The organism is Brasilonema sennae CENA114 (assembly GCF_006968745.1).
GTDB lineage: Bacteria > Cyanobacteriota > Cyanobacteriia > Cyanobacteriales > Nostocaceae > Brasilonema > Brasilonema sennae.
The window spans coordinates 6,273,626-6,331,296 of record NZ_CP030118.1 but is presented as its reverse complement, the minus strand read 5'-3'; the positions used below and the strand labels follow the sequence as shown (position 1 = coordinate 6,331,296).

General features: G+C 43.4%; 39 protein-coding genes and 2 pseudogenes (1 of these 41 cut by a window edge). 29 read left to right on the top strand and 12 right to left on the bottom strand.

From position 1 onward, the window contains the following. Positions 1-8 precede the first annotated feature (8 nt). The 6 genes from DP114_RS26335 to DP114_RS35855 all read left to right on the top strand — a co-directional run bounded on the left by DP114_RS26335 (position 9) and on the right by DP114_RS35855 (position 4,590). A complete protein-coding gene (locus tag DP114_RS26335; protein ID WP_246163415.1) occupies positions 9-128 on the top strand; it encodes a CPBP family intramembrane glutamic endopeptidase in 120 nt (39 codons plus the stop codon). Position 129: 1 nt separating this feature from the next. Continuing rightward, positions 130-948, top strand: coding sequence for a CPBP family intramembrane glutamic endopeptidase (locus tag DP114_RS26330; protein WP_246162793.1), 819 nt, complete (start codon positions 130-132; stop codon positions 946-948). A gap of 143 nt (positions 949-1,091) precedes the next feature. Then, on the top strand, positions 1,092-1,379 hold the full coding sequence (locus tag DP114_RS26325; protein WP_169267019.1) for a hypothetical protein: 288 nt from the start codon (positions 1,092-1,094) through the stop codon (positions 1,377-1,379). A gap of 22 nt (positions 1,380-1,401) precedes the next feature. Next, positions 1,402-1,779: a hypothetical protein gene (locus DP114_RS26320; RefSeq protein WP_048871163.1), complete on the top strand. Its 378-nt coding sequence runs from the start codon at positions 1,402-1,404 to the stop codon at positions 1,777-1,779. Between the two features lie 92 nt (positions 1,780-1,871). Then, on the top strand, positions 1,872-4,097 hold the full coding sequence (locus DP114_RS26315) for a prolyl oligopeptidase family serine peptidase (protein WP_216669941.1): 2,226 nt from the start codon (positions 1,872-1,874) through the stop codon (positions 4,095-4,097). A 367-nt stretch (positions 4,098-4,464) separates the two neighbouring features. Beyond that, a complete protein-coding gene (locus tag DP114_RS35855; RefSeq protein WP_256379285.1) occupies positions 4,465-4,590 on the top strand; it encodes a hypothetical protein in 126 nt (41 codons plus the stop codon). 245 nt (positions 4,591-4,835) lie between these two features. On the opposite strand, the gene upp is transcribed toward DP114_RS35855, so the two are convergent. The 3 genes from upp to DP114_RS26300 form a co-directional block, all read right to left on the bottom strand. Further along, on the bottom strand, positions 4,836-5,471 hold the full coding sequence (gene upp / locus DP114_RS26310) for a uracil phosphoribosyltransferase (protein ID WP_169267018.1): 636 nt from the start codon (positions 5,469-5,471) through the stop codon (positions 4,836-4,838). Between the two features lie 385 nt (positions 5,472-5,856). Next, positions 5,857-7,161, bottom strand: coding sequence for a URC4/urg3 family protein (locus DP114_RS26305; RefSeq protein ID WP_171977519.1), 1,305 nt, complete (start codon positions 7,159-7,161; stop codon positions 5,857-5,859). 94 nt (positions 7,162-7,255) lie between these two features. Then, the gene (locus DP114_RS26300) at positions 7,256-8,515 is read right to left on the bottom strand and encodes a GTP cyclohydrolase II (RefSeq protein ID WP_169267016.1); all 1,260 of its coding nucleotides are present in this window, start codon (positions 8,513-8,515) and stop codon (positions 7,256-7,258) included. 336 nt (positions 8,516-8,851) lie between these two features. On the opposite strand from DP114_RS26300, the gene DP114_RS26295 reads away from it, so the two are divergent. Together DP114_RS26295 and DP114_RS35385 are read left to right on the top strand one after the other, a co-directional pair. Beyond that, positions 8,852-9,322, top strand: a complete 471-nt coding sequence (locus tag DP114_RS26295) for a tetratricopeptide repeat protein (RefSeq protein ID WP_169267015.1) — start codon at positions 8,852-8,854, stop codon at positions 9,320-9,322. 251 nt (positions 9,323-9,573) lie between these two features. After that, positions 9,574-9,774: pseudogene (locus DP114_RS35385) on the top strand (hypothetical protein); the annotation flags it as partial. On the opposite strand, the gene DP114_RS26285 reads toward DP114_RS35385, so the two are convergent. Both DP114_RS26285 and DP114_RS26280 read right to left on the bottom strand, forming a co-directional pair. After that, positions 9,755-11,209 carry an ATP-binding protein gene (locus tag DP114_RS26285; protein ID WP_171977518.1) on the bottom strand — a complete coding sequence of 485 codons (1,455 nt, stop codon included), beginning with the start codon at positions 11,207-11,209 and terminating at the stop codon, positions 9,755-9,757. The pseudogene DP114_RS35385 and the gene DP114_RS26285 sit on opposite strands and share 20 nt — an antisense overlap. Continuing rightward, a complete protein-coding gene (locus tag DP114_RS26280; RefSeq protein ID WP_171977517.1) occupies positions 11,206-11,886 on the bottom strand; it encodes a response regulator transcription factor in 681 nt (226 codons plus the stop codon). Before DP114_RS26280 ends, DP114_RS26285 begins: the two co-directional genes overlap by 4 nt. Before the next feature lie 199 nt (positions 11,887-12,085). Here DP114_RS26280 and DP114_RS26275 point away from each other — a divergent pair, with 199 nt between their 5' ends. The 6 genes and pseudogenes from DP114_RS26275 (at position 12,086) to DP114_RS26250 (ending at position 17,668) form a co-directional block, all read left to right on the top strand. Then, on the top strand, positions 12,086-12,586 hold the full coding sequence (locus tag DP114_RS26275) for a hypothetical protein (protein ID WP_169267012.1): 501 nt from the start codon (positions 12,086-12,088) through the stop codon (positions 12,584-12,586). 180 nt (positions 12,587-12,766) lie between these two features. Further along, positions 12,767-13,324 carry a cytochrome b gene (locus tag DP114_RS26270; protein WP_169267011.1) on the top strand — a complete coding sequence of 186 codons (558 nt, stop codon included), beginning with the start codon at positions 12,767-12,769 and terminating at the stop codon, positions 13,322-13,324. Positions 13,325-13,564: 240 nt separating this feature from the next. Continuing rightward, entirely contained in the window at positions 13,565-15,106 is a 1,542-nt protein-coding gene (locus DP114_RS26265) for an efflux RND transporter periplasmic adaptor subunit (protein WP_171977516.1), read from the top strand. Between the two features lie 117 nt (positions 15,107-15,223). Then, positions 15,224-16,438, top strand: a complete 1,215-nt coding sequence (locus DP114_RS26260) for an ABC transporter permease (protein WP_171978305.1) — start codon at positions 15,224-15,226, stop codon at positions 16,436-16,438. Positions 16,439-16,622: 184 nt separating this feature from the next. Further along, on the top strand, positions 16,623-16,718 hold the full coding sequence (locus DP114_RS36425; RefSeq protein WP_370460816.1) for a type II toxin-antitoxin system VapC family toxin: 96 nt from the start codon (positions 16,623-16,625) through the stop codon (positions 16,716-16,718). A gap of 95 nt (positions 16,719-16,813) precedes the next feature. Next, a pseudogene (locus DP114_RS26250) lies at positions 16,814-17,668 on the top strand (Rpn family recombination-promoting nuclease/putative transposase). Between the two features lie 577 nt (positions 17,669-18,245). On the opposite strand, the gene DP114_RS26245 reads toward DP114_RS26250, so the two are convergent. Together DP114_RS26245 and DP114_RS26240 are read right to left on the bottom strand one after the other, a co-directional pair. After that, on the bottom strand, positions 18,246-21,014 hold the full coding sequence (locus DP114_RS26245; RefSeq protein ID WP_246162791.1) for a TonB-dependent siderophore receptor: 2,769 nt from the start codon (positions 21,012-21,014) through the stop codon (positions 18,246-18,248). A gap of 406 nt (positions 21,015-21,420) precedes the next feature. After that, positions 21,421-22,434 carry a helix-turn-helix transcriptional regulator gene (locus DP114_RS26240; RefSeq protein WP_171977515.1) on the bottom strand — a complete coding sequence of 338 codons (1,014 nt, stop codon included), beginning with the start codon at positions 22,432-22,434 and terminating at the stop codon, positions 21,421-21,423. 227 nt (positions 22,435-22,661) lie between these two features. Here DP114_RS26240 and DP114_RS26235 point away from each other — a divergent pair, with 227 nt between their 5' ends. The 3 genes from DP114_RS26235 to DP114_RS26225 all read left to right on the top strand — a co-directional run bounded on the left by DP114_RS26235 (position 22,662) and on the right by DP114_RS26225 (position 34,383). Then, complete coding sequence (locus tag DP114_RS26235) at positions 22,662-23,618, top strand: LysR family transcriptional regulator (RefSeq protein WP_169267183.1); 957 nt, start codon at positions 22,662-22,664, stop codon at positions 23,616-23,618. A gap of 67 nt (positions 23,619-23,685) precedes the next feature. Beyond that, on the top strand, positions 23,686-24,750 hold the full coding sequence (locus tag DP114_RS26230; RefSeq protein ID WP_171977514.1) for an anthranilate phosphoribosyltransferase family protein: 1,065 nt from the start codon (positions 23,686-23,688) through the stop codon (positions 24,748-24,750). Between the two features lie 1,395 nt (positions 24,751-26,145). Beyond that, positions 26,146-34,383, top strand: coding sequence for a non-ribosomal peptide synthetase (locus DP114_RS26225; RefSeq protein ID WP_171977513.1), 8,238 nt, complete (start codon positions 26,146-26,148; stop codon positions 34,381-34,383). A gap of 93 nt (positions 34,384-34,476) precedes the next feature. Here the strand turns inward: DP114_RS26225 and DP114_RS26220 are convergent, their stop codons facing one another. Continuing rightward, the gene (locus DP114_RS26220) at positions 34,477-36,084 is read right to left on the bottom strand and encodes an NAD(P)H-hydrate dehydratase (protein ID WP_171977512.1); all 1,608 of its coding nucleotides are present in this window, start codon (positions 36,082-36,084) and stop codon (positions 34,477-34,479) included. Between the two features lie 279 nt (positions 36,085-36,363). Between DP114_RS26220 and DP114_RS26215 the strand changes: the two genes are divergently transcribed. From DP114_RS26215 to DP114_RS35370, 7 genes are all read left to right on the top strand, one after another. Further along, on the top strand, positions 36,364-37,404 hold the full coding sequence (locus tag DP114_RS26215; protein ID WP_171977511.1) for an effector-associated domain EAD1-containing protein: 1,041 nt from the start codon (positions 36,364-36,366) through the stop codon (positions 37,402-37,404). A gap of 16 nt (positions 37,405-37,420) precedes the next feature. After that, positions 37,421-37,840, top strand: a complete 420-nt coding sequence (locus tag DP114_RS26210; RefSeq protein ID WP_171977510.1) for a hypothetical protein — start codon at positions 37,421-37,423, stop codon at positions 37,838-37,840. A 1-nt stretch (position 37,841) separates the two neighbouring features. Beyond that, the gene (locus tag DP114_RS26205) at positions 37,842-39,395 is read left to right on the top strand and encodes a VMAP-C domain-containing protein (protein WP_171977509.1); all 1,554 of its coding nucleotides are present in this window, start codon (positions 37,842-37,844) and stop codon (positions 39,393-39,395) included. Between the two features lie 116 nt (positions 39,396-39,511). Then, positions 39,512-40,591: an AAA family ATPase gene (locus tag DP114_RS26200; RefSeq protein WP_171977508.1), complete on the top strand. Its 1,080-nt coding sequence runs from the start codon at positions 39,512-39,514 to the stop codon at positions 40,589-40,591. Positions 40,592-40,979: 388 nt separating this feature from the next. Next, positions 40,980-41,360: a helix-turn-helix domain-containing protein gene (locus tag DP114_RS35380; RefSeq protein WP_246162596.1), complete on the top strand. Its 381-nt coding sequence runs from the start codon at positions 40,980-40,982 to the stop codon at positions 41,358-41,360. Then, the gene (locus DP114_RS35375) at positions 41,357-41,878 is read left to right on the top strand and encodes an HARBI1 family protein (protein WP_318284525.1); all 522 of its coding nucleotides are present in this window, start codon (positions 41,357-41,359) and stop codon (positions 41,876-41,878) included. The genes DP114_RS35380 and DP114_RS35375 overlap by 4 nt, the downstream gene beginning before the upstream one ends. Positions 41,879-42,048: 170 nt before the next feature. Continuing rightward, positions 42,049-45,129 (top strand): SAV_2336 N-terminal domain-related protein, encoded by a 3,081-nt coding sequence (locus DP114_RS35370; RefSeq protein WP_246162790.1) that lies wholly within the window; start codon positions 42,049-42,051, stop codon positions 45,127-45,129. A 1,099-nt stretch (positions 45,130-46,228) separates the two neighbouring features. On the opposite strand, the gene DP114_RS26185 is transcribed toward DP114_RS35370, so the two are convergent. Continuing rightward, a complete protein-coding gene (locus DP114_RS26185) occupies positions 46,229-47,071 on the bottom strand; it encodes an SPOR domain-containing protein (protein ID WP_171977507.1) in 843 nt (280 codons plus the stop codon). Positions 47,072-47,230: 159 nt separating this feature from the next. Between DP114_RS26185 and mnmA the strand changes: the two genes are divergently transcribed. Next, positions 47,231-48,298, top strand: coding sequence for a tRNA 2-thiouridine(34) synthase MnmA (mnmA, locus tag DP114_RS26180; RefSeq protein WP_171977506.1), 1,068 nt, complete (start codon positions 47,231-47,233; stop codon positions 48,296-48,298). Positions 48,299-48,390: 92 nt separating this feature from the next. Here mnmA and DP114_RS26175 read toward each other — a convergent pair whose 3' ends face one another. Then, on the bottom strand, positions 48,391-49,821 hold the full coding sequence (locus tag DP114_RS26175) for a sensor histidine kinase (RefSeq protein ID WP_171977505.1): 1,431 nt from the start codon (positions 49,819-49,821) through the stop codon (positions 48,391-48,393). Between the two features lie 482 nt (positions 49,822-50,303). On the opposite strand from DP114_RS26175, the gene sat reads away from it, so the two are divergent. Beyond that, entirely contained in the window at positions 50,304-51,491 is a 1,188-nt protein-coding gene (gene sat, locus DP114_RS26170) for a sulfate adenylyltransferase (protein ID WP_171977504.1), read from the top strand. A 109-nt stretch (positions 51,492-51,600) separates the two neighbouring features. Next, complete coding sequence (locus DP114_RS26165) at positions 51,601-53,802, top strand: caspase family protein (protein WP_171977503.1); 2,202 nt, start codon at positions 51,601-51,603, stop codon at positions 53,800-53,802. A 253-nt stretch (positions 53,803-54,055) separates the two neighbouring features. On the opposite strand, the gene DP114_RS26160 is transcribed toward DP114_RS26165, so the two are convergent. Further along, the gene (locus DP114_RS26160) at positions 54,056-54,922 is read right to left on the bottom strand and encodes an alpha/beta fold hydrolase (RefSeq protein WP_171977502.1); all 867 of its coding nucleotides are present in this window, start codon (positions 54,920-54,922) and stop codon (positions 54,056-54,058) included. A 209-nt stretch (positions 54,923-55,131) separates the two neighbouring features. On the opposite strand from DP114_RS26160, the gene DP114_RS26155 reads away from it, so the two are divergent. Further along, positions 55,132-55,947: a DUF1206 domain-containing protein gene (locus tag DP114_RS26155; protein WP_169267929.1), complete on the top strand. Its 816-nt coding sequence runs from the start codon at positions 55,132-55,134 to the stop codon at positions 55,945-55,947. Between the two features lie 7 nt (positions 55,948-55,954). Further along, complete coding sequence (locus DP114_RS26150; RefSeq protein WP_171977501.1) at positions 55,955-57,106, top strand: glycoside hydrolase family 10-like protein; 1,152 nt, start codon at positions 55,955-55,957, stop codon at positions 57,104-57,106. Positions 57,107-57,158: 52 nt separating this feature from the next. On the opposite strand, the gene DP114_RS26145 is transcribed toward DP114_RS26150, so the two are convergent. Next, a protein-coding gene (locus DP114_RS26145; protein ID WP_171977500.1) for an LLM class flavin-dependent oxidoreductase crosses the window boundary here: on the bottom strand, positions 57,159-57,671 show its end. Its footprint extends 699 nt past the window's final position; the window shows 513 of its 1,212 coding nt (coding positions 700-1,212); its start codon lies off the right edge, out of view; it ends in the stop codon at positions 57,159-57,161.

Here is a 57,671-nt window from a genome sequence, read left to right as displayed (position 1 = left end):
CCTTGCTCGTGGGTCTGATCACCGCCGAAATCTACCGCCGCAGCGGCTCGGTCTGGCCCGCTGTCGTCGTCCACATTGTTTACAACCTGCCCCAACTCCCGTTAATGGTAGCTGCTGGCATAGGCTGATATGACGGATCATCTGGAGATTAAACCAATGGCAGTTTTGAAACAATTCGCGATTTTATTTGTATTGGGCAGTGTGGGAATTGTGATGTACACGATCGCGTCTATTCCTTTAGCCGAGCAACAGTTAGCGAAACTGTCTCCAGAAATGCTGGAAAAAGTGCCGCCATTGTGGATTTTAATGCTTCTGCAAGGACTACAGTATTCAGTTCTACTGGCAATCAGCATTCTGCTCGGAATTGGTTGTGCTTATCGTGTTGGCTTAAGATCCCATTTGATCGATCATTGGGTATTTCACACCGCTAAGTCTCTACCTTTTGCCGTTGAGATCAAGTGGAGCCTGGGTGTGGGTGCAGCGGCGGCGATCGTTCTCTTGTTGCTCGATCAGTTGATGCAACCTGTCCTACCTGAAGCGCTACGGGCAGCCAATAATACACAGCCAAGTTGGTTGAATTTGCTCACAGCAATGTTCTATGGCGGCATCACTGAGGAAATTTTGATGCGCTGGGGTTTAATGTCGCTGCTTGTTTGGATCGGATGGAAAGGGCTAAAACAAGGCGTTACGTTGCCAAGTCAAGGAATTTACCAGGGTGCGATCGTTCTAGCCGCGTTGGTATTTGGACTACTACACCTGCCAGCGACTGCCGCGATCGTTCCCCTCACTCCAGCTGTGATTATTCGGGCGTTGTTACTGAATGGAATTGGGGGGATTGCGTTTGGCTGGCTCTTTTGGCAATACTCGCTAGAAGCTGCAATGTTAGCCCACATCAGCGTTCATGCTTTTACCTCTGTTCTTAGCAGTTTACTGGCAAGGTTTGCTTAAGTTTTGAAATAGATCTCGTAGGGCTATCACTGCCCACAAAGCTTTACCGTGAAAGGTTTTACAAAGAAGGGTTTTAAAGATGGTGGGCGATGCCTACTACTTGAATTGATGCTCAACTCTACAGTTTTAAGGTGGTAAATCAAATGATTCAGTACAAAGATTTTGCGCCTCGGATTACTAAACGGGGTCCCTTCGGTGGCCCTTCCGAATATGAATTATTCTCTGAGGTTGTGAGTGAAGTCAATCAGTGGATTGCAAGTACAACGATACAGTTGATCAATGTTGAAACCGTTGTTTTACCAGATAGCTTGAAAAGCACAAGTGATGGTGTCTACGGCGTGACAGTCAGTAATGGGGTCTACCCAGTGATGATCAGCCAGGGCGTTACAGTCAATTGCTTTCAATGTGTACGTGTCTGGTACAGAGAATAAGCTTTATTAGAAAGAGAAAAAAATGAAACGATTTACCTTGTTTACTTTCCTGTATCTAGCGCTGGGAGCTTGCTTGACGGCGATCGCGCTTGGATACCCGAACCTGCCTTCAAGTCTTCAAACCAGCTTGTTCGCCAGTGCAGGAGCGTCCTACTTTGTTTGTTTTCTCAGTACCTTCCCATTTTGGCGCGAGGCGACGCTCGGCTTCTATCGCAGACGGAATTCAGCGGTCATTCTACCCTGGTTGGTAATTGGAGTAAATATTGTGGTGACGATCTGGGAGGCTCAGAGTCAAAACTGGACGATGGAAGCCATTTTAGGAGCGTTTTCGCGGCTATTAGTTGTCTTAATATTTGCGGAAGTCATTGTGATTACATGGCAAGTGAATTCTGAGCATTAATTGTTTGCTACCTGTAAACGTCAATAGCAAACGACTGACAACCTTTTGACCGAGTAGTTACAGTCAAGGATTCTGTTACATAAGTCAATGATATGTTCAAAACTGCAAAATTACGACGAGAAGTACTGGAATTCAACCTCTTTGGATTTCAACTCTTGTTTCAAAAGATACTGATGCGCCGCGTAGCCCTTTTCGCTCTTGCGCTGCTCTTTACCACCCATTTCGCCTCCGCTTGCACGGAGTCTACAGCAATCATGCCTACAATCACTTATCCTGAAACCAAGCGAGTCGATGTCGTCGAGGAACATTTCGGGCAGACGATCGCCGACCCCTATCGCTGGCTAGAAAACGATGTCCGCAACGACAGGTCAGTTGCCGCCTGGGTCGAATCGCAGAACAAAGTCACCCATGCTTATCTCAATACGCTGCCGGGTCGAGACGCTTTTCGGAAAAGCCTAACGTCATTGTTCGACTATGAACGTGTCGGGATACCGCACAAGCATGGCGACCAATATTTTTACACGCGCAAATCCGGTTTAGAAAATCAGCCGCGGCTCTATGTTCGCGAAGGCGTGAACGGCAAGGAGCGTGTTCTGATCGATCCCAATCGCTGGTCGTCCGACGGTGCCGACGCACTGGACGAATGGGATAGCTCGAAGGACGGTTCCCACCTCGCCTATGCGGTGCAGAAAGGCGGCTCGGACTGGCGCACCATTAAGGTGCTCGATGTCGCGACGGGTCAGGATCTTAAGGATGAGGTCAAGTGGGCAAGGTTCACAGGCATCGCATGGCTCAAGGACGGGTCTGGCTTTTTCTACGCCCGCTACCCCGAACCGAAGCAGGGAGAGGAAGCACAGTCGAGCGTGACCAATCATGCCATCTATTTCCACAAGCTCGGCACGCCCCAATCTCAGGATCGGTTGCTCTATGCCACACCAAACCAGCCGAACAGTATAAATTCCCTTAAGCTGACCGACGACGGTCGCTATGCCGTGGTCAGTTCTGCTGAAAATGCGGCAATCCACACTGTGGCGATCGTGGATCTCACGAGCAGCAACTGGCAGTCGCGCAAGCTGATTGAGAATTCCAACAGTACATGGGCAGTTCTGGCAAATGTCGGCACAAAGCTCTTTTTCTTCACCAACAAGGATGCTGAACGCGCCAAGATCGTCACGGTTGACCTTGCCGCTGCTGACCCAGTCTTTACCGATTTCTTGCCCGAACAGGATGCGATTTTGAACGATGGGAAGTTGATTGGCGGGCGACTCTTTCTCTCCTACCTCGTCGATGTCAAGACGGAGGTCAGGCACTACAAGCTCGACGGTACGCCGGACGGCATCATGGAGTTACCTGGTATCGGCACCGTGGGCGAGCTTCGCGGCGATCCGGAGGCTTCTGAGAGCTTCTTTGTCTTCAGTAGCTTTAACACTCCGGGCACCGTCTATCGATACGATGTGGCAACAAGAAAGACAGACATTTGGGTCAAGCCGAAGATTCAAGCTGACCTGGATCGGATCGTCATCGATCAGACCTTCTATAAGTCGAAAGATGGCACGCGCGTTCCGATGTTCGTGATTCGACGAAAGGATGTGACCGAACCTGCTGCTACTATCCTCTTTGGCTATGGCGGCTATAGCTTCAGCATACTCCCCGAATATTCAGCCGCCCTGATGGCATGGGTCGATCAAGGCGGCGTTGTAGCGATCCCTAACATCCGGGGGGGTGGAGAATATGGCGCGGCATGGCACGAAGCGGGGCGGGGCGAGAAGAAGCAGAACGTCTTCGACGACTTTATCGCTGCTGCTGAATATCTCAAGACCAACCGCATCGCACGGGACAACGGCATCGCGGTTTACGGAGACTCGAACGGCGGACTGCTCGTCGGTGCGGTCGTCAATCAGCGACCGGATTTGTTCGCTGCCGCGCTGCCCCAGGTGGGTGTGATGGATATGCTCCGCTTCGACCAGTTCACGGTCGGGAAATTATGGGTAGGCGAATTTGGATCTCCAGCACGGGAAGCGGATTTCCGCAACCTCTTCAACTATTCGCCTTATCACAACATTCAATCTGGCAAGGCATATCCCGCAATCCTCGCCACTACTGGAGACACAGACGATCGCGTGGTTCCAGCACACACTTTCAAATATGTTGCTGCACTTCAGGCGGCGGAGATTGGTGACAAGCCCCATCTTGCCCGCATCGAAACCCGTGCAGGACATGGAGAGGGCAAGCCCACCGACAAGATCATCGCGGAAACGACGGATATGTGGGCTTTTGCGGCTCACTGGACAGGGCTGAACGTCGGGAATGGGAAATGAATCGGAACACGACAACAGAACACCCCAACCAACGGGGATGAAACAACATAGGAGATCCACATGCTGAATGAAAATCGATTTCTTTTAATGTCTTTGGCGATCGCAGGCTTAGCGCTGGGCGGATGTCCAGCGTCGGCTGAGGGCAGCGATCGAGAAGCGCGGGATATCACGGTCACCTGCACGAGCACTGTTGCTTACGACGTAGGTGCCTGTCAGATCCTTGCTAATGCGAGATGCGATGGGGAAAGAGCACAGTTGAGGGGCGTACTGTCCAGCACGTTCCTTCCAGCCAACAAGCTTTACCAGAACACGGCTCGATACAGGTGCCTTGGCGCTTAAGCAGGGCTGTTTCATTCCCTAAAAGACTGTGATTTACAAGCGTATCAGCCAAAAAAATCAAGTGGTGAAAAAATTTGATTTGCTCATGAGTCTGGCGATACTCCTCCGGAGGAGTCGCCCCAAGGGGGCGATCGCACTTAAGTTTACTCGTTAAAGCAGTAATTTTTGATTACCAATTTCCTAAATTTTCTGGCTTATACTCTTGACAAAATCCTTACCTGAGCGAATGAAACAGCCCTGCTTGCGTAAGTCCTGGTTATTTTAGATTGAGGTACGATTTGCAAAGTAAAAATTTTGCCAATCACTGAAGAAGGAAAAGGAAAAAATAATATTTTTCGTTATAAATTTTATTTTTTACCTTCCTTTCCCCAGAAAATTACATAAATTTAATGTACGTTATTATATTGTCCCAAACAACCTATCCCCTGCATCTCCCAATCCTGGAATAATGTAACCATTTTCATCTAAATGGTCATCAATAGCCGTAGTGTAAAGAGGTATATCTGGGTGGACTTCGGTGAAATGCTCAATACCTTCTGGTGCAGCAAGTATGCAAAGAAACTTAATCGACATTGGATTCGTTGATTTAACTCGTTCAACTGCTGCGACAGCTGAGTTACCAGTTGCTAGCATTGGATCAACCACTAGTACATCTCGCTGATCTATATCCTGAGGAACCTTAAAATAATACTCAACGGGAATGAGGGTTTTAGGGTCACGGTACAATCCAATGTGTCCTACTGTTGCTGATGGTATAAGTTCGAGTATTCCATCCAAAATCCCTTGTCCTGCTCGTTGGATGGAAACAATCACCAGTTTTTTATCCAAAGCAATGACTGGGGCATTCATTGGTGCGAGAGGAGTTTTAATCTGTTCATATTTCAGAGGCAAATCTCGTGTTATTTCATACGTCAACAGCAGGCTAATTTCTTTGAGAAGGACTCGAAATGTCGTCGTAGTTGTTTCTGCTTTACGCATCAGTGTGAGTTTGTGTTGAATCAATGGATGCTCGATGACTTTAACTTGACTGTGCATATGTCTTAAATGTTTTATTATCCCAACCAAAAAGAACTTGACAGGCAAAATGTGTGCCTCATAAGAGGCAGAAGATATCACTCACCTCGCAAAATTCAAAATACGCCCTTCGGCATGCACTCACGTTGCAGTTCCTCCACAGGAAGCACAAAAAATGAATTCAGGACTTACCCACGAACAACGTAACAATAGTCCATAGCGATCCAACCGAACGACGCAGCCGTGCGGTTGTAGGGACTGGTACGAATCGCAACCAGATTTTCTAAAGTAACGCGTGGGTAAGTCCTATAATCGTGAACTTGAACAAAGCAAGAGTCACTAGCTTTTTGTCCATGTGCATTGCTTTTTCCAAAGCCAGTGACTGATAACTAGTGACTACTGATAGCTAGAATACTGTACCGTCGCTTTCTATCTGTATGGGGGGTACAGCACCCTTTCTACGTTCAGCTGCAATTTTGCGTCCAGCTGTCCAAGTTCCACCTTGGAGAATTTTTACTAGTGGTAGTTCTTCAGCACTCATGCTCAACTTGTCGCGTACTGTGGCGGCGATGCGATCCAACAGTATCACGGTCAGGGCACGCCATTCAACGATAACCTCTGATGCAACTGAATGAGACTGCAGCAAAATTTCCGGATGTTTAGGGCTAATAAGTCCCAAATCAAGACACAATCCCCCATTACGATATTCTGCTAATCCAGTCAGGACATCCAAACCAGTTATTTCCAAGCCAAGTTCTTGTAGAGGTTCAAGCAGAGAATAAGTTAGCCACTGAGAGAGTTTGTGAAATGGGACTAAGCCATCATCACTAACACGTGGATGAAACCAAGTATCTCCTAAATTTATTCGAGCAACCTCAATTCGTCCAGACCAAATCTCACTTAGCCCTTCTAAAACAGCACCTAACACATTTGCCGCAGCGACTTGCTTGTTATGTGAGTTTTGTATGAAAAAGTTTACCAAATTGCCCGGACGGGGATTTTCTTTACCAAATAGATGAGGTGAAGAAAGTAGGGCTTGACCCAATTTTTGCAGCAATTTTAACCGTCCAGCAATCCCCACCAAGGGATTGTTTGCATTCACACCAAACCCATCTGCCAATTCTTTTTCTGTTAAGGCTTGCAATTTTTGAGCATCAACTTGCAAAGGTGTTGTTTGCCTATCACTAGAAAAAGTTCCGTCACAAAACATATGAAAACTGGCAACAGCCAAACCTTCAGAACGCTTAAAATCTAGCTGAGTCTCCCGCTCATGATAATACCAACTTTCTCCTGCACCAGCATCTAATAAAACACTGATAATCGCCAAATCAAACTTAGCAACAGCTTTCTCTTCAGGCGTGAGTCCCGCCAACTTCTCATCCAACTGAGATAGACGCTGTACACCGGAAGCCTCAAAATGTCGCCAGCGGCTGTGAAAAGGAATTTGCAAATCTGGGTACTGTTCCCGCATCACATCAATAACATACTCCGCCACTTTTGGCAACTGCGTTAAATCGCAATTAAAGTGATGAGACTCACCAATAAGGGCCAACTCAAACAACTGCTCACAACGATCTCGGATAGCACTAGGCGATCGCAAATAACCAACCAACTCCTTCCCCTCTTTCCTCTGCCCTACGCCAGGTTGCACACTCGGGGGAACCCCCGCAACGCACTGGCTACTCTGCGCCTCTGCGGTTTCCATTTCCATTCCGATCCACTCCTAATATTCAGACACGCCATAACAGGAGTGAGAGAAGTTTCCCTCCCTCTCTCCTTCCCCTTGTCTTCTTATCTGCTGAAACTCAATCTGCTAAAGAACGCCCCTTAACATCGCTCAAACTATCGGAGTCTAACACCTCTGCTGTTGTATAATAACCAGCAGCCTTTTTCGCCTCTATCTCCACCCGCGCATCTTCAGGAATCAACTCTTCTGGAATTGGTATTCGTTCCACAATCTCAATTCCTGACTGAACAATGGCGTTGTACTTCATATTACTCATTGATACCATACGGTCAATACGGGTAATGCCCAACCAATGCAACACATCGGGCATCAGTTCTTGGAACCGCATATCTTCCACGCCAGCCACACACTCAGTGCGGGTAAAGTAGGCATCAGCGCGATCGCCTCCTTCTTGACGCTTACGGGCATTGTAAACCAGGAATTTCGTCACTTCTCCCAAAGCACGCCCCTCCTTACGACAGTAAACAATAACACCTACGCCCCCCTGTTGTGCGGTTTGTACGCAAACTTCAATTCCATGTACCAGATAAGGACGACAAGTGCAAATATCTGATCCGAAAACATCAGAACCATTACATTCATCATGTACTCGCAGTGCCAAAGGCTTCTGAGGATCACTAATAGCCGCTACATCCCCAACGATATACACAGTAATGCCTCCGATTGGAGGCAAAAACACCTCTAAATCAGGTCGTGTCACTAATTCTGGGAACATCCCTCCAGTTTGTTCAAATAAAGCGCGGCGTAACTCCCCTTCTGTGATGTTGAATCGTTTGGCAATTCCTGGTAAGTACCATACTGGCTCAATTGCAGCTTTCGTCACTACTAAATCGCCACCAGCTTTCATAATTTTGCCATCAACCTGTAAGCGTCCTGCTGTCACCGCCTCTTGTAATTCCGGTATGTTGATGTGCGCCTTTGTGATAGCGATTGTGGGACGAATGTCATATCCTTGTGTGTAATATGATGCAAATGCCTCACCAACCGTCGCCCCAAACGGATCAAGCGAGACAATTTTCTCTGGATCAGCCCAACTGGGATGTGGTCCAATATATTCTACTGGAGATGTATTAGTAAGGTCTGCCCTGTGATCTGACTGAAGAGCTCCGCTAGCCACCGCTAAGGCACGGTAAATCGCATAACCACCAGAGTGAGTGCCAATTACGTTACGGTGTCCCTGCTTAGTTAGTGTAGCAATGACTGGACCACGTTGCATTGGATCGGCTGCTCCCCATTGAATAGAAATCGGTTTGGGACCAAACCGACTGGGATGCGAAGTGAGAACAATATGCCCGGAAACGCTTTTTTGGTTTGGCATAGTCGTTTCTTTTTCTCTTACTTTTTATAAATTCTTAGTCATTTACCCTTCCTCTACAATTATCACGAGTTATGGCTTGTAAAAGTATGACATACCAATGACTATAAACAATGACTTTAAATATTGAGTTAGATCTTAATCGTATTCTAGACTACAGAAAACAGTAATGAATTTGCTATTTTTTATTCAACAGTCTTAAGTTTTGAACAATGAATGCTGAGTATTCTTTTTTCATTATTCATATTTTACTCAGTACTCAATACTTCTTAGTGACTTCTAAGATGAGAATATGCGAAATTTGATCCAGAACAACTATCAACTAACGATCTTGAATTCATGGATTCTTTACTTATCAATTCCTTACTTAAAGATTTGAAAAATCCGGATGAAACAGTCCGGGAACAAGCAACCAGGAAAATCTGGCGTATTTGGTTTCAGCAAAAGGGAGTTCATGGACTGGAAATTATTGAACGCAGTCAAAGGTTAATAGATTCTGGAAAAATTACGGAAGCTGAAGCTGTGCTGACAGAACTTATTAACAACCAACCAGATTTTGCCGAAGCTTGGAATCGCCGTGCTTTTCTTTACTATAGCAACTGCGAATATCGAAAGTCACTAGCAGATTGTCAAATGGTCGTCAAGCTCAATCCAATACATTTCGGCGCACTTCACGGTATGGGCTTGTGTTATAGCGCAATGGGAGAGTATGTTGAAGCGATCAGGGCATTTCACCGTGCTTTAGAAATTCAACCTTATTCTCAAGTCAATCAAAAATTTATTTTGGAATGTACTCTGCGATTGAACTAGATAACAAATTGGAGAAAGCAAAATTATCATATAAACCACTGGTTGTTGCAATAGCAACCAACCAAAACTCTGGCTTGGATAAAGTCACCTTTGGGATCAACTAGGTAACACAAGTAGAACAAGGGAGACTTTATCGGGCTATTGTAACTGCCATCTACAAAAACTACAGTTTGGATATCAAGAAACACGCTTAACGCTTAACGCTTAATAGGGAAACAGTGTTTTCTTTTGATTTGTGAGGCATCCTCCACGCGCTGCTGCATCGTCGCACACTTTGTTTTTCTAAATCCAAAGAAATGCTGAGGCTCTCAATTAAATTGTTACTGCATTACCGGAAGAATGGGGTTGTACCCATCATCCCGCATTTATGCAACGCCAAAAATTCAATGCAGCAGGATGTACTTCTTCTTCGCCGTAAGATTCTTAATAAAATCACGTCATCGGCAAAGTGAGGCTAAACGCCGTCTGCCCATCCGATGTAGAATCAAGGGTGAGATCGCCACGATGCGCCCGAGCAATTTCACGGGCTAAGCTGAGTCCCAGTCCAATTCCTTCTACCTTGCGGGTTCGAGCTGGATCACCGCGATGGAAGCGATCAAAAATGCGCGAGCGATCGCCCACCGAAATCTCTTTTGAAGCATTGGCGATCGTAATATGGAGAGTTGTTTGAGTTTTCTTTGCATTAATGTGTATCCAACCGTTGGCGAGATTATATTTGATGGCATTGCTGAAGAGGTTTTGCAGAACTTGAATCAGGAGATCGTGATCGCCCTGTACCCTCAACCCATCACTAATATCAGTTTGCACACTCAGATGGGGAGCCAGCAGTTCCAAATCTTCTAACATCTCCATGAGCAACTCAGACATATCCACCTCAACCAGAAACAACTTCATTTGTCCTGCATCTGCCAGAGACAGCAGCAAGAGTTTCCGCGTAATACCACTCAGACGACGCACTTCATCCAACAAATTACTCAAGCGCTGTTGCACTTCACTTCCAGAGTCAACCTGTTGCAGTGTTCGTTCCAGTTCGCCTTGCAGAATTGTCAGTGGGGTTTTCAACTCGTGAGCTGCGTCAGCACTGAAGCGGGAGGCTTGTGTAAAACTGCGTTCCAGGCGTTCCAGCATTTGGTTAAACACCTGAATCAATTCGACAAATTCAACATCCGTTGTCCCAATCGGAATTCGCTGATCTAGCCCTTTCACAGTCACCTGTTGAATGACACCCGTTAATTGCCGGATGGGACGCAAGGCACCACCAGAAACCGCCCATGCCCCAAAAGCAACTAGCAAAAGTGCTCCCGAAATTGAGACAAGGAAGATATTGCGAATGGTACCCATCTCTTGATTGACGGCTTGCAGACTAACGGCGATCGCAACGTGAACATTGGAAAATTTAACTGCCCCAATCCGCCAAGTTCCTGTTGGCGTCGCGAGTGTGACAAATCGAGGTGCGGGTGGGCGAAGAAACGGTGATGCAACGGCGGGATTTGTATTGGAGAGTTTTGGCGGTGGTTCACGCTTAGGAGGCGGTGGCAATGGAGCCAATTGAAGACGCTTAAGCAACAGACGATTCACTTCCTTATCGGTGGGCACTTCGTCGGATTGATAAAGTATGTTGCCGTTTGCATCTCGCACCAGCACAGCGATAGGGATTTTCGTATTTGTTCCGAAGGCATAAGGTAATGAATCTCCGAAGAACTGCAATCGCTCTCGCTGGGCTGAACGAGTTCCCCGCAGTAACTGATTGAACAGTTGTGCATCCAAGCGATTGATTTGAGCATTGTAAATCTGGAACCAGGAGACTGCACCAAACCCTACTAATGCGCTTCCAGCCAAAGCTGCACACGACAAAGCAGTCCGGAGTCGAAACGAACGGAGTCTCATATTAGATTCGGCTTGCAAAATCGGTATCCAACCCCTCGAATGCTTTCAATCCAATTTGCTCGATCAATCGAGTCAATTTTTTTACGAATGCGCTGAATACAAACATCTACGACATTGGTGTTGGCATTAAAGTCGTAACCCCAAACGTGTTCTAGGATTTGGGTACGAGTAAAAACCCGTCCGGGAGAACGCATGAGATACTCCAAAAGATTAAACTCGCGGCTGCTCAATTCTATTGCTTGTTGATTGCAAGTGACTTCTCGCGTGATGCGATCAAGCTTGAGCGAGCCAACCGAAAGGAGATTTTGACGAGTACCCACACTCTGTCGGACAACCGCATGAATTCGAGCCGCTAATTCTTCCACAAAAAACGGTTTAGCAATGTAGTCATCAGCTCCCAAATTCAGTCCTTCCAGGCGATCATCCAATTCATTGCGAGCCGTCAACAAAATCACAGGAACATTTCGACCTGAACGCCGCAGTTGTTTGAGAATCCATAGTCCATCTTTCCCTGGTACCATGATGTCGAGCACAATCACATCATATTCATTGTCTAATGCTCGCAGATAACCTTCATCACCGTTGTCGCAGTAGTCTACGACAAATCCCTGCTCCTTCAGTCCAGCCTGGACAAAGTTAGCAATTTTTGTTTCGTCTTCGACAAACAGAACTTTCACAACTATTCATTACTCGACCTATTGCTCCATTCTAGATTTATTACCGTTTCACTCAAATTACAAAAGTGTAATTCAAATACAAGGTGGGCTGTCATTGTGAGGTGCTGGCTAATCGGCAATCAAGCTATCCGCCCCTGTGTGTTCAACTCGTAAGCGTAGGGGACGCGACTGGGCAGCACGGGCAACAGAGCAACAGGAAATGCATAAAGCAAATTCATTCACCCCTATAAATAATGAAAGAACTCTGTTAGTTAATTCCTTAAAAATGAAAAGAATAATTGCTAGCACTCTAATCATTCTCACTATTGGAAGTACATTCATTTTATATAAAGAAAAAGCCCAAGCCCAAGCTAATTGCTGGACTCCTTCAAAGGACGATGACCCTGCAAATCACTCTGAAGCTTATAGCGACGGTTATCGCCAGGGAGTTGAAAGTGCTCAGAAAAGGGAAAAGTATCGTCCGCGTGTAGTAGGTGGTGAATTTGCTCGTGGGTTTAAAGAGGGTTACGACGATAGCCCTTACAACAATCTGAACTCAACTGTAACTAGGACATTAGATAGTAGATGTTATCAACTTCTAAATAGTTCAGAATCTGAAAGACAAAGAAAATTTGAAAACGGACAAACGGAATTTGAAAAGATGAATGAAAGAATATTTAGAGAGATTAGAGAGAGAGAAAGGGACAGAAGGAAAAAATGAACTCCATCACTCGCCGCACTCAATGATTTCATATGTACCCCTCTCAAACTTATCCATAAACAATCATTTTTGGTGATGCTTTCATAGTTACCTTTTAGATACTTGTATACAATGTTGTTTGTATAGTCCAGGGCTTGGCACTGTCAAGCGTTTTCTATTTCCTACCGAACCAAAATTTTTATGCCAAACACCACAACTCCCTTAAAAGGACGATTAAATGATGCGTTTGGGCGGTTATGGAAGCTGCATTGGGTTATGGCTGCCTGTTTTCTCATCATCTACTTGATTGGTATGGTGATGGCTCGCTTGCCGCGTGAAGTTTTCTTTAGAGGCTCTCTGTACAACGTCCATAAGTCATTTGGTGTATTAGTTCTAGGTTTGCTGCTCTTGAGGATTTTCACGCTGCTGCAAGTTATGGCAAAAAACTATCTCAAGCGCAGTCGTAGGTTCACACCCCAGTGGATAAAAACCTTTTCCCTCCATTTAGTGATTTACCTGCTGATGCTGGTTGTTCCAATCAGCGGCATTTTTTTATCAAACACAGGTGGGCATGAAATTCCGTTCTTTTTTGTGACGTTGCCCAATTGGTTTGAGGAAAATCGTTCTGTTGGTGCGCTCGCCCACAATCTACACTTCTGGCTGTCCTACACCCTCCTAGCACTGGTTGCCCTACACATGATTGAGCAACGTCAGTTTCTCCGTAGAACCTGGAAACAGATTTTCAAGGAAAATACTTGACAAATGTAACGCTATACCCACTAATGTTTAGCAAATAAATTATTTAATTCAGTACAAAACAAATTACAAAATTGTAATTTAGACAAAGGGCAAGCTGTCATGTTGGGCTGCTGTAATTAAAAGTATCAACTCCTTGTAGTTTCAACACAAACCTTGCAAAAGCGATGCTCCCTTTAGGAGCCACACAAACCACGAACGCAATGACTTATTGTTGTTTACACTAAAGGTGCAAAGCAGTCTATGACACTTGATTCTCTCCAACCTACTACATTTAAGCCTTCAGGAAAAGGCTTGATGAACCACAAGCTGACGAAATGGCTGATGGGGTTACTCATTCTCAGTTCACTAACGGGGGGTGGATACCTTGTTTACCGTCAGACGGTGATTTCCTCCGCTCAGGAAGCCAGAAGCAAAATGCAGACAGTTCCAGTCCAGCGAGAAACCTTACCCATCACCATATCAGCCAACGGTATCATTGAAGCCAAACAATCGACCAACGTCAGCCCCAAAAGTTCTGGACGTCTAAAAAGCTTGCTGGTGGATGAAGGTGATTCTGTGAAAGCAGGACAAATCCTCGCATACATGGATGACTCAAACCTGCAAGGGCAACTGATTCAAGCACGAGGATCTCTGGCTGCTGCCCAGGCGAACTTGCAAAAGGCAATAGCAGGGAATCGCCCTCAAGATATTGCTCAAGCACAGGCACAATTAGAAGAAGCCCAAGCGAATCTGCAAAAGGGAATAGTAGGGAATCGCCCTCAAGATATTGCTCAAGCACAGGCACGTTTAAAAAGTGCTCAAGCAACTTTAGCAAAAGCGGAAGATGATTTCCAGCGCAATCAGCAACTATATAATGCTGGTGCGATTTCCCTTCAAACTGTAAACCAAAAACGTGCTGATAGGGACAGCGCCCAAGCTGCGGTGAATGAAGCGCAGCAAGCCCTGGCGTTACAAAAAGCAGGATCACGCACAGAAGATATCGAGCAATTAAAGGCGGTGGTGGAGCAAAGACAGCAAGCTTTAGCACTACTGAAAGCTGGAAATCGCCAAGAAGATATTGACTCTGCACGCGCTCAAGTGGTTCAGCAGCAGGGCAGCCTGAAAACGATTCAAACACAAATCCAAGACATGGTGATTCGTGCCCCATTTAGTGGAATTGTGACTTCCAAGTATTCCGATCCGGGTGATTTCGTGACACCTACAACATCCGGCAGTTCGGTTTCGGGATCAACCTCTTCTTCGATTCTGTCGCTGGCATCAAATTATCAGGTTGTGGCAAATGTTGCCGAAACTGATATTAGTAAAATTAAGGTAGGACAGCCGGTAACAATCACAGCCGATGCGTATCCTGACAAAACCTTTCAGGGGAAAGTTGCCCAGGTTGCAGCTCAGGCAACGGTGACATCCAACGTCACCAGCCTTAAAGTAAGAGTGGATCTTACCGATCCTGAAACTTTACTGCTTCCTAGCATGAATGTCGATGCGAAATTCAATGCAGGGAACTTAAACAATGTGCTTGTTGTGCCAACGGTGGCGATCGCCCGCGAGGAAAATGGCACCGGAGTCCGGGTACTTACTGAAACTGGTCGGACTCGATTTGTGCCAATTCAAACCGGACTTACCGTGGGTAACAAAACCCAAGTGCGTTCTGGCTTGCAAGGAAATGAAAAAGTTTTGGTGAGTGCGCCACGAGGTTTCAACAGGGGTAGTAACAGGGGTGGTCGTTCTGGCGGAATGGGTGGTGGTTATGGCGGTATGGGTGGTCGTCGCGGTGGTTTTTAAACTTGATTTTACAAGCGAGGTTTAGCAATGACAAAATCACGTGAGCGCAAACCGCTAGTTAAACAGGCATCTGCTTTGGTTGGGAGTTCATCGGTGTCCCTACTTGAAATTATGTCGATGGCTCTTGAGGCACTGTGGAGTAATAAACTCCGCACCCTGCTAACCATGTTAGGCGTCATCATTGGCATTACGGCAGTCATTGCGGTTACTGCTATCGGTCAAGGCACCCAAAAGTCAACCGAGCAACAATTACAATCACTGGGAACTGACATTTTGCAAGTACAATCGGGTGCAGCCAGAAGTGGCGGAGTGCGGCAGGGCAGTGGTAGTGCAACAACATTAACTCTAGAAGATGCTCAGGCGATCGCACAAGAGGTTTTAGGTGTTGACCGAGTGTCTGCTTTCCTACAGCAGAATGCCCAAGTCGTTTATGCCGGAAACAACGACTCGATGACCATTATTGGAACTGATATAAATTATCCATATGTGCGAAACACGCATCCTCAAACAGGTAGATTTTTCAGTCAGGAAGAAGTCGATTCAGCGAAAGCTGTGGCGATATTGGGTCCCACCGCACGAGATGAACTGCTGGGAACAGGAAGCAACGCAGAAGGCGCACAAATCCGCATCGCCGGAGAAACCTATGACGTGATTGGCGTTATGGAGACGAAGGGAGCGCAAGGTCCACAAAACCCAGATGAACAAATTTATATCCCGCTTACCAATATGTCTGCCCGGTTAGTGGGAAACAACGCTGTCAAGGGACTTGCCATCAGAGGAATTTATGTCAAAGTCAAAAGCCAGGATCTGCTAGACGCTGCCCAGTATCAAACTACGAATCTCTTACGGGTACGACATGGCATTTTTCCTGAAAAAGGAGAAACGGATGATTTTCGGACTGTGAACTCAGCCGATATCATCGAAACGCTCACCAGTACATCTAAGCTTTTTACCGTGATGATAGTGGCAGTTGCTGGAATTTCTTTAATTGTTGGCGGTATTGGTATTGCCAATATTATGCTTGTGTCAGTGGTCGAACGGACACGGGAAATCGGGATTCGTAAAGCGATTGGAGCGACTGGTACTGCTATTTTGACCCAGTTTTTAGCTGAGGCAGTGGTGATTGCAATCATGGGAGGGGTTGTTGGTATATGTCTTGGAATTGCGATCGCCTTCGCAGCCTCAAACCTGTTCAAATTTCCCTTGGTGATTTCGCCTTGGTCGATTGTATTCGGCTTTGGTTTGACATTTGTGATTGGACTGCTGGCTGGCGTTGTCCCAGCTCGCAATGCTGCTAGACTTGACCCAATCACCGCACTGAGGAGTGATTAGGAGAAGAGTCACTCAGGCGAGCAGTTTTTATAATACACAGATTTCTTCTTCTGTCAATATCTGAAGGACTGAGATTATTTTGAATACCTGTCTAATATTGGGCAAATGCCTCATATCAAATCCGGTAGCATCTGAGTGAGAAAAAACCGCAGAGGCGCAGAGAGCACAGAGAAAGAGAAAGATTGTGATTTCTAATGATGGTATTTTGGTAACGCGCAACCAGAAGGATTTTTCGCGTGTAGCTGGTTTGCGGTTTGAAGATTGGACAGTGGGGGATTAAGGCGATAATCCTTTGGCTAATCGCATGTGCGTATCGCGTTCTGCCTAACACATTATGATATATTCTTAAGAACTAGTAACGGTATAAAAAAACCTGTGGCAAAAGCAGCAGATACAGGTGGTAAGCGACTGATTAGTTTAGCTCCTGATGCATGGGTACAATGGGTGACACAGCGTCCCGAAGTCGTGGCTAAAGAAATTTTGGGTTCTGAATTTCAGTGGATTAGCCGGGAAACAGATGTGTTGGTGAAGGCATACAGTGCTACCCACGGGGATTTTCTCGTACTCAACGAATTGCAGTTGCGTTAGACAGCACATATGCCTCTACGTATGAGAGCCTATGCTGCCCTAGCACAAGAACGCTACCGACTGCCAACTTACCCAGTGCTGATCAATATCTTGCCACCTCCATCCACCTTAACTGTTGTCAGTAGTTACGAGCAAGAATTTCTGGGATTACGTGCTGTTCAAGATTATCGCGTCATTAATTTGTGGGAGGTAGATGCTGAAATTGTGTTTCAGCAACCATTACCTTCGTTATTACCGTTTGTGCCCATATTACGAGGAGGCAGTGAGGCATCAGTTGTACAACGTGCACTACAGGTACTACGAACAGATCCACAGTTGAATCAGTTAGAATCATTGCTGGCATTTTTTGCTAGCTTTGTGTTAGAGACGCCTTTAGTCCAACAAATCATGAGGTGGGATATGGCAGTGTTGCGAGAATCGCCTTGGTATCAGGAAATTTTCACCCAAGGTGAAGAACGTGGACTTCAACAGGGTGTACGACGGCAGTTAATCCGAGTCTTGCAACGACGCTTTGGCGAAATTCCTCAAGAAGTAAAAGCAAGGCTTGAGGGCGAGAGTGTGGAACAATTAGAAAGTTTGATGGATAGTGCGATCGCTGTCAGTTCTTTAGAAGAATTTCTGACAATTTTATATACTTGCTAGCTTTGTGTTAGACACGCCTTTAGTGCAACAAATCATGAGGTGGGATATGGCAGTGTTGCGAGAACGTTCAAATCCTTACACCACGTCGTTGATTTGACCTCACCCCCCTTCGGGTTCACCCTTCGGGTATCTCCTGCGGAGACGCTACGCGAACGCAGTCGCCTACGGAGGGAGACCCTCCTGCAGCGCTGTCTCACCAGTCGCCTACGGAGGGAAACCCTCCTGCAGCGCTGGATTCACCGTAAAGCGTAGCTTTACGTCCCCTCTCCGAACCTGCGGAGAGGGACGGTTTTGGCGCAAGACAAAACCGGGGTGAGGTTATGCGACAATTGTGAGCGAGTAGGATAACCGTAATGTAACGTTAATCATAAGCCCTGCGGGCACGCTGCGCTAACTGAAAAACAAGATCCCCGACAACTTTTACGAAGTCGGGGATCTGTGGCTTTCAATTCTCACAAATCAAATAGGATTGCTATAACAATCAATCTTTAAGATATGAAATTCATATTAAAACGTGAGATTCATAACAAAAATTTTCCATCAAAGTTACCCTTTTGAAGGGGCGCTAGAGAGGAAATTAAAACTCCCACCGAATCGTGCCCTGCACTGTGAATGGCGCACCATAAAAGACACGATCTCGGCTGAAAACACCTTCAAAGTAATCTACGTTGAAGAGGTTTTTGATATTAATCGCAGCACGAAACTGGTTTTGTTTGTAGAAGATAGCTGCATCGGTAGTGAGATAGCCAGGGACTGTGAATGTATTAGCATTATCACCTGCGCGATCGCCTACATAAAACAGTCCTAAACCCAATCCTAAACCTTGCAAATCTCCTTGTTGAAATTCATAGGTTGTCCATAGGCTGGCGTTGTTGGGGCTAGTTCTTTGCACACGGTTCCCAACCAGACTTGGGTTGTTGTCCTTGTTAATGCGTGTGTCACTGTAACCGTAGCTAGCAAAAATATTCCACCCAGGTAAAATTTCTCCAGCCACACTTAGTTCAATCCCTTGACTATTGATCTCACCGGTTTGCACTGAGAAACCCAGATTTGCCGGATCGCTAGTTAAGACATTTGATTGAGTAATGTCATACAAAGCCAGTGTCGTTGAGAGCCGATCATTTATATCTGTTTTCACCCCAATTTCGTACTGAGTACCTCTAGTGGGTTTAAAGACACTACCATCAAAAGCTCGACCAATCGCCGGCTGAAACGATTTAGTGTAGTTTGCATAGAGAGAAACAGGGGGAATCGGCTGATAGACAATGCCTACACGGGGGCTAAAAGCTTCTCCTGATTGACTAGTTTCTGTATTAGTAATGAAATTTCTGTCAGTTTGAGTGAATGTATCAAATCGCCCACCAACAAGCAATTTTAAATTGTCTGCAAATGTAATCTGATCCTGCACTAAAATACCAAGCTCATCTAGAGTACTACTTATATCAGTTCTAGATGTAATTGCACCCAGTGGTAGACCGAAAACTGGATTGAATAAATCAATAGGTGCAGCCGTCCTAGTCGTAGATATAAACGCGCTGTCGTATCTGCCTAAATCAAAGCCGAATAATAACTGATGCTGTATTGAAGCTGTGGAAAATTTACCAACGACATTAGTCAGCATACTGTATTGATCGTAAAGATCGCTGGCATCAGAGTTCTGCCTGCGCTGACTACGACTATCAGGTGTCAGACCTTGAGGAAATGTAATATTGTAGGTGTAATCAACAGAATCGTAGCGAAATGCGTTGCTGACTGACCAATTTTCACTAAATTTATGCTCTAGCTTGTAGCCAATTCTTCCCTGTATAGCATCTAATTTACCTTCATTTGTAATGCGGTCACGGGGTATTTGACCATTGGGATTAGGCAAGATTGTTCCCACTATGGGTAATCCCAGGTTATAGCTATCCTGAGAGAAGTCTTTGTAAGTTCCATCAATGCTCAGGTTAGTGTTTTCCCCCAATGCAAAACTGATAACTGGTGCAATTACTAAGTTTCTGGTTCTACTAAATTCGGTGAAAAAACCTTGATCTCGATAGGATGCGTTCAACCGATAAAGCACTTTCTTGTCATCATCAAGAGGCCCAGAAAAATCCACTTCACCGCGATAAAAATCAAAACTTCCCACAGTTGCTTCAGCAAAGTAGTAAGGATCGCGAAGAGGTTGCTTAGTTACAAAGTTAACTGTTCCACCCGGAGATGATGAACCAAATAGAATAGAGCTTGGACCTAAAAGAACATCAATTCTGTCAATTCCTGTCAGGTCAGGACCTATATTAGCACCTGTACCATTCCCTATTCTAGAAACGATTCCATCCAATGCAGGTGGACTAAAAAATCCCCTCACCTGTATGCGTACTGCGTCGAAGTTAGTGGGAGCGCCATTACGGACACTAGGGGAATTAAGAAGTGCGTCATTCACATCAGCACGCTGGTCGCGCAACACTTGCTGGGGGATGACTTGAATTGATTGGGGAATGTCACGTAACGGGGTATCGGTTCTAGTTCCAGTTGACGAATCTCTGACGCGATACCCATCTTGTTCCCCTGTGACTACCAACTCAATCGGCTCATCACCCTCTGCCGATGGTTTTAGTTGTGTCTGGTTTTCTGGCTGCTGTGCAGGTGGTTGTTGTGTTTGAGGTTGCTGCCCCTGTTGTGCTGATGGTGCAGTACTGGCAACCTCAAAAATTAAACCCTCATTCGGACTGTCATATAACTCAACAGTTGGTACACCCGTTTCACCCGTTACCGTTACTCGAATAGTATTGGCATCAAAGTTTGTTACCGTTATTTGTGTAACACCCGCAATTGGTTTTTGGGAGCCGAATGTGAATGCCTCGCCACTAGGTAAACGCAGTTGAGCATTGGGAATATCAGCGATAAAGCGATTGCCAGTACTGCGATTCACTAGTTGCAACACCTGGCCTTTAGATGTCTGTAAAATCACTTCCACACCTTTTTTGGTGGGATTTGCTTTTACGTCTGTCACTTGCACAACTTCACCCCCCTGTCTCCCCCCTTGGTAAGGGGAGCCAGTGCCTTGCGGGGGTTCCCCCCGTTGTGGCGACTGGCGTGGGACGGAAGGGGGGTTTGGTGGTGTTGGTGACTGTCCCAGTAACATTTGAGCGCTCGTGTAAGGACGCTCTATTTCACTAAGTCGTCGAATCTTTCTCGTTGGCTCAACAGCCTGCGCTTTGGTCATTAAAGGCGCTTGTTGAGTAGGTTTGATGCTATGAGTAGATGCTGCTTGAGTGCTTGACTCTTTCACCTGCGCCCGCACAGGCTCAACCAATAGAACCGAGACAACACCCGCGACGATTGCAAACCATTTCACATTTGACATTTTCCTCCCACCTTCACACCACCAGGCGAAAATCAGTGAACAGTGAACAGTAAACAGTTATCAGGCGTATAGTGGGGGATTTAAACCCGCCAAATTGCGCCTATCACCAATTGGTGGGGGACTTAAACCTTGCAATTTAACTGATAACTGTTAAAAGTTAGTGTCAAAAGATTACTCAATTTGGCAGAGGAAGAAAAGCAAATTGAACGCTAGCGGGAACTTTTTTTGAATGCTACAGGGTGATTTCCCAAAACTATGGGGATATTGCGCGTTAAGCGTAGCTCTGCCGTACGCAATCGCCTCCAGAGTTGCGTAAATCGAACGTCTGCTTGCTGATACTGGGATGACAGAAGATGAGCTTGTGGAGTTATTTGAAAAGTCCCTCTCCCAACTTTGGGAGAGGGATTTAGGGTGAGGGCGATTGGTAAACAGAGCCGTTTTGCTGCTGATAGTCTTTTGGGTTAAGCCCGAACTTCTTTTTGAACGATATAGCAAAGTAGCTGCGGCTGGCAAAGCCTACCGTCTCGGCTACTTCTGCCACCTTCATATCTCCTATTGCCAATAGTTGACGCGCCTGTTCTAAGCGATAGTTATGCAGATAACCAAACACTGTAGTGCCAAAGACTTGACGAAATCCGCGCTTGAGTGTACACTCATTAAGCTTTGCTTGCTGTGCTAAGTTTACCAAAGAAGGCGGATTGTGCAAGTTTTTTTGCAACAGGGTTTGGGCGTAATGAATCCGATCCAGGGTTCCGGGCTTGAGGGGTTGGATGATAGTGGGATCATCGCCTGTGTGAATTTCAATTTCCTGATCCAGCACCAGACTGACCAACTCCAAAGCTTTACTCTCCAGAAATATTCGCTTGGGGATGCCCCGGTAAGGACAGCGTAGGATTTGCCACAGGACAGTTTCCATCGCAGACGTGACTGTTGCCACACGAGTATAACATTCCTGCTCAATCGGTCGGATCAGCTGCTGGAGTCCGGTTGGCAATTGCCCAGTTGGGTTGCTAATAAAGGAACATAGGGTGTCAGGATGAATCAACACCGTCACTTCCAGCGCCCGTTGTTCTGGACCGTCATTCCTTTCTTTGGGAGCAAGACCACTGCCGTAGACTGCGTATTCTTTATTGCCAACATTTGTGTGCTTATCTTCATGCTGCCCAAAGAGGTGAAAGTGGAATTTCAGCCAGTCAAGGCGTTCGGGTAGTTCGAGGATGAGGCGATTGCGCAAACGACAATCAAAAATTTCTACCTCCAACCCTTCACGTAGTTCAATGCACCGAATATATCCGTGTCCAAGCTGTTGAGGATATTTCCAAATTACATCTAACGGGTCAGATGGATCACAGTGCCTGGTCGTTTCCTTGATTTTCTCCCACAGGTCTTTATAAGCTTGATGCGTTATCGTAATCGTCATAGGGATGCCCCAGCAATTGACAGCAGAGCCAAATTAACAGTTCATGACTCTTATTGAAATATTCTTTTATTTTGCTGATGCCAAATAATATGAGGATAAAAACCGTTGAGTAAAAAACTTGTCAAAAAATTCCTCAGCAAAAATCATCGGTAACAACCAGTACTAATTTGCGCCCGAAAGTACGATAACTTAAATATTGCCATAAGTGTACTTCAGGCTACATCAAGATGCGACTAGAGCAGTTGCAAGCCTTTCTGGCGATCGCAGAAACTGGAAGCTTTCAAGGTGCATCACGAAAACGCGGTGTCACCCAATCGACTGTTAGTCGGCAAATTCAGGCACTAGAAGAAGATTTGGGGTTGGAACTCTTCCACAGAACAAGTCAAGCAAAGCTGACACTAGCGGGTGAACGCTTGCTACCTCGTGCTCAAAAAATATGCCAAGAGTGGCAAAGTGCTACACAAGAAATCGCTGATTTATTGGCAGGAAAGCAGCCAGAACTTTGTGTTGCAGCAATTCACTCACTCTGTGCTTATTACCTACCACCAGTTTTGCAAAAATTTTGTCATGATTATCCACAAGTCCAATTGCGGGTGACGTCGCTGGGAAGTGATCGCGCCTTAAAAGTCCTCAAAGATGGACTCGTAGATTTGGCAATCGTCATGAATAATCGCTTCTTATGCACTGGCAAAGAAATGCTAGTAGAAGTGCTGTATGATGAACCAATAGAAGTTTTAGTTGCAAAAAACCATCCGTTAGCAGAATATGAACACATTCCTTGGTTGGAGCTGACTCGTTATCCGCAAGTCGTGTTTAAGGATGGTTATGGGATGCAACGCCTCATACAAGATAGATTTGAACGGTTAGAAGCTAGACTGCATGCGGCTTTAGAAGTCAATACTCTAGATGCTTTTCGAGGAGTCGTGCGCCAAGGGGAACTTGTGGCTATGCTACCACAGTCGGCATTAGTTGAAGCACGTATTGACTCTACCCTTGCAGTTCGTCCCCTAGCCTGCAACAGTAATAGTAATGGTTCTTCATCTGATAGTTCTAGTTTGACTCGGCAGGTTGTTATGGTGACGACTCAAGACCGTCTTCAAATTCCTCCTATCAAGCATTTTTGGCAGTTGGTTAGGGACAATGTACCACCGCAATTGCACTCTTTTACAAAGTCGGCTTGTTAGCCGTTATAAGTCATGAGTCATCTGTCGTTTGTCATTTGACTTTTGACAAACGACAAAGGACAAAAACATGAGCACAGTATTCAGAGATTTACTTAAAAAGATAGCTAGTGGTGAGCATACTGGACATAACTTAACTCGTGCTGAAGCAGCCACCGCAACTAAGATGATGCTGCGCAAAGAAGCGACACCAGCACAAATTGGCGCATTTTTAATTGCTCATCGTATAAAACGTCCTACGCCTGAAGAAATCGCTGGAATGTTAGATGCTTATGATGAACTAGGACCAAAACTGCAACCAATCGCCTGGGAACAACCAGTGATAGTTTTAGGTATACCTTATGATGGCAGAACTCGCACCGCACCTATTAGCCCAGTAACGGCTTTGCTTTTAGCAGCAAGCGGACAACCAGTGATCATGCACGGTGGAGATTGTTTCCCCACAAAGTACGGTGTACCACTGGTAGAGATTTGGCAGCGGTTAGGAGTTGATTGGACTGGACTATCACTAGAGAAAAGCCAGCAAGTGTTTGAGAAAACTGGACTTGGTTTTGTTTATACTCCTAAGCATTTCCCGTTAACCAATAGTATCTGGGAGTACCGTGATCAGCTTGGCAAGCGTCCACCTTTGGCGACAATGGAACTCATTTGGTGTCCTTATGCAGGAAATGCTCATATTATTGCTGGGTTTGTCCATCCTCCCACAGAAAAATTGTTTCAAAACACCCTAGCATTGCGAGGAGTGACTCAATTGACAACAGTAAAAGGGTTGGAGGGAAGCTGTGAGTTACCACGCGATCGCACTGCTATCATTGGCATAACCAGAACTTCAGAACTGGATGAGACAGGCAATATATCAATAGAACGGTTACACCTGTCCCCTCGTGATTACGGCTTTACGACAAAAAATGAACCTCTCGGCACCACTGAAGAATTAATTGCCGATATACAGGGGGTATTGAATGGTAAACCCTCAGATCTCATGCAAACAGCTTTGTGGAATGGAGGATTTTACCTTTGGCGTTGTGGGATTTGTTCAGATATGCGTGAGGGTATTGCCAAAGCAGAGGAATTATTCACCAGTGATGTGGTTACTCAGAAGTTAGAAGAACTTTCTTCAAACCTTTTATCGTAGTACTGCAGTACTACGATTGTTCCTGTAGTTGCCAGCATTTAACTGGATAGCTTGACTTGGTAGCTAATCTGGATTGGAATTTTGTCTGATAACGTCTGTGTAAATGTACTGTGAACCGAAAATTTCTAATTACCCAGAATCAATTAATATCAATTATTATTAGTATATCTAGTCAGATTTGTTAAAGAAACGATAAAGATTATATGAAAAAAGCTAGAAAACAACCTAAAATTATTTTTCAAATCGTAAAATTATGTATTAGCATGGTTTGTTGCTAGTTAGTTGTAAAAAGTATATTAAGACAAAATGAAAACCATGTTTTTAGCCAGAGCTATTTCATTCTACGTATAACCATCCGGAAATTTCTTTTTTTGTCTAATATCCGAAGTACCTTAAAACCGACTTCAAGTCACTCGCCCTTCGGGCTCAAATTCAAAAAAGGTCATAAGAAGATTCGGTTTGAACAGATTTAAGCTATTAGTAACTAACTGGATTTCCAGGTTGATTAGAAAAGAATGAAATCACCTTTATGTTTTGATTCCATCTAAAAGCTAAGGGATATTTTGTACTTATACCGATGCTTTTTTTAAAACTAGCAACTTGGGTTATTATGTTAGATAGAATTGTACAAAAATACTGATTTGTCACACGACAATTTTTTGTCTTGTAACAGATTAGATAAAGCCTAAGATTGCAAGAATTAACTTGAAGTTATTAAATATACATTGAAATTTCATTCAAATCACTAACTGCTCAAAAACTGTACTAAAAGAAAGCCAGATGTCCAATAAAGAAAAAACGTAGGGAACATCCCATGCGTGTGAAGGTAGTGCGAGCCGGAAAGCTCACGTACGATAGCAAGTAAGATGCTTGTACTGTATTGGGCAGAAACTTGAACATTTGGGATGCTCCTAAAACATAGTGCCAAGAAAATCTTTATTACCAAGTTATTCCTGAAAATTTCTTTGAAAATTGTGAGAATCAAAATGAACAAAATTTTATAAGTTAATTTATGATTTTCCTGAAAATAGCTTTTCTATGTGTCATATGACAGTCGATAAAGGTTCATCAAATCCCAAAAAGTTAAAGAAGACCCAAATGAAAAAAAAGAGCGCGCGCAAATCTTTTTGAACAACTAAAAAAGTCTCCTCGATTGCCGCTAAAAGGAAGACATGCAAAAAAAATGCTTTTAGATACAAATAAATATTTGTATAATAATGTCCGTCATCTGGCAAAACACAGAAGGGCAGAAGAGAAAATGATTCCACTATAACTGGTACAAGGCACAAATTTTACAACTAAAATCTTTGGTAGATTTCATACAGGAAAGTTCAACAGGCGGGTGGCTACGTTAATGTCTATTGACTAAGTAATCGCAACAAAGGATGATGAAATATGAACGATATCAGCAACAAGACTGCCGTTCTCTCAACAGCCAAAAAGGAGCTACCAGACAATATCACAGATAAGCAAATCGTGGAAGCAGCTGTGCTGGGCTATCCGCTGATTGACGACTGTGTGGTACTGGTTCGGGAAGGAAAAACTTCCAAACCAGAACTAGTTACCTATCTGGTTGCAGGAGGATCATTCTCGTTGGAGAAGCTACAGTCCCACTTGCAAGGTGTGCTTCCTGCTGCCATAATACCAAAATATTATGTTAAAGTATCTAGCCTTCCGCTCACCGACCAAGGAGTGGTAGACGAACAAGCTTTAGTAAATTTGGAAGTGATCGACTCTGAGTTAATAGAGCGATGGGAAGAGCAAGTGCGATCGCTCCCCGAAGTCGAGCAAGCCGCAGTAGTGGTTCAAGAGGATAACGAGAAAATCCCGCCGCTGCATCTATTGGATGTACTTCCTGAGTGGAAAGTTGCTAATGACAGCACACCTCACCCCACCAAAATTGTTCCTCAAGCCAGCACACAGAAGTCAGACTCTATTGCCATCAGTCATGGTGAACCGCTACAGTTACCAACGGATGCTCCAGAGAATCTTTCCCAAGTGCTACTCACAGCGGCTATTGAAGCATCAGAGCGAGGAATTGTCTACATCCACCCTGACGGTTCCGAAACCATTCAGTCTTATGAGGCATTGCTTGAAGAAGCACAACGGCTGCTAGGAGGCTTAAGAAAGCTAGGTCTTGAGCCTCAAGACAAAGTCATTTTACAATTAGACCGATATCAAGACTTCATTTTGGCATTCTGGGGATGTATTTTGGGAGGTTTCGTCCCAGTACCCATAACGATCGCATCTAACTACAACGATCCATCCGACAGTAATGTCAAAAAGCTACAACATGCATGTCTTGTTTTAAATCAACCGATAGTGCTGACTAATGGTAGCATTGCCCCTCAGATTCGCACGCTGTCTAATCAGTTGAACCTTGAGAACTTGCAAGTTGAGACAGTCGAGGACTTGCGCTCGCACGAGCCAGATCAAAATTGGCACAAGAGCCAGCCAGATGATTTAGCATTATTATTGCTCACCTCTGGTAGTACTGGTATGCCCAAGGGAGTGACGCTGACACATCGTAATATCATAAGCAGTGTCGCTGGCACATCCCAAATCAATCATCTCACAAGCCAAGATATCTCGTTGAACTGGCTACCCCTGGATCACCCTGGTCCCTTGATTCGGTGTGTCATCAGATGTATCTTTTTAGGATGCCAGCAAATCCATGCTCCTACTGCGATAGTTTTGCAAGATATCCTGAAATGGCTGGATCTCATCGAGCGTTATCGAGTGACGACGACTTGGGCACCAAATTTTGCTTTTGCTTTGCTGAGCGAACGTGCTATTGAAATCGAGCAGGGGCGTTGGAACTTATCCTCAGTCAAGTCTTTTCTAAATACGGCTGAGCCTATTGTCCCTCAGACAGCACAAAGGGTGCGAGAACTGCTTTCACCTCACGGGCTAAGAGATAATGCGATGCATTCTTCTTGGGGTATGGCTGAAACTTCCTCAGGTGTGACTTCTTCCGAAGAATATTTGCTAAACACCTCAATACCCCAATATGCTTCCTTTGCAGAATTAGGCTCCCCGATTCCTGGGATTTCCCTTCGCATCGTGAACGACAATCAGGAAGTTGTCAACGAGCAAACAATTGGCTATCTGCAAGTCAAAGGCTCTACTGTCACCTCAGGTTATTATCAAAATCCCGCACTCAACCAAGAAGTATTCACTGAGGATGGTTGGTTTAATACTGGGGATTTAGGATTTCTGCATAACGGGCGTCTAACCATTACAGGGCGGACAAAAAATATTATTATTATCAACGGTGTCAATTACTATTCTCATGAAATTGAACAGGTGGTGGAAGCAGTTGCAGGAGTGGAAGTGTCTTACACAGCAGCCTGTGCCACTCGACAACTTGGTAGTAATACTGATGAATTAATTGTCTTTTTCCACACTTCTATTTCTGAGGATAACCGATTAGGAGAACTGCTGAAAGAAATTCGTAAGAAGGTTGTCAGCAAGATAGGAATAAGACCTGCTTATTTGATTCCAGTTGAGAAAGAGGTCATACCTAAGACATCAATCGGCAAAATTCAGCACGCGCAACTCAAAAAGAGCTTTGAAGCTGGTGAGTTTGATTCTATACTCAAGCGAGTTGATATTTTGCTTGAAAATGACAAGACTCTGCCAGACTGGTTTTACCGCCCAATATGGCGACGGAAAGAAACGGTTGCTTTAGACATTAAACCCCAGACGGGTCTGGTTTTGGTATTTTTGGACTCATTGGGTTTGGGAGAGGTTTTGTGCGCCGAGCTAAGTAAACTCAACCAGTCTTATGTAAGCGTTGAGGCTGGGACAGACTTTGCAAAACTAGCCGATAACCGCTATCGCATTGCTCCGGAAAATCCTGACCACTATCGACAACTGCTGGAATTTGTCTCAATAGCAACAAACAAGCTTCCAATTGAACAAATCTTACATTTGTGGACTTATGACCAGTATGCTGGAGAAATTTCTAGCTTGGAAGCGCTAGAGGAGGCACAAGAGCGAGGAGTTTATAGTCTGCTTTTCTTAGTTCAGGCATTGGAGCAAGTTCAAGGTTCGCAGACGCCAGTGCGGCTGCAGGTAATTGCAAGCTTAAGCCAAGCCACCTCAAACGAAGAAAAAATTGCTTGCGAGCGATCGCCCCTACCAGGACTTGTTAAAACAATCTCCGCAGAATTGCCCTCGTTGGATACTCGTCATCTCGATCTGCCTGTGCAAAACAGCGAAGTCAATGCAGCATACATTCTTCAAGAACTCCAAGTCATTCAGAAAGAGCAAGAAGTTGCTTACCGCAATGGGCAGCGTCTAGTACCTTACCTAGAAAAGGTGGACTTGCGCCAGGAAGAAAAGCAAGAACTTCCCTTCAAACCAAGGGGAATGTATCTGATATCTGGCGGACTAGGAGGCGTTGGTGTAGAGATTGCGAAGTATCTTTTAAAGCAGTATAATGCTCGTTTGCTGTTGGTAGGTAGAACTCCCCTGCCGGAAAGAAGTACATGGGAAACTCATCTGCAACAAGAAAATGCTGTTTCCGAGCGCATTCGAGCTTATCTATCCTTAGAGCAACTCGAAGGAGAGGTCATTTATGAAGCCGTTGATATTTGCGATTTGACCAAGTTGCAGCAGGTGGTTGAGCAGCGTTGTGCCAGTTGGCAATGCGAGCTAAATGGAGTTATCCATTTGGCAGGGATTCCCACAAGACGCCTGCTACTTGAGGAAATGCCGGATAGCTTTGCAGCGACACTTCGTCCCAAGGTTTTCGGCACATGGACACTGCATCAACTGATCAAGAACCAGCCAGACAGTGTTTTCATCAGCTTTTCTTCAGTGAACAGTTTCTTTGGAGGGTTTAGTGCAGGTGCTTACGCGGCTGCTAACCGTTTTGTAGATGCCTTTTCTCACTACCAGCGTCAGAGTTCATTGCACAGCTATTGCTTTGCCTGGAGTATGTGGGATGAGGTGGGCATGAGCCGCAACTACCAAATGAAAGATTTGACGCTTGCCCGAGGATACCATGCCATGACAAGTGAGCAGGGATTGCAATCATTGCTCACTCTTTTGCATCATAACCAGACACAACTTTTGGTGGGACTTGATGCTAGTAAACGTCCGATTCGACGATACATTAAGACAGAATCTTATCGTATCCAGAAATTATCTGCCCATTTTACTGCCTCAGTCCCTGTAGCCAAGTTGCAAGAGTTAGAGGTGCGCGATCGCTTCGGAACTCCATCCACTTGCGATTTTGTGCAGCTTGAAGAAATGCCACTCTTGGCAACAGGTGAAATTGATCGAGAACAACTCCTTACCACAGAACGTCGTCAAGGTCAAGCATCTGAGCGAGTCGCACCAAGGAACGAGTTGGAACGCCAAATTGCTAGCATCTGGCAAGAAGTGTTGAGTGTTTCACAAGTGGGTATTTATGACAACTTTTTTGAGTTGGGCGGGCATTCACTGCTGGCAATGCAAGTGATTTCTCGAATTCGCCAAGCTTGCTGTGCAGAAATTCCGCTACAGTTGCTGTTTGAGACACCAACGATTGAAGGTTTAGCTCAAGCCATTGCCCAGAATCAGAATCAGGATACCGATACCAGAAAACACCAAACCATTTCTCAAAGGGATAACCAAGAACCAGCCCCCTTATCATTTGCGCAACAGCGACTATGGTTTTTGGAACAACTAGAGCCGGGTAAGTCAGCGTATCATATTACTAAGGCACTGCAGTTGCAAGGCGACCTCAATGTGGCGGTGCTGCAACAGACTTTAGATGCAATTGTCGCCCACCACGAAGCACTACGAACCAACTTCATTGCATCCGATGGTAACCCTGTGCAGGTCATTTGCCAACCGAGATCAGTAGAACTGGTTGTGATTGACCTGAAAGATTGTCCGGAAACAGAACGCACAACCGTTGTAGAACGTCTGGTACAAGATGAAGCGCAACGCCCCTTTAACCTAACATCAGATTTAATGCTACGCGGGAGTTTGCTGCAACTATCCCCACAAGAAAACATCTTGCTGTTGGTTATGCACCACATCGCCTCTGATGGTTGGTCGATGAGCATTTTATTTGAGCAGTTGACAACTCTCTACGAAGCGTTCTTAAACGCAAAGCCCAATCCGCTGCCACAATTGCCGATTCAATATGCTGATTTTGCTGTTTGGCAACGCCAATGGCTCTCTGGTGAGGTGCTAGAAAAGCAACTCAACTATTGGAAACAGCAGCTAGCAAGTGCTACCCCAGTACTGGAATTGCCCACGGATAAACCAAGACCACCAATTCAGACTTACCGGGGTGCAAAACAATCCTTCGTACTACCTCAAAGCTTGGGTGTACAGCTGCATGCACTGTCACGACAAGAGGGTGTGACTTTGTTCATGACATTGTTGGCAGCATTCCAGATCCAGCTGTACCGCTATAGCAGACAAGAAGACATCGTTGTTGGTTCTCCCATTGCTGGTCGAAATTTAGCGGAAATTGAAGACTTAATTGGATTTTTTGCCAATACCCTTGTACTACGTACTGATTTGTCGGGCAAGCCCAGTTTTCAGGAACTATTACAAAGGGTGCGCGAAATCGCTTTGAGTGCCTACGCCCACCAAGACTTGCCCTTTGAAAAACTGGTCGAAGAACTGCAACCAGAGCGATCGCTCTCGTATCACCCAATATTTCAGGTCATGTTTGTTTTCCTGAATACACCGAAACAAACATTGGAATTGCCAGAACTCAGCATCTCTTCCATAGAAGTGGATAATTTTGCATCCCAGTTTGATTTGACTTTGTCAATGAAGGAAACAGAACAGGGATTACAGGGGTTATGGGAATACAGCACTGACCTGTTTGAGGATGCGACAATTACCCGTATGAGTGGGCATTTCCAAACATTGCTTGAGGCAATTGTTGCTAATCCGAATGGTTTCATCTCAGAATTTCCGTTACTAACTGCTCCAGAACAACGACTTTTGCTCCAGTGGAATAACACTCAGGCAAATTACTCCAAACAATCGTGTATCTATCAATTGTTTGAGACTCAGGTAGAGAAGACACCGGATGCTGTAGCTATAGTTTTTGGCAGGGAGCAACTTACTTACAAGCAGCTCAATGAGCGAGCAAATCAACTAGCGCATTATTTGAAACAGCTAGGAGTAAAACCAGATGTCTTGGTGGGAATTTGTGTAGAGCGTTCCATAGAAATGGTGCTAGGACTTTTGGCTATCCTCAAAGCTGGTGGAGCATACGTTCCTCTAGATCCGGCATATCCTCAAGAACGGGTAGATTCCATCTTGTCTGATTCTCAGGTATCAGTGTTGTTAACTGATACTAAAAAATCACTTGCTGTTGCCGTAGACACAACAGTCATCTGTTTAGATACAGATTGGGAAAACATTGCCACCCACAGTGTAGAAAATCCCGCGCCGAGCGCTACCGCCGACAATCTGGCATACGTCATCTATACATCAGGCTCGACTGGTAAGCCTAAAGGCGTACAAATTCCGCATGGTGCTTTAGTCAATTTCTTAACATCCATGCAATGCGAACCAGGATTAACACAGGCGGATGTACTCCTAGCAGTGACAACAATATCATTTGACATTGCTGCCTTGGAACTGTACTTACCCCTGATCACTGGTGCACGTATTGTATTGGCGACAAGGGAAGTGGCGAGCGATGGCTCTTTGCTGAGTGAACTCATTGCTGATGCTGGTGCTACATTGATGCAAGCCACTCCAGCCACTTGGCGGATGTTGCTTACTGCTGAATGGGCTGGTGTTCCTGGGTTGAAAATTCTCTCCGGCGGTGAGGCTTTATCTAGTGACTTGGCACGGCAATTATTAGCAACAGGGGCTGTTGTTTGGAATATGTACGGTCCTACTGAGACAACTATTTGGTCAACTCTGTTAGAAGTAAAAGCAACGCAACTGTCTCATGCTACAGTGCCCATTGGACGTCCAATTGCCAACACGCAAATTTATCTGCTTGACTCTCATATGCAGCCAGTCCCCATTGGCGTCTCTGGCGAACTACACATCGGCGGTGACGGACTTGCGCGAGGCTACCTCAACCGTCCAGACTTGACTGATCTTAAATTCATCCCCAACCCCTTTTCCCAGACAAAGGAAGCACGTCTCTATAAAACTGGCGACTTAGCCCGATACTTGCCTGATGGCAAGATAGAATACATTGAACGCATTGATAACCAAGTCAAAGTACGGGGATTCCGCATAGAATTAGGAGAGATAGAGGCTGTACTGAGCCAACATCCAGCGATACTCCAAACTGTAGTCATAGCTTATGAAGCTGTACCAGGCGATAAACGCTTAGTAGCCTACATTGTTCCCAATCAAGATTCAGTACCTATAACTAGTGAGTTGCGTCTCTATCTTAGAGAAAGGTTACCTGAATACATGGTACCATTCGCTTATCTTTTGTTAGAAGCTCTACCCCTCACTCCTAACGGCAAAGTCAACCGCCGCGCCCTTCCAGCACCCGAGTCAGTCAAGCAAGAATTAGAAGCAGACTTTGTTGCTCCCCGCAATGAGTTAGAACGCCAAATAGCACAGATTTGGGAAGAAATTTTAGGTATCCAACCAGTTGGCGTTACGGTTAACTTCTTTGATTTAGGAGGACATTCCTTACTAGCAGTACGCTTATTCGCGCAGATAGAGAAGAAATTCGGCAAAAAACTTCCCTTATCCACTCTTTTCCAATCAGGTACAGTAGAAGCTCTTGCCGAGATGCTCCATTCTGAAGAAGAAAAACCAGTTGGTGAGCAGGTTTTGGTAACGGCACGTGGCGATGACAAATCCGGTACACTTTGGTCATCCTTGGTACCAATTCAACCAAATGGTTCCAAGCGACCTTTCTTCTGTATCCATCCTCTAGGTGGAGAAATCTTGTGTTATCGTCCTTTAGCATTACATCTGGGTTCGGATCAACCAGTTTATGGAATACAACCACAAGGGTTAGATGGAAAACACACTCCTTTAACCCGGATTGAAGACATGGCAGCCCACTATATTAAAGAAATCCAAACTATTCAGCCCAATGGTCCTTACTATTTAGGAGGTTATTCCTTGGGTGGTATCATTGCTTATGAAATGGCACAGCAACTCCACTCTCTAGGTGAGAAAGTCCGTGTTCTAGCTATGCTTGATACTTCTCGTCCAGGTACTGAGACACGATTACCCTTTGTACTCAGAGTTTTTGAGCACATAAATAATATCATACAAGAAGGACCTACCTACCTACAACAAAAGCTTGTGGGCTGGAGTGAGTGGGGCACGTACCATCTCCGAGACAAATATCGGCGTTTGTTGGAAAAGTCGGAAATTTTACCTGAAGGCGACGAACATTTAGATGTTATGGCTGCTAATGTCCAAGCTATTGAGCAGTATACCTTCAAACCATATCCTGGTCAAATGGCTGTGTTTCGGACTGACGATAAAAATCGGGACGATGCTGTCGGTGTAAAATATGATCCCCAATTTGGTTGGGGCGAGGTAACCGGTGGAGTAGATGTCTATCATCTTCCCGGTTCTCACCTTTCCTTCCTTGATGAACCCGATGTACAAGTATTGGCAGAGCAATTGAAGCTTTGCTTAGAAAAGGCGCAGGCTGCGGAATTAACCAATTAACATCAAGTCCGCTTAATTACTTGTAATTTCTGCGTTACCTCACCCCAACCCTCTCCTTAATAAGGAGAGGGTGCCGCAGGCGGGTGAGGTTCTTCATTTTTTATTGGAAGTAGATACCAAAACAGCAATAAGATAATTCGTCAGAGTATGGGCATCTACTCCCAATTCTGTCCGCTCTTGTGCTGCTAAAATTGCTGCTTGAGAATGCCACCAAGCACCAGTTGCAACAATCTCCTCTACAGAAATCTTTTTAGAAGAAGCTTGCGCCAATAATCCGCCAATCAACCCAGTTAAGACATCCCCACTACCACCACGCGCCAAGGCTGGGGTACTTTCGGGATTAATCCAGACGGTTCCTTGGGAGTTGGCAATAACAGTCCTTGCACCTTTCAATAACACCACTGCACCACTTTGCGCCGCCGCTTCCCGCGTTGCTTTCACCCTGTGCTGATTAGCATCAGCAATTTCAGGAAACAATCGCTTGAATTCACCAGTGTGTGGTGTTAGTACGGTACTATTTTGTCGTTTTTGTAACGTATTGATGGTTCCCATTTCAGCCAAGATATTCAAACCGTCAGCATCTAGAAGTAAGGGGCTAATGCTATCTAATACTTCTTGTAAGATAGGGCTGGCATCTCGGGTTAAGCCGGGACCACAGGCGATCGCACTAAATGAATTCAAATCTGTTTTGGCTGGGAGTTGCAGTTGGGCTATCGCCCCAGATTCTGTTTCCGGACAACCAATAATCAAAGCTTCAGGTAACTGCGCCACCATGATTGATTTGAGAGATTCTGGTACAGCAATTGAGAGCATACCGACACCACTTGCTCGCGCACCCAACCCAGTTAAGATTGCTCCTCCCGAATACCGACGCGAACCACAAATCAACAGCAAATGTCCTTCCTTATATTTATGCGTAACTGGCGGACGGGGTAAAGGCAGAGTGGAGAGGGCTGTTGTTTTTGTGATGCGTTTAGTACTTGGTGAATTTTCCAGTACCACTTGTATATCAGCCAAGGGAATGTCAAAATCTATTAACTCAGCTTTACCGACATAATCGAGAGCTTGGTCTTGCAATAAACCCTGCTTCCACAAACCTAAGCACAACGTGTGCGTAGCACGTACCGCAGTTCCTAAAACTTCACCAGTATCTGTGTGCAACCCCGAAGGTAAATCGATACTAATAATCGGTTTGTCCCATTCATTCAGCTGATTGATAGCGCTAGCGACTGGATCTGTGAGCGTTCTTTCTAAGCCAAATCCAAACAACCCATCAATCAATAAATCACAATCTTGCAGTGGTTCAATCGAGTCATAACACGGTAAACCCAGACTTCTATTATACTGCAAGTGTTGCGAAGTTAATTCTTTTAGTTTAGAGAAAGGGCAATATATCAAGACTTCATAGCCACGAAAGTATAACTCTCGGGCAACAACCAAAGCATCACCACCATTATGACCAGGACCTGTGAGAATTCCTACGCGGGAGGGAGGGAGTGAGGGAGATAAAGAAGCTTTCCCTTTGTTTTCTTGTTGGCAAGACAGGAGGTAAATATCCTGAATACGACGGGCAATAAGTCCTGCCACTTTTTCCATCAAAGCTACCACAGGCATTCCCGCTGTAAAAATACGCTCTTCGATATCGTGCATTTGCTGTGCGGTGACGATGACTTGTGCAATTTTTTCTTGCCTGTCTTTCATTAGTCCTGAGTCCTAAAGTTCTGAGTTTTGAGTAATGAATGCTAAATATTGTGTTTAAATTTATTTAAAAAATTTATCCTGTTCCAGTCCATTTTAATGGACTTCGTCTATGAGCCTGGGACTTACAGTCCTTGGCGGACGAGAACTCAGTCCAATAATCTATAATAACTTTGGCATTTATTTTAGCAGGTACAAGATACTAAGTTATCCTCTGTCCATTTTCTAATTAATATGTGGTACTTTTAATAACAATAAGAGCCAATAATCCCTTCTTAAGTTATGCATCTAACTGGTCCGGAACGTAAGAAATTACGCGACGCTATTCTCAGTGCTTATCGAAGCAAAGCTGATTTAGAAATGATGCTTGATGATGAATTAGAGGAAAATTTAGATGCAATAGCTGAAGGAGCAAATCAGACTCAACGTATTTTTAATTTGATTAAATGGGCTGAATCAAGAGGTAAGTTAGACTACCTAATTATCGCTGCGTATAATACAAACCCAGAGAATCAAGAGTTAAAACAGTTTTATCAAACTATATTTCAGCAAAGATTTCTTATTAATCCCATTCCAATAAATATTACTGCAAATACGGGTCCAGATATTAATTGGCTAGGACCAACAGAAGAACTACAACTTCAAGGTTTATTTCAGTCTGAACCAGATTTTTGGGATGTTGGCTTTTTGAAGAGAGCCATTGAACAAATAACATCTGTATGTCGGATTGAAATAAACTCGCGCAAAATTGGAACGGGTGTTCTAGTAGCAGATAATCTTGTACTGACAAATTACCACGTTCTCAAGCCGAATGAAAATGAAGATATCCAAACCAATGCTCTCAATGCAGTTTTGCGTTTTGGCTGTTTGAGTTCAAATTCCGGAAACGAGACAGACGGACTGGTATTTAAATTAGAAAGTCAGCAACCAATTCTACACTCTAGTCCGATCGACAAACTTGATTATGTTTTGCTGCAAGTGGAGAAACGTCTTCTCGACGCCAAGGATATTAAACCTGCTTGTTGGGATGCGAATTATCTTCCCGTTAAAGGGATGGGAATCCATCTTCTGCAACATCCCGAAGGGGACTCAATGAAAATATCTATCAGTCGTGATGGGATAACTGGAGTTTATCAGGAGAGAGGATTAGTTCAATATGTTAACAAAACTGCCTTGGGGTCGAGTGGTGCGCCATGCTTTGATGATGATTGGAAAATAGTCGCTTTGCATCATGCTCAGCGAGCCAAAAGTTTTGGTACTATCCGCGAAGGAATTTTATTTAGTGCCATTTATCAGGAAATTAAAGATTACCTTAAAAGATAGATAACTAATAACTGATATGACGAGACGTATTATTACAACACAACTAGAGGCAAATACTTCTTCCAACATTGATGGTTATTTTGATAAGCTCATCAAATACATTCCCTCGGAAATTGTTGTGGGTTGGATAGCTGTAAAAGGACTTCTTATCAGCGATAATGAGATTCCCAGTAATAGTTTATTGTGGATTTTATTTATTGTTTTTACTGGGTTAACTGCTGTTTATATTTTCAAGCAAACTTCAGAACCTAGAAAGCCACCAGCCATCACTCAAGTTCTCATTTCTACAGGGGCATTTATTGTTTGGGTATTTGCTTTAGGAGAGCGATTTTCTTCATTGGCGTTTTACCGTCCTGTTTATGGTTCGGTAGTTTTGATTCTTTATAGTCTCATAGTGCCTTTATTTAATCCTCCTGAAGGAGAAAAAGTTAAATGAAATGACGATAAATTTAAAGAAATCTTCACAGAAAGAATTAATAGAAGCTATTCTTAACGCTTATCCCGATGAAGGAGATCTAAAGATGCTCCTTGATTTGGAACTAGATATGAATCTAGAGGAAATCAAGGAGGGTAAAAATTATAAACAAATTGTCTATAACTTGATTAATAAAGCAGAAAGAGAAGGTTTTTTAAAACAATTCATTGAGGCTGCTCATTCAGAAAAACCTGAAAATCAGAAATTAAAAGCTATTAAAGAGAAATTATTTTCATCTATTTTTGACCATATTGATGACTCATTATATAGAAGTCAAATTTCAAACGAACAATGGAATAATTTATGTCTCATACTGTCTGAAATTAAGTTGAGTTTACTTGGTCGAGTCTGTCGTATAACTCTAGAAAATTTTACCAAAACTCAAGATGTATTAGGTAATTATCCAGAATTAGCAGATCTGGAAAGTTTAGGTGTATTAAAGACTATACTCTTAAACAAATGTCCTCGGAATGATAAAGGTATACCAAGTATTGTTGAATTTGCTGAACGTCTGTCGAAGGAAAAGGAAGTTGGAGAATCTCACCAAAATAAATTAAATCAGTGGGTGGGAAAGATAGCCCAGGAACTGAATCTCACTTTGCCAACTTATTTTGAGGATCAATCATCTGCTACTCTTCAATCTTATCTGCTGATTACAGTTTCTCCTAGTCCGAAAAGTGCTAAAAAGTTCTATCTGGAAGCTGAATTGATTCGGGATTATCTACCGAATGATGCTAAAGGAAAACTTATAAAAATTGATTTAAATCAGGAATCAGTAAAATTAGAGTGTTCTTTTGAAGAAATCGCAGAGAATATTCATCAATTTATAAGTATTGCTAAAACTGAACACCTCAAACAATACAAACATTATTTAACTGTAGAGATCTTTTTACCTTTACAACTTTTAGGTAAAAGTCTAGACTTAGAAGAAATATCGATTGGCTTCAACCGCAGAAAACCAATAGGGAATGAATACAAATTTTTGGTACGTTCTCTTGACCGCTTTATCAGTAATTATGGCGAATATAGCAATCGACTCTCTTTAAGATGGGAACAGTTAACAAAGTGGGTTAAAACAAGACTTTCACAGACAGACTTACAAAATAAAATTTATCATATCTCTCAAGTCGATGACTGCAATTGGGATGAAATACAAGCTGAGTTGGAAATCAAAGAAAAGCTAGGAGTCAAGATGACTTGCTGTTTTCCTGAATCTGATTTAGATAAAGAGGAGTTGTTTATTGCTGTTTTAAGAGGAGGAGTCCCAATAGCTTTATGGACAAGAACGGCTCATATTCCTAATATAGAGAAAGAATTTGACGAGCTATTAAATATTGAATGTTTTCAAGGAGATTTCAGTGACTTAATTGAATCAGTATGGAAACTCCGTAAAAAAGCTCATGCGAGAAGAGACAAAGAAAATTATTTAGGCTATCATCTGGGATTTTTATGTGATAATCCTAATCGAGTACCTTTTCATCTGCAAAATCAATCGCTTATCGAAACAGGTATGTAGAATGAACAGTTATCAGTTACCAGTTACCAGTTACCAGTTACCAGTTACCAGTTATCAATTGTTCACTGTTTACTGTTCACTGATTCAGTCATATAGATTTAAGATAAATTTAAAATATGGAAGACTGGCGATTTTTTCATGGTAATGGCGAGCAAATAATGGAAGATGAGGTGAAAGAGAAATTAGAACATCTGAAACCTCCTCCTTGGCGACGCTTTAGTAAAAAAGAAGATGTTCCAAATGATGGACGCTGGGAAAAACTCCTGAATTTGGCGCAAGAAAAAGACAGGAATAAAAGAAGGGGTGAAATTTTTCGTATATCTCGTGACGCCAATGATGTTATAAATGCAGTTAACGCTGCTATTTATTTACGAAGACCTTTGCTAGTGACGGGTAAACCTGGTTCGGGTAAAACTTCTTTGGCTTATGCGATTGCCTATGAATTAAACCTAGGTCCAGTCTTATCTTGGGGAATCACCGCTCGTTCTACCTTACAGGAAGGTCTTTATCGTTATGATGCGATCGCCAGACTCCAAGATGCTCAACAAAAAGAAGACCAGGATATTGGTAAGTATATTACATTGGGCGCTTTGGGAACAGCTTTTTTACCTTCTTTGTTACCAAGAGTTCTCCTAATTGACGAAATCGATAAAAGCGATATTAATTTTCCCAACGATTTATTAAATATTTTTGAGGAGGGAGAGTTTCAGATTCCAGAGTTAGTCAGACGAGCAAAATCTCAAGGGGAAGATAAGCAAGAAAATAACCAAGAAAAGCGTATATTTAAAGTAGATACCCGAGACCAAGATATTGATGTTGACATTGTAGGGGGTTGGGTACGCTGCTATGCTTTCCCTATCATTGTGATGACGAGCAATGGAGAACGAGATTTTCCGCCAGCTTTTAAACGGCGATGCGTACGAGTAGAAATGCCAGAACCGAAAGAAGAAGCTCTCAAAGCAATTGTTAAAGCTCATTTTAAAGATGAGGAAAGCCTTGCTCAAGATGCTGAAGCAAAAATTAATGAGTTAATCAAAGAGTTTTTGTCAGATAATAAATCAGATAAAAATCAAAATGTTGAACGAGCGACAGACCAGTTATTGAATACAATTTATTTACTCACCCGTGATGTGAGTCCAAAAGCAGCGGATGAAAAGTCGATTAAAGATATTTTATTAAGAAGCTTAAATCAGTGAAGAGGGAACAGGGAACAGGGAACAGGGAACAGGGAACAGGGAACAGTAAGATGAGTATCAAACACTCGTTCGCGAGGATCTTGCATCATACTTTTCGTCCGTCAAGAAATAAATTTCTTGGCTCAAAGTCCAAGTCCGTTAAAACGGACTGAGTAAGTTTTTTAGTCCGTTTTAACGGACTTGGTTTATTAGCCCAGAACTTAAGTTCTGGGCGTACTCAGCCGGAGGTGCAAGATCTGAGTTCACGAGTATCAAACACTCGTCGTCGAGTATCAACAGCTTACCCGAACGGTATGATTAATGAATCATCTGCAACCAACAATAGATATCTCCAAAATAGAATTTTTTCTGGTAAAAAAGTATAAAATAAGCTTTTTACCACAAGAAGATGAGTTACGTACTAGATTACATTGAACACAACCCTCAAGAAGTACAGCGATTGGTTGGTCTGAAATACGAGCAGCTAGAGCAACTAATGAAGCAGGCGATGGCCTTACATACCCAAAAGCAGCAGGAGAGCGAAGCAAAGAAAGTTAGAATCATCAATAAAGGGGGTGGTCGTAAGGTAAAGCTATCCACAGAACAGCAAATTCTGTTAACCCTGATATATTTGCGACATTTGACAACATTTCAATTGCTAGGTATCCAGTTTGGAGTGAGTGAATCAACAGCAAATGATACATTTAACTATTGGTTTCCACTCCTACAAGAAATCTTGCCATCAAGCTTACTTGAACAGGTAAAAAAAACACGAGTGACTATAAGATAGTTCAAGAAATTTTAACCGATTATGAACTGATAGTAGATAGTTGTGAACAGCCTAGAGAGCGACCTGGAGAGTATAAAGAACAAAAAAGATATTACTATGGTAAAAAGAAAAGCCATACATTTAAAAATCAAATTATTGTTTTACCAGATGGGAAAGATATTGTTGATGTAATTGTGGGAAGACCTGGGCCGAAAAGTGATATAAATGTATTTCGTGAAAGTCGCAAAGGCTTTGACCCTAATCAAAAGTTTAAGGGAGATAAAGCTTATGAAGGAGAACCATTCATTAAGACTCCCACGAAAAAGGCGAAAAAACAAGAATTAACTCTAGAGCAGAAAGAAAAAAATAAAGAGTTGGCATCTGAACGAATCTTTGTTGAACATTTAATTCGTTTCATTAAGATATTTAGAGTTGCCTCTGAAAGATTTCGACTAAATCCACATAAATACGAACAGATAGTCATGACTATTTGTGGACTTGTAAGATTCCGAATAGGAGCATTGGTTTTACCAATATAAAATAGCACGATTTTACCAGGTTAGAATTAGCGTGTAAAAATACTTACTTCTACCTTATTATCAACAGTAACTGTCTCAAACATTATTTTTGCGTGGAGGCCGACTGATGTTTGAAATTGGCGTTCGCCTCTTGAAAGCCAGTTATAGAGTGCTATTGGCATTTTTCGGAGATGTCTAATAAATTTAATCAACTGATTGCAGCTTTAGGAAAAGATTTAGGATTAACCGGGGAAGAAATCGCCGATATTCTCTGGCTGACTCTTCAACGTCAGGAAAATGGCGAGAGAAAAACTCATACGACTTCACAACAATCACAACAAGCAACCGCATCAAAACCATCAAATCCTACCCCTGCAAACAGCAACATTTCTGAACCTCCCCAAATTCCTTCCCCGACAGCAGCAATTTATCCAGAAACTCAGTCCAATAAATCTCAAACTTCCTCTGAAAGTAAAGCGCTTCCCTTGCGTATACCGGATGCGCCTTCGCTGCGAGAACCCTTAACATTGGCGCAGGCGCTAAAACCTTTAATGCGTCGGGTTGATTCTGGAAGAAAAACGGTATTAGATGAGAAGAGTACAGTTGAGCGTTTTGCTGCTGAGGGAATTTGTATTCCCGTGCTGAAATCTGAACCAGAACCTTGGTTAGATGTGGCTTTGGTTGTTGATGAAAGCAAATCAATGCTGATTTGGCGACACACGATTTGGGAACTCAAACGACTACTGGAACATTATTGTGTTTTTCGGGATGTACGCACTTGGGGATTAGTCAGTGATGAAGATGGAGAAATCTATATTCGTCCGGGAATTGGAAAAGCAGCAAACCAGCAACGCCTTGCGAGTCCCCGCGAATTGATTGATCCAAGCAGTCGCCGTTTGGTTTTAGTGGTGAGTGATTGCGTCGCAGCTATTTGGCGTGATGGTACTGTTGTGAATGAGGCGATAAAAGTTTGGACGAATACTCAACCAGTGGCGCTGATCCAGATGTTACCCGATTCGTTGTGGTTAAGAACTGGTTTGGGTAGTGGTGCTTCGGTACGCTTGGGAAGTTTGACGCCTGGAGTCGCGAACCAAAACTTATTCATCAAAGAGCTTTTGTTGTGGAAGGATATCAATAATATAGAAGGCGAAATCAAACTCCCAGTTTTGACTTTAGAACCAGAGGTGACTTTGGCTTGGAGTCAAATGGTAGCAGGAAAAAGTGATGCGGAAGCTTCTGGGTTTGTTTTCCCCTCCCAAGTAACTTCGCAAGTCACTTCCCAAAAAAAAGTTCATCCCACCAAACAACCACAAACAACCCAAAATCAATTAAGTTCACAAGAGCGAGTGTATCGCTTTCGCATGACAGCTTCACCAATGGCGCGGAAATTAGCAGGGTTATTAGCCGCTGCACCAGTGATGAGTTTACCTGTGGTGCGACTCATTCAAGAAACCATGTTACCCAAGTCTCGCCAAGTTCATGTTGCAGAAGTTTTTTTGGGAGGTTTGTTAAAACCTTTAACGCCGATTGAGACAGATACCAATCCTGATACGGTGCAGTATGACTTTATGGATGATGAGATTCGGGGTATCTTGTTGGAAGATTCACCTGTCAGAGATTCGGCTGATGTCTTAGATGCTGTTTCTAAATATGTTGCAGGATTATTAGGGAAGTCTTTAGAAGAATTTGTCGCTGTTTTGAAAGCGCCGGGTGAGAGGGATGATGAACAAGTCAAGCCTTTTGCTGTGATGGCGGTTAAGGTTTTGAAACAGTTGGGTGGAGATTATAAGCGTTTTGCAGAAGAGATAGAAAAGTCTTCTCAAGTAGAGATTGAACTACGTTCTGCTGTGGGGATTGACTACACCCATTTGCGTAACTTACTCGCAGCAGGAAAATGGAAACAAGCTGATGAAGAAACAGTCAGAGTGATCCTTCAAGCAGCCAGACAACAAAAGAAAGGCGTTTTAGAAGTCAAAGATATAGATGGATTTTCTTGTGAAGACTTAAAGACTGTTAACCAACTCTGGGAAAATTACAGCAAGGGACGTTTCGGCTTCGGCGTTCAGAAGCAGATTTATCAAAGTCTTGGTGGTACTATTGAGTACGATTGGCAAACTTGGCAAGATTTTGGAGAACGTATCGGATGGCGTAGAAACAGTGAATGGATTGACTACACAGACTTTACTTTTTCTGTTGATGCTGCCATCGGACACTTACCGACTTGGGTTAACTTATTTCTTCTAGATGTACCTGGGTATAGGAGAGGAAAAATTAGAAGTTTCTTGTCTCGAATCGAGACTTGTCACCTGAGTTCCTTCTCACCTCAAATCCCAACTTTTGAGTTTGATGTTATCACAGTAAATGCTCAAGGACTGGAAATTAAACGAGAAAAACGCCAAGCTACTTATTACCTTGAAAATTTAGAAGATAATATCACCCTAGAAATGGTGGCTATCCCCGGTGGTAAATTTATGATGGCTTCGCCAGAAGGAGAAGGATATGAAAGCGAAAAACCTCAGCATGAAGTCACTGTTCAACCTTTCTTCATCGGTAAATATCCCATCACGCAAGCACAATGGCGAGTCGTAGCCGCATTACCCCAAGTAAACCGAGAGTTAAAGCCAGATCCATCTGGTTTTAAAGGTGATGACTTTCCTGTGGAATGCGTTTCCTGGTATGATGTAGTAGAGTTTTGTGCTAGATTTTCTAAAAAGACAGGAAAAGATTATCGACTTCCGAGCGAAGCGGAGTGGGAATACGCCTGTCGTGCTAGAACCACAACACCATTTCATTTTGGTGAAACTCTGACAGATAAGTTAGCAAATTACCGTGCCAACGAAACGTTTGCTGACGAACCAAAAGGTGAGTATCGAGAAAAAACTACATCTGTAGGAACTTTCTCCCCTAACGCCTTTGGTTTATACGATATGCATGGAAATGTGTGGGAATGGTGTGAAGACTCTTGGCATGAAAATTACCAGGAAGCGCCAACAGATGGAAGTGCTTGGCATGAAAATGAGAATTCCAAAAAACAAAAAGCTGATACTGATATAGGCTCAAGAATTGGTAAAATCTGGAAAAATATCAGAGGTCAAAAACAGGAAGCAGACTTTAGTGACAATGATAATCGTTCGCTGCTGCGCGGTGGTTCGTGGATCATCTATCCTGACTATTGCCGTTCTGCTTATCGCAACTACTACAACCCCGCCTACGACGGCAACGACATCGGTTTTCGCGTCGTCTGTGGTGGTGCGGCGGCGAGGACTCAGTAGCCCTTTGAACTTTTTCCCTCTGCCCTTTGCCCTTTTTTTCTTTTCTCTTTGTTAGCGAAGCGGAGCGATCTAATTTATTTTGGGTTTTTGAGTTGAGATTTGTTCTGCTCTCCTTATTATAATACTTGAAAACTGGATCACACACAAGCTTGACTTTTCTCGTTTTTCTCGTTCCTATGCTCTGCATGGGAATGCCTTGAGGGAGGCTCTGCCTTCCAATGATTATATCCTACTGTGTACAGACAAGTGCTCGAATTACCCAAAATCTTGGAACCTCACCCTGCCCTGTCGGGCATCCCTCTCCTTGCTAAGGAGAGGGAAAGATTTTTGCTTAGCGAAAAGCGAGGGTGAGGTTTTGAGCGATTCGGTATGTACACGGTAGATGATATAAGTCCTAATGCTACTGTGTACAGATAAGTGCTCGAATTAGCCAAAATCTTGGAACCTCACCCTGCCCTGTCGGGCATCCCTCTCCGCGAGTTCGCAGAGGGAAAGATTTTTGCGTAGCGAAAAGCGAGGGTGAGGTTTTGAGCGATTCGGTATGTACACGGTAGATGATATAAGTCCTAATGCTACTGTGTACAGATAAGTGCTCGAATTAGCCAAAATCTTGGAACCTCACCCTGCCCTGTCGGGCATCCCTCTCCGCGAGTTCGCAGAGGGAAAGATTTTTGCGTAGCGAAAAGCGAGGGTGAGGTTTTGAGCGATTCGGTATGTACACGGTAGATGATATAAGTCCTAATGCTACTGTGTACAGATAAGTGCTCGAATTAGCCAAAATCTTGGAACCTCACCCTGCCCTGTCGGGCATCCCTCTCCGCGAGTTCGCAGAGGGAAAGATTTTTGCGTAGCGAAAAGCGAGGGTGAGGTTTTGAGCGATTCGGTATGTACACGGTAGATGATATAAGTCCTAATGCTACTGTGTACAGATAAGTGCTCGAATTAGCCAAAATCTTGGAACCTCACCCTGCCCTGTCGGGCATCCCTCTCCGCGAGTTCGCAGAGGGAAAGATTTTTGCGTAGCGAAAAGCGAGGGTGAGGTTTTGAGCGATTCGGTATGTACAGGAAGGAACAAGAAACATCTTCTAAACTACAATGCTCATCTACCGTAGTAAACCCTAGCATTACCAAATCTTGAATCCTTGCGCAGATAGCTATTCCATTCTTCTGCCTCCCAACGCTTGACAAAAGGTCCAATTGCTATATGTGGTCCTCGCGGTTCAAGTCTGGGGATGACGTATACATTTGAACCTGGGTAAACATTTCGTCCTAGGTAGCTTCTAATCTCGTTTCTATAGTAGGGTAACTCTTTCGAGTTTGCAGGAAAAACGACATAGTAGTAACTAGATCGTCTACCAGAGTCACCTCTACCATAATCATCTCTATAATCGCCTCTGCCAGAATTATAGGGAACGTCGGGTTCATTCCGTCCGTTCTGTTCGTTATAGACAACTTGATTGCTAGAAACAACTCTTGCAGAATATACGCCGTCAGATTCCAGTTGTCTGGCTAGGCTTCTCGCTCCTTCTCTTGTCCTGAAAGCACCTACTTGAATGACGGAACGTCTTCCAAACCGCTGTCTAAAAGCATTTCTTGGAATCAGACGTGTTCCTCGCCGGAGTCCATAATCATTTTCACTAATATACACCTTGTAGGGAACAGAAGCACGGTTAGATCCATAAGAAGGTGCTTCAAATTCAACAGAACGTTGGGGCGATGTATTCACCTCAGGAACTGTATAACCTTGTGAACCGAACGGTACTGCTGGTAGTTCGTTTGAAGGTGCAGGCGGAACACCATCATACACTGATCGCTGTGCGATGAAAACTTCGCTAGGATTGACTTGGGCATATGCTAGGTTAGATTGAGATAAAAAAACTAACCATCCTCCTAAGAGCAAACGCAAAATCAAAGATGGTTGGCTCAATTTAATAAATGCCATAATCTGATTCGGTATTGCACTGACCATATTATTATTAGCAACAAATTAGTAGCAAAATTTTTAATGATTTTCTTGACTAAAAAATGACCGAGTGATTTAATCCAAAATCTAGAACACCCTGATTTATGTAGTTATTTTATACAATAAGCGAACTATTTTATGAACAAAATTGTAGTTGGTCTTTCTGGAGGCGTTGACAGTTCTGCCGCAGCAGCCATTTTGCACCATCAAGGCTATGAAGTGATTGGCTTAACCCTTTGGTTGATGAAAGGGAAAGGTCAGTGTTGCTCTGAAGGTATGATTGATGCAGCTTATATCTGTGAACAGCTAGGTATTCCCCATCATATTGTTGATATTCGGGATGTCTTTCAAACTAATATCATTGATTACCTGGTAGATGGTTACAGTACTGGGATCACTCCTTTGCCTTGTTCACAATGTAATAAAACTGTAAAATTTGGTCCGATGTTGCAATACGCGCGGGAAAATTTGGAGTGCGATCGCATTGCCACTGGTCATTATGCCCGCATTCAACATGACCCCGCTACTGGACGCTACCAATTGCTGCGTGCTTTTGATCGCAACAAAGACCAGTCCTACTTTCTCTATGATTTGTCGCAAGAACTACTAGCAGGAAGCGTATTTCCACTAGGAGAGTTACAAAAAAGCGAAACTCGTCAGCTTGCAGATAAATACAAGTTGAAAACAGCAGATAAGCCAGAAAGCCAAGACTTATGCTTGGTGGAAAGTAACGGCTCAATGCGAGCGTTTCTGGATAAATATCTTGCGCCGAAAAAAGGAGATATTGTTGATACTTCAGGCAAGATTCTGGGTGAGCATGATGGTGTCCATCATTACACAATTGGGCAACGTAAAGGTATAGGTATTGCCGCAGCTGAACCACTGTATGTGATTGCATTGGATGCAGTGAATAACAGGGTGATTGTGGGCGATCGCACCAAAGTAACCGAACCAGAATGTACTGTAGAAAGGGTTAATTGGGTATCCATTGCTGAACCATCAACTCCCATTCGGGCGGAAGTTCAAATTCGCTATCGTTCCACTCCTGTACCAGTCACAGTTATTCCGTTAGAAAACTCTCGTGTTCGCTTAGTGTTTGATGAACCTCAATTCAGCATTACTCCCGGACAAGCTGCTGTGTGGTACGAAGGGGAGAAGGTGTTAGGTGGTGGGATAATTGAGCAAACAGTGAACAGTGAACAGTGAACACTTCGACAAGCTCAGTGCATCGCAGTGAACAACGGGTGGACGAGTCTGTTTCCTACCTGATAACTGATAACTCATAACTGATAACTGTTTCAACCCTGTGCAGAAAGTGGAATTTTAATGATGAGCTCAGTCCCTTCTCCAAGAGTAGAGATACAGTCCAACTGACCACCGTGTTTTTCAACAACAATTTGGTAGCTAATAAACAGTCCCAATCCAACTTTTTTACTGATAGATTTAGTGCTGAAGAAGGGCTGGAATATTTGCTGCTTGACTTCCTCTGTCATACCAGATCCGTTGTCTGCAATGCGAATGACTACATCAGTAAGAGAATCTGACATCTGGGTTTCGATTCGGATCACCAAGCTTGGGTATTGATCTTGAGGGTTCTGCTTTTGTTTTGTCTCAACAGTTGACTTGCTATTTTTCATTTTCTCCTCAAGAGCATCGATTGCATTAGTGAGGATGTTTATGAAAACCTGTTTAAGTGGCTCAACATAGCACTCCACCAAAGTAAGTTTTCCATATTTCTGAACCAGAGTAATACTTTGACTGTGTATGTAAGGTTTCAGACGACTTTCTAAAACAAGCAGAGCACTATCAATATTGTCATGGATGTCAGCTGCTTTTTTCTCAGATTTATCAAGGTAGGAAAAACTTTGCAACGAGTGGACAATCTGCCACATCTGCTGGGACTCACTCTTGATAGAGGTTAGGAGATTGGGGAGTTCAGTATTTAAAAAATCCAGTTCAGTTTGCTTGAGCGCAGTTTGAATTTCTGCTGCGGGTTCAGGATAGTAGCGTTGGTAGAGGTTGATGAGTTGAAGTAGCTTTTGAATATGGCGGTTAGCATGGATAAGGTTACCAGCGATAAAGATGACGGGTTTGTTGATTTGCTCAACAATACCCGTAACGAGTTGTCTCAAGGCAGCTACTTTTTCATTCTTTTCTTTTTTTACTGATTGGTTATATTTGTGCTCAAGCTCACGTAGATTTGTACTGGCTATTTTGGATTGTTCTTCTACCTGTTGTAGTTGGGCAAGTGTTGAGACATAAATTTGCGAGTAGGCTAGGAGTAAGGTTTGAAAATCGATTAATCGATGCTTTCCAGAAGCATTAGTCACTAAAATCGGCTCATAAAGAAATTCAGGCGCTTGCTGTAGTACCAATTGGGTTGCTTGTATAATGGGCGTCTCCTCATCAAGTGTGAAAACCACTTGCTTGAGGATTCTGTAGAGAGTTTCCACAGGTCGCTGAGAATATAAGTCTAAACTATAATTTTGGCTCATTTTCTCAAAAAACCTCCGCCGCGAGATCATCCCAACATAGAGTTGATTCGTTGTTAAAATCACTCCTGGCAACAAAGGCTCTTCCTCAAAACACTTAATCAAGTTGCTTGCTGGATGAGATAATTCAAAGCAAACCTCCCAATGTTGTAAGTGTTGTAAAGTTAACTCAGATCCCAACTTGCTATCATTAGCATTCGTAAAGACTTGATTGGTCAAAACGAATGTAGTCGCCATATTGTTAATCCTTTACTCTTCAACCAAGGTTTATGGTGGTATTTTACACAGTGGTAGCAATCCGTAAAAATATTAATAGGAGGAAAAGCTGAACTGCTGAAAAGCTTGTAAACAATGAGATCAGGACTCAGGATAGATGCTCGGTTAAATGAAAGGGTTACTTACGCAATTTCTGAATTTTATGTTGTGTCCTAGCAGTTAATGACTTTGCGCCAAAGAGCCTTGGGCTGTGGTGCTAAACGAAGTTGTTGCTGAGCTTGCACTGAGCGGCGTCGAAGTGCGCAGCCGAAGCATCGTTATAGCCGGAGACCTACAGCGAAATTGTGAAAAAAACTACTTTACCTGAACTCTGCCGTCAATAACGGTATTTAAGAAGATTCTACACCAACTTTAGAAACTTCTCTCAGAATCTGCGAAACGGAAAATGATAAGTTAATACATAGATTAAAAAAAAATGTAGTTATCGCAAACAAAGGACAGCCTTGAGTTATCATTACGATGGCATAGCCCCTCACGGTGGGCAATTGGTGAATCGCATCGCTACACCTGAGCAAAAACAAGTATTTCTTTCAAAAGCCGACTTTTTACCGCGAGTTCAACTTAATGAACGAGCACTATCAGATGTGCAAATGATTGCAATTGGTGGTTTTAGTCCACTAACTGGTTTTATGAACCAGGAGGATTATAACGGCGTTGTTGCTCAAATGCGACTCGCCAACGGTACTGTTTGGTCAATTCCCGTTACACTTTCGGTGAGTGAAGAAGTCGCCGCTTCCTTAAAAGAAGGTGATTTGATTCGCTTAGATAATCCTGCTGGTGAATATATCGGAGTATTAGAACTAACACAAAAATATCACTACGACAAGACCCGTGAAGCGGTTCATGTTTATCGAACCAATGATTCAAGGCATCCTGGTGTACAGGTAGTTTACAACCAAGGTTCTGTAAATTTAGCAGGTGATGTGTGGTTATTAGAACGCAAATCTCATCCTCTGTTTCCAAAATACCAAGTTGATCCCGTCGAGTCTCGGCAGGTGTTTCAGCAATTGGGCTGGAAAACTGTTGTTGGGTTCCAAACTCGCAACCCGATCCACCGCGCTCATGAATATATCCAAAAGTGCGCCCTAGAAATTGTGGATGGTCTATTTTTGCACCCATTGGTAGGAGCGACAAAAGAAGATGACATCGCCGCAGATGTGCGAATGCGCTGTTACGAAATTTTGATGGAAAAATACTACCCACATAACCGCGTCCTTTTAGCAATTAATCCCTCGGCTATGCGTTATGCTGGTCCTCGGGAGGCAATTTTCCATGCTTTGATTCGCAAGAACTACGGCTGCACTCACTTTATCGTCGGACGGGATCATGCTGGCGTAGGAAATTACTACGGCACTTATGATGCTCAGTACATTTTTGATGAGTTTAAGCCTGAAGAATTGGGCATTGTACCGATGATGTTTGAACACGCCTTTTACTGCCTGCGTACCCAGCAAATGGCGACAGATAAAACAAGTCCTAGTCTTCCAGAAGAACGGATTCATCTTTCAGGAACAAAAGTGCGGGAAATGCTGCGCCGAGGCGAGTTACCTCCACCAGAATTTACTCGTCCAGAAGTGGCGACAGAATTGGCACGGGCAATGCGAGTAGCAGTTCATACTTACGATATTTAAACCATACAAAAGGTAGATAATAAAGTGTAAAAAGTTGCTTTACACTCAGACCTCAGACCTTTAAGCTATAGCTGATGGACTGAGGTCTGATAGTTAACTAACTTAAGTTATGAAGCGGCGAACCTTTTTACAAAGTTTTGGCTCTATATTTGGGGTGTTGAGTGCGATTGAAACTGGGTGGTTGACATTAGGAAGCCGCTATTATCAAGCTTTAGCACAATCTGCACCGCGTAAATTGGCTTTATTAGTCGGGATTAATCAGTACCCACAATCTCCAGCTTTGAGCGGTTGTTTAACTGATGTGGAACTTCAAAGGGAACTTTTGATTCACCGCTTTGGTTTCCAACCCTCTGATATTATCTCGTTAACTAATGAACAAGCGACTAGAATTGCCATTCAGACAACTTTTTTTGAGCATCTGGTTAACCAAGCAAAACCTGATGATGTAGTTGTCTTCCACTATAGTGGCTATGGCAGTCGTGTCACATTAGAAATGCAAGAAACAGAGCAAAACGCTCTTGTTTTATTTAATCAGACAGATGGACAAGAAAGTAAAAAAGTCAACTATTTATTAGAAGAAACTCTGTTGCTGATGTTGCGATCGCTTGCCACAAAGCATGTAGCAGCAGTCTTAGATACAAGCTACTATACTCCCTCCAACTCTTTACTAACAAACCTAAAAATTCGCGCCCTCCCACAACCAGAACAAGCTATCTTGTTACCAGAAGAACTTGAGTTGCAAAAACAGCTACAAGCAAAAGTCAAGAGTGAAAAGTCAGTTATAGTGCTTTGCGCAACCTCTACCCCCAAGGAATTCGCAAGGGAGGAGCAGTTTTCTGGTTTTAGTGCGGGATTATTTACTTATGCTTTAACCCAGTATTTATGGCAAGCCGTACCAGCAACAACAATTCAAGTTTGTTTGTCTTATGTGGCAGGTTCTATTCAGCAGTTAGGTAGTACAAAACAGCAACCAGCTTTATTGCTAGATAGCAAAAGTCAGCTTTCTCGTACACCGATTGGAAATATTTTGCTGACAAACAGCGCCTGTGCAGAAGGAGTGGTTACAGGAGTGGAGGACAATGGAAAAACAACCACTATCTGGCTAGGAGGACTACCTCCACAAGTACTGGAATACTACGGAGTCAATTCACGATTCACGATCATTACAAAAGAAGGATCGAACATACAGCTGATTTTGAAATCGCGTGCTGGGTTGACAGCAAAAGCGCAAATTTTGAGTTCTGATGGTACAACATCTCCCCAAGTCGGACAACTTGTTCAGGAAGCTGTGCGAGTTATACCCCGAAATATTGGTTTAACAGTCGCCCTGAATGGACTCGAAAGAATTGAACGAGTGGATGCAACAAGTGCCTTTTCAACCGCCACCCATTTACTAAGCATAGTCACCGGAGAACAACCAGCAGATTATTTGTTTGGGAGAGTACCTGAAGCGAATAACAAAGATTTAGCAGCGACAAACTCTACAGCTGCGTCTTCGAGTCCTTACGGTTTATTCTCTGTTGGTGGCGAGTTAATTCCAAGCAATGGTGGAGAAGCTAAAGAAGCAGTGAAGGTGGCTGCACAGCGGTTAAAACCAAAACTAGGAACTTTACTGGCGGCAAAATTATGGGGACTAACACAAAATACAGGATCTTCTCGCTTGGGGATTAAGGCAACATTAGAGATCATAGGTTCTTTAACACCTAGGGCAGTCATACAACGAGAAACACTGCCAAACCAAACCACTCAAACATCAAACAACAAGTCATTCAATCCTGAACTTGGTGATATTCCCATTGTCAGCGTTGGCAGTAAGATACAGTATCGAGTGGAAAACAAGAGCGATCGCCCTGTTTATCTGATGCTGCTAGGATTAAATAGCAGTAGAACTGCGATCGCCTTGGTGCCCTGGTACAAAGATACTGAAGCAGACTCATCGCAAACCAAACTAGTCGCCAAAGATATAGTTATCTCCCCAGGAGAAACTTTAACAGTACCACAAACGACTTCAGGTTTTGAATGGGTTGTGCAAGCACCAACTTCCTTAAGTGAAACCCAACTTATTTTTAGTACTGCACCTTTTACCCAGTCCCTCGCTGCTTTAGAAGCTGCTAAGTATCCCAAAGCAGAACAGCACCGTATTCAGCCCTTGACAAACCCCCTAGAAGTCGTACAAGCTGTTCTACAAGATTTACATAATGCCAGTGCAATCAAGGATACGAACACTACAACGACTGATTCCTATATATTGGATGTGAATCATTGGGCAAGTCTTAGTTTTGTTTATCAGGTGGTTGAACAAAATTGCTAGCTTTCAGGCTTGCATTAAGTTTTTCCTCTGCCTGACGAACAATATATAGCAGGGAACGCTTAAGAGGGAACAAACTTGAAAGTCTCTTGGTGACGGTGTTTTCTGATTAGTTCGTGTCCTAATCTACCTGGCGACTGCTATATGTGCTGGTATTAAAATTAATCTCATCTCAAAGAGTTAATTCTCTTTATCTGAACAAAAAGAACCCAGAACACAGTTGTCAGAACGGGCTGGGTTCTGAGTTCTTTTTTAACTAATGTTCTCCCAAAAACTCTCGTATGTAATGATTGACTAATTGAGGCTGTTCCTGCTGTACCCAATGGCTACAGTTAGGAATATATCTGATTTGAAAATTTTTCACATAAGCTTGAGTGCCGTAGGTTAATTCTTTACCAAGGGCAGTATCGTTTTCTCCCCAAATCATCAACGTTGGTACTTCCAAAACGCCCCAACTTTGATTAACTATTCTTTGTTGAAAAATGTTGCGATAATAGCTCAACATTGCTGTCAAAGCACCACGTTTGGCAGCAGCATCTTTGTAAGCATCAAGATCCGCTTGAGTGAAAGCACTTTTGTTGATCGCCATACCTTTAAATGCATTTTCAATCAGTTGATAATCCAAGGATTGTATGAGGAATTCCGGTATTCCTGGTAATTGAAAAAAGAATATATACCAGCTACGTAGCAACTGTTGAGGAGTGCGTAAGCCTTCGGCAAATTTAGCGGGATGAGGCAGATTGAGTACAATTAAACGCTCTAGCATTTGGGGATGAGAGTAAGCAAAATTCCAGGCGATCGCACCACCCCAATCATGTCCCAGCAAAATACATTTTTCGTATCCCAATCCTTTAATAAGTGCCTCAACATCTCTAACAAATTCATCCATCACATAGGCTGACTGGTTCTTAGGTTTTTCGCTGTCGTTATAGCCACGCAAGTCAAGGGCAACCACTTTAAAGTTTTGGGCAAATTCTGGTATTTGATATCGCCATGAGTACCAAAACTCAGGAAAGCCATGCAACATTACTATTAAAGGACCATTCCCTTGAGTAACGTAATGCAATTTCACGCCGTTTGCAGTGATATACTTATGCTGCCATGAACCTTCTAGTACAGACATAATTTATACTCTTCTAGTTAGATAATGGAACTCTGAATACAAGTATTAATAATAACTAATATCGGAAAATTATTCATATGAAATAAAAACTTGAAAAGAAAATCAGTTTTCAATCATTCTTAATTCAATAATTGATAACTCCTCTCTTGATAGATGTATGTGTGGGAGAAAATCTGCTAAATACTTAGCCATGATTAAATCCAACTCTTATGACACACCAACTCACACATCATCATTCTTTATGGATTGAGAGACTAGCCAGATTTGGTTATATATCTAAAGGAATAGTTTACGCGCTCGTTGGACTATTGGCAGCGCAGGCGGCATTTAGCAGTGGTGGTAAAATAACTGATACTAAAGGCGCTCTCCGGGAAATTGTCAATCAGCCATTTGGAGAGTTTTTACTAGCTTTAGTGGCAATTGGACTAATTGGATACGTAATTCTTCGTTTTGTACAGGCAATAAACGACCCAGAAAATAAAGGGACAGATGCTAAAGGTTTGGTACAGCGAGTTGGTTATGTAATCAATGGTTTGATCTATGCTGGTATTGCTTGGAGTGCTGTGCAGATTATTCTCGGTTCTAACAGTGGTGGTAACAGTAACTCTAGACAAGATTGGACAGCAAGATTACTTTCTCAGCCTTTTGGTCAATGGTTAGTTGGTGCTGGGGGGGCGTTTGTTATTGGTTTGGGTTTCTATCAGTTCTATCAAGCCTTTAGTAGTAAGTTTCTGAGAAATTTAAATTTGAATGAATTGGACGATTCAGAACGCAAGTTAGTAATGGGTATTTCTAGATTTGGTTTAGTAGCCCGAGGAATAGTCTTCTGTATTACTGGCTGGTTTTTAATTCAAGCAGCAACTCAGTCTGACGCTAGTCAAGCAGGAGGTTTAAGTGAGGTGTTACAGACACTAGCACAACAACCTTATGGTCCTTGGCTTTTGGGTATCGTGGCGCTGGGTTTAGTTGCCTATGGTGTTTACATGGTAATTCAGGCACGCTATCGTCGGGTAGTCACACGTTGAAAAGTGTATGGCAAAAGTAGAAATACGCGGTGTCTGGTTACCTACAACAGATAGCAAAGTTTTCAATTCCCGAGAAAACATTGCACAAGCTATGGATTTCCTCGCCCAGACAGGATTTAATGTTGTCTTCCCTGTTGTCTGGAACAAAGGGGCGACAATGTATCCTAGTCAATTGATGCATCAAACCTTTAATACAGAAATCAACCCACAGTTTGTAGGACGCGATCCTTTGGCGGAAGTCGTTACAGAGGCGCGGCGGGTGGGGTTAAAAATCATTCCTTGGTTTGAATATGGATTCGCCAGTTCCTACAATTTAAATGGTGGACAACTGCTGGCAAAAAAACCTGAATGGACTGCCCGTGATAGTCAAGGGAATTTGTTGAAAAAAAATGGCTTTGAGTGGCTCAATGCCCTTGATCCAGAAGTTCAAGATTTCATGTTAAATATAATATTGGAAGTCGTAAAAAATTATGATGTAGATGGTATCCAAGGTGATGACCGTCTGCCTGCATTCCCTAGTGAAGGCGGCTATGACAGAGAAACTCAAGAACGCTATCGTCAGCAGTTTGGTGAGAATCCGCCAAAAAACTTCAAAGATGGAAGATGGTTGCAGTGGCGTGCCGATATTCTCACTGAATTTCTTGCCCGCCTTTATCAAGAAGTCAAAGCGATTAATTCTAACCTGTTAATATCAATAACTCCGAATATCCACGACTGGGCATATAAAGAATACTTACAAGATTCGCCTACTTGGCTGAAACGAGGGCTTGTAGATATGATCCATCCCCAAATCTATCGTCGTGATTTTCTCTCTTATAAAAGCATTATTGATAAATTAGTAAACGAGCAATTCACAGATAATACTCTATCCAAGTTAGCACCAGGAATTCTGATGAAAATTGGTTCTTACCACATAAGCTCAGAGCACTTATTGCAGGCTATTGAGTATAACCGTGGTTGTGGAATTTATGGGGAAATCTTCTTTTTCTACGAAGGTTTGCGACAAGAAAATAACGCCTTAGCTGAGGTGTTGCGAAAAAGTCCTTATGCCCAGTCTGCTGTATTTCCTTCTCTGTCAGATTTAAATCAAGGTAGAGTGAGCAAGAAAACATCTTCTATTGGGCAGCGGTTACTCAGGTTTTTGAAAAATATTGTTTGAAGAATCTTGTTTCTATCATGTCCGCTTCATTACTAATTAAGCCATGATATTATTAATCAAAATAAGGGCAAACATTTTTCATAAATTGAGTCATACTTTCTTTAACTTCTTCGTTATTGTGATTAAAGAAGTCAAACCAAAGCATAAGACGATCTTCTGGATGAAAGCGTTCTCGTATTTGTTGAACGATATCCTCTGGAGTTCCAACTAGTGCATTGTTTGTAGCTTTGATAATCTTTTCTGGATCAAGCGTTCCCTCAATTGCTTGCCAATATGCGTGCAGCGCTTGATTAGCTCTCTCACGAGCTATTGCCCGTCTTTGAGCAATAGACTTTTTGGGAGTATTATCGATAAAAACCAAAACGGTGCGTGGCATATACCAACGTTGCCATTCCCCTCCATCTGGATGAAATTTGGTTTTCATGCGTCGATGAGTTTCTTCAATGTGTGCTTCAGGCGTGATGGAAAGGTTAAAAACTCTACAAGGCAAAATAGTATTTGCCAACTCCTGAGTTGTAGGGTTATGAGAACCAATAATTAACCGCAACAGATTGAGAGATGCTTG

Coding starts and splice junctions, on each gene's coding strand:
- DP114_RS26305 (WP_171977519.1), bottom strand. CDS start 7,161: ATGGAAATGGAAACCGCAGAGGCGCAGAGTAGCCAGTGCGTTGCGGGG.
- DP114_RS35380 (WP_246162596.1), top strand. CDS start 40,980: ATGAGTTACGTACTAGATTACATTGAACACAACCCTCAAGAAGTACAG.
- DP114_RS26325 (WP_169267019.1), top strand. CDS start 1,092: ATGATTCAGTACAAAGATTTTGCGCCTCGGATTACTAAACGGGGTCCC.
- DP114_RS26265 (WP_171977516.1), top strand. CDS start 13,565: ATGACACTTGATTCTCTCCAACCTACTACATTTAAGCCTTCAGGAAAA.
- DP114_RS26205 (WP_171977509.1), top strand. CDS start 37,842: ATGACGATAAATTTAAAGAAATCTTCACAGAAAGAATTAATAGAAGCT.
- DP114_RS26245 (WP_246162791.1), bottom strand. CDS start 21,014: ATGTCAAATGTGAAATGGTTTGCAATCGTCGCGGGTGTTGTCTCGGTT.
- DP114_RS26285 (WP_171977518.1), bottom strand. CDS start 11,209: ATGAGACTCCGTTCGTTTCGACTCCGGACTGCTTTGTCGTGTGCAGCT.
- DP114_RS26220 (WP_171977512.1), bottom strand. CDS start 36,084: ATGAAAGACAGGCAAGAAAAAATTGCACAAGTCATCGTCACCGCACAG.
- DP114_RS26200 (WP_171977508.1), top strand. CDS start 39,512: ATGGAAGACTGGCGATTTTTTCATGGTAATGGCGAGCAAATAATGGAA.
- DP114_RS26300 (WP_169267016.1), bottom strand. CDS start 8,515: ATGCCAAACCAAAAAAGCGTTTCCGGGCATATTGTTCTCACTTCGCAT.
- mnmA (WP_171977506.1), top strand. CDS start 47,231: ATGAACAAAATTGTAGTTGGTCTTTCTGGAGGCGTTGACAGTTCTGCC.
- DP114_RS35370 (WP_246162790.1), top strand. CDS start 42,049: ATGTCTAATAAATTTAATCAACTGATTGCAGCTTTAGGAAAAGATTTA.
- DP114_RS26185 (WP_171977507.1), bottom strand. CDS start 47,071: ATGGCATTTATTAAATTGAGCCAACCATCTTTGATTTTGCGTTTGCTC.
- DP114_RS26275 (WP_169267012.1), top strand. CDS start 12,086: ATGCATAAAGCAAATTCATTCACCCCTATAAATAATGAAAGAACTCTG.
- DP114_RS26150 (WP_171977501.1), top strand. CDS start 55,955: ATGGCAAAAGTAGAAATACGCGGTGTCTGGTTACCTACAACAGATAGC.
- DP114_RS26160 (WP_171977502.1), bottom strand. CDS start 54,922: ATGTCTGTACTAGAAGGTTCATGGCAGCATAAGTATATCACTGCAAAC.
- DP114_RS26175 (WP_171977505.1), bottom strand. CDS start 49,821: ATGGCGACTACATTCGTTTTGACCAATCAAGTCTTTACGAATGCTAAT.
- DP114_RS26225 (WP_171977513.1), top strand. CDS start 26,146: ATGAACGATATCAGCAACAAGACTGCCGTTCTCTCAACAGCCAAAAAG.
- DP114_RS26315 (WP_216669941.1), top strand. CDS start 1,872: ATGTTCAAAACTGCAAAATTACGACGAGAAGTACTGGAATTCAACCTC.
- DP114_RS26320 (WP_048871163.1), top strand. CDS start 1,402: ATGAAACGATTTACCTTGTTTACTTTCCTGTATCTAGCGCTGGGAGCT.
- DP114_RS26240 (WP_171977515.1), bottom strand. CDS start 22,434: ATGACGATTACGATAACGCATCAAGCTTATAAAGACCTGTGGGAGAAA.
- upp (WP_169267018.1), bottom strand. CDS start 5,471: ATGCACAGTCAAGTTAAAGTCATCGAGCATCCATTGATTCAACACAAA.
- DP114_RS26230 (WP_171977514.1), top strand. CDS start 23,686: ATGAGCACAGTATTCAGAGATTTACTTAAAAAGATAGCTAGTGGTGAG.
- DP114_RS26210 (WP_171977510.1), top strand. CDS start 37,421: ATGACGAGACGTATTATTACAACACAACTAGAGGCAAATACTTCTTCC.
- DP114_RS26155 (WP_169267929.1), top strand. CDS start 55,132: ATGACACACCAACTCACACATCATCATTCTTTATGGATTGAGAGACTA.
- DP114_RS26295 (WP_169267015.1), top strand. CDS start 8,852: ATGGATTCTTTACTTATCAATTCCTTACTTAAAGATTTGAAAAATCCG.
- DP114_RS26260 (WP_171978305.1), top strand. CDS start 15,224: ATGGCTCTTGAGGCACTGTGGAGTAATAAACTCCGCACCCTGCTAACC.
- DP114_RS26215 (WP_171977511.1), top strand. CDS start 36,364: ATGCATCTAACTGGTCCGGAACGTAAGAAATTACGCGACGCTATTCTC.
- DP114_RS26235 (WP_169267183.1), top strand. CDS start 22,662: ATGCGACTAGAGCAGTTGCAAGCCTTTCTGGCGATCGCAGAAACTGGA.
- DP114_RS26330 (WP_246162793.1), top strand. CDS start 130: ATGACGGATCATCTGGAGATTAAACCAATGGCAGTTTTGAAACAATTC.
- DP114_RS26270 (WP_169267011.1), top strand. CDS start 12,767: ATGCCAAACACCACAACTCCCTTAAAAGGACGATTAAATGATGCGTTT.
- DP114_RS26165 (WP_171977503.1), top strand. CDS start 51,601: ATGAAGCGGCGAACCTTTTTACAAAGTTTTGGCTCTATATTTGGGGTG.